This is a genomic window from Leptolyngbya sp. NK1-12 (genome assembly GCF_032598965.1).
Taxonomy (GTDB): domain Bacteria; phylum Cyanobacteriota; class Cyanobacteriia; order Elainellales; family Elainellaceae; genus Elainella.
The window spans coordinates 573,789-631,459 of the sequence record NZ_CP053587.1; the positions used below are offsets into that span (position 1 = coordinate 573,789).

Sequence of the window (57,671 nt, forward strand, 5' to 3'; positions counted from 1 at the left end):
ACTCGCAAAACCGCATTGATGTGGCCCTGCAATGTTTGCAGGCATTGCCCTGTGTGGGGTTCCCAGATCCGAATCGTATGGTCGGCACTAGCGCTAGCCAACCGCAGCGGATGGGTGGATTGGGAATAATCGCCCCTGTCATTCCACGCCAAATCCCAAATGCCATGACCATGACCCAATAATGTTTGCCCACAGGTTCCAGTTTGGAAATGCCAAAACTTGATCGCACCATCATCACCACCCGTCACGACCCACTGTCCATCCGGACTCCAGACAACCGCTTTGTTACCATGATCTTGCGTGCTGAAAATCTGGATGCATTCCCCTGTATCCACATCCCATAGCCGCAGGGCAGCTTCAGCGCCAACGCTTGCCAGCATCTGACCATCAGGACTCCAGGCCACCGACCAGACAACGCTTGGTCCCTGGATGGCCTGCAGGCATTCGCCGGTGTAGGCATCCCAGATCCGAATCATGCCATCGTTACCAGCCGTTGCGAAAGTTTCGCCATCCGGACTCCAGACCAAAGTCCATATCGTGTTGGAGTGCCCCTGCCAGGATAAAAGCAAGTGATTATCGACTACTCGCCGCACAAAAATATCACCACTGTTGTTTCCGCTCACCAGTAGGGTACCATCCGGGCTGAAGGCCAACGCGAACGAGGCTTTGACAACTTGGGTAAATGAGGAGGTTTCAAACTGGCTGTCTTGAAAATTGACGAATTGCAGCCACTGGCCCTGTAACTGAGCGTGGCGAAGGCTGAGCTGCGAAAAGTCATAGCCCGTCAGATCAATTTGCAGATAGCAGCAGAGGTTGATTAAATTACCCGCTGCATAGACTGGTGACACAGACCGGCTTTGCAACAGCCTGAGGATTTTCTGCAACCGCACTTCAATTTGCTCTGAGGTTGCCAATTGGGACTGTAACTGAGTGGCAACGCCCGACAAAATCAACCGCTTTTGTGTTTCTCTAATGTATTCCTTGACGTTCGCTTTGATCAGACCATAGCTGTCAAACAAATTGATGTTTTGACCAACTATCTCATTGCCGACTTTTTCTACTAAGGTGCTGGTAATATATTCCATCACAATAGGTTGTTGGGTGTAGTAGCCCTGACGGCGTTCGATCAAATTCCGCCAACTTAAGGATTCCAGCGCCTCTAGCAATTTTACTCGCGGCACTGAAGCAACAATATCTTCAGCCAGTTCGGCAATAGTTGTCCACTCGCGGTTAATGGCCAACCAGTACATAATGCTTTGTTCTAGGGGCGACAGCCGCTTAAACTGGTGCTCTAGCAGCCGCCGGATGCCGTTGAACAAAATCACGTCTTGCTTGAGAAATTTTTCAATATCGCCTTCGAACATATCGTGAATTGAGCTAGTCACAATTTTCAACGCGAGCGGGTTATAGCCATACTGTTGGGCTAACTGTTGCTTTTGGATGGGAGACCCTAACAAGCCCCTCGTCTCCAGCAATGCTTGCGCCATTGTGGGAGAGCCAGTCACCACAAGCGTCTGTGCGGCGGGGTCTCCTTCAAGAGCCGCTACTTCAGCCAATTTTTCTCGACTGGTGAGCAGAACGCAACTCTGGTGCTGGACTTCTCCAACCACTCGGAACAGTTCACCATAGACCTCCAAGCCCGAACGGTACTGTCCGGCATAACTGCCTTCCTGAAATAAGGTTTCCGCGTTATCAAGAATTACCAAACAGCGATGCGTCCGCAGCCAGTGGACCAAGCGACCAATTTCGGCTCTGCTATCCTGCTGATTCGACAGAAACGGAACTAAGTCAGCCAGCAGTGATTCCAAAGGAGGTGCATTGCGGAGGGATCGCCAAATCACATACTCAAACTCCGTTTGAATCGTCTGAGCTAGCTTCACAGCCAAGGCTGTCTTACCAATGCCACCCATCCCTAGCAGCAGAACTAACCGATTGTGATCTTGAATTACCCATTTCTGCAAAAGGGACAGTTCTGTTTCCCGACCGTAAAAGATAGAAACGTCAATGGCTTCACCCCAGTCGCAATAGCATATTGGCAGATAGGGCAATTCTGAGTAAGAAAACGGAGAACGGGAAGCGAGCAGGAGAGAATTGGGATCGGTGCTGCCACTCTTGTTGCTACCATGCCTGTGGCGGCTTTCGAGTTTGGACGGTTTTTTGAAGAGTGGATCTTGGGATGCTTCCAGTAGGTTGGGACTTAAATTCTCATCATTGTTACTGCTTGATTCCACCTCACTCAGATCGGATCCGTCCAGATCACCGGCTCGAATTCGCTCACACAGCGCCGTAGTTTCTGCCATCGGCTCAACATTAAATTCAACGGCTAAAATTTGGCGACAGGTATTGTACTGAGCTAGGGCAGCGCGACGTTGCCCACTGCGGGCTAGAAACAGCATTTGCTGCTGGTGCGCTGTTTCACGCGATGGATCAAGCATCAGCAATTTGCGGGTTGTAGCTAAACCTTCGGTATAGTTTTGGTGTTTGAGGTAATGTTCAGCTAAATAATGTAAGCCTTCGATCACCATTTCCCTTAGTCGTTCTCGTTTCATTAACACCCAATTCTCAAATTCTGGCGCATCGGGCACATAAAACCCTTCTAAAAAGTCTCCCTGATAGTGAGATACTGCTTCGGTTAGGAACTGCACGTCAATATTAGTTTTGGGGCAATCTTCAATGGCTGCAACGGCTTCCACATCTAAGTAGTAGGAACACTCCCGATTGAATAGAATAGTTTGTCGAGTGATGATTAAATGCGAGCCTACCAGTTGTCGCAATGCAGGCAGCACAGTGCGTAAATTCTTCATCGACTGGTTAGACGGCATATTTTGCCAAAACAAATCTGCCAGCACTTCGCGGCTGTGCAGCTTGCCCGTCACAGCAACATAAATCAGAAGTGCCTGCGCTTTCCGACTAATTAAGTGAGTAATCGAATGTCCGTCTAAACTGATTTGAGGGGAGCCAAACAGCTTTAGTGTTAAAGTATTCATTTATCGAGGTGTTCCTTGCATCAACAGGCTGATTAGTAGGCTTATTGGTAGGTCATTTGTATCAACCGTCGCTCTGAAATAGGAGCACCCTATATTAGTGTCTATGCAGAACTAATAATTTGGCGAAAATGAAACAAAAAGTTTAACATTTGCTCCAAACTAGGGATTGCTTTCGATAATTCCAACTAAGCTGCTTATGTCACTGTTTAGTGGTTTAATCCTTTAAAGGAAGGGAAGATAACGTCAAGCCCTGGAGTTTGTTGCAACCTTTGCTAGGAGTTTCCTCCATAGTGTTTGCTCAATGATTCTCATTCTCAAGGCAGTTTACTTTAACTATACGCTTTCACTCTAGTAGGCACTCTAGTAAGCACTCCGGTAGACACTCCAGTAGCATTTATATTCTCATCCACCTGATTAACACAATTCAGGGCAAAATAACTTACTAGGCGCTGGCGTATAACAGATCGCAAGCCGCCTGCCTATTGTAGAAACCACCGAATTCCTGCTTGAATAGCGCTTTTATAGTCATGTGCCAACGCTTAGCGGATTTTTGGGGGCGGAGTCGCAATACCGCGTTTGATCAAAGTAGCTTCCAGCTCTCGAATGAACTGGAAATCCTGATCAGGCAGAACGAATCCAGGATCAACCGCACTGACTGCGGACGGCGATTCCAGAAACGTGAAGGCTTGGCGAAACTGATGCGGACTAGCGGCAATGGGTGCGTCAAAATGGCAGGGAATGATTCGCTCAAATTCCCAGCTTGCGATTCGGTCGGCCCAGGCCAGGGTTTGCTGAGGAGCCTGCGGAAAGATCAGCGTTTGCAAAATCGGAGCTACAAACAGTCGCCCCTCGCCTCGTAGCGCCTCAAACGATTGTTTCCAGTCCGGCTGCCACACAAACGGATAGAGGCCGAAATAAGCTTTTTTGGAGCGATCTGGAGCCTTGAATACCCCTTGAAGGGTGCGAGGCAGACTGACCGGCTCTAGGGCACTAGGACGAAAATAAAAGGCAAACAGCGAGATCCGCTGCCATCCTTTGCGGCGATTGGCCTCAGTATCTTCTATCGGCTCAGTCGCACTGTCTCTAGCATGAAACAACAAGGGATACGGATCGAGCTGAACGATCACCGGCGGTTCTTCTGGGACAGACACCACTGCATCGGTGACCAGCAGGGTGCGTGACCGACGGTGCAGCATCGCCACTTCGGCAAACGTACCTCGTCCCAAATCGATATCCAGGCTGGCATATTCAAACTCGTCAGCAAAGGGGGTCAGAATGCTATATTCCGGCAGCACGCGAGTCCGCTGGGGCGGAAAACCCAGCCAACTCAGCGGCAGATTCAGCGGAAAGCTCCACTGATGCGGAGCCACCCAGACCTGCGCCTGCGGAAACCGTCGCGCAAACGGCCCCACAAAAATCTTGTGTTCCAGACCCGAACTGGTGGGCAGAATAATATGTTTCACCGGACCATGCACCGCCACCAACTCATTGAGCAACCGAATGCACTCGCGGGTGGGAGCCACGGGCGCATAGACAAGCAGCCCCCCTGCCGCCAGCTTGACAACAGTCATCCGGATCGGCACCACCGTGTAGAGAATGCCCTGCACCTGGTCAAAGGTCCAAATCGTGTCCTTAACCACTTCGGTCCGGAGTGTCCGCCGCTTGTTGTAGGGATAGAGCGGCAGAGTAAACCAGAACGTCCAGGCTGATTCCTTAGCATCAAGTTTCATCGCGGTCACATCGCTCCTTTAAGCACCACCCAATCCTTTTCATTTTCGTATACTTGTGGTCGATTTCACAGGGGCGCAGGGCTGATCTCACCGGGCTGATCTCGCAGGGCCAATCTCATAGGGCTAATTTCACAGATCCATGACTGGAAGCTGAATCACGAATTCGGTTCCCTGCCCTGGGGACGAGATACATTCCAGCTTGCCACCATGCTGCTGCGTCACAATTTGATAGCTAATCGAAAGTCCTAAACCCGTTCCTTTACCTTCTGGCTTGGTGGTAAAGAAGGCATCGAACAGTCGCTGCTGGATTTCTAAAGGAATCCCAGGGCCATCATCGACAATGTGAATCTCAACTCCATTGTCTGTAGCCGCCGTTCGGATCGTGATTGTATTTTGTTTTGGCTTCAGCCCTGCCGTTGTCCGAACCACATTTTCCTCTTCGATGGCATCAATAGCGTTCGCGATTAAGTTCATGAACACCTGATTCAGTTGTCCGCTATAGCATTTAAACGGTGGCAACTCACCGTATTGCTTAACCACTCGAATCGCTGGACAGTCGGGTTTCGCTTTAAGTCGATGGGACAAGATCATCAGCGTTGTGTTGAGGCCCATATGCAGATCCGTCCACTGTTTTTCCTTGCCATCCTGACGCGAGTAGTTTCGTAGCGACTGCATCACATCGCGAATCCGATCAATGCCCAGCTTCATAGAGTCAATCATCTGCGGCAGATCTTCGAGCAAAAATTCTAGCTCGATTTCCTCGGCATGGTTTTGGATCGCCGCGCCTGGTGTGGGATAGTGCTGCTGATAGTGCTGCAAATGCTCTACCAAATCCTGAATGTATTCAGCCGCGTGGGAGAGGTTTCCAGCAATAAAACCAATCGGGTTATTCACCTCATGGGCCACGCCCGCCACCAGTTGACCCAATTGGGAAATCTTTTCGGTTTGCACGAGCTGCGCCTGCGTGTGTTGCAGTTGTTCTAACGAAGCCTGAAGTTGATGAGATCTTTCTTGTTCGCGAGCATACAAACGGGCATTTTCGATCGCGATCGCCGCCTGAGCCGTCAGCAGCTTCAGTAATTCCAACCGTTCAGCCGTGAATGCTCCTAGCGTCAGGTTGTTCTCTAGATAAATAATCCCAATGAACTCGCCCTGGTAGAAAATCGGAGCACACAGAACCGATTGAGGCTGATAGCGTTGCAAGTAGAGATCGGAGCTAAACATCGCCTCCTGAGCCGCATTGTCCAAAACGAGAGGATACTGAGTCCTAGCAACGTAGTTGATCAGCGCTACTGGCACATCTGGACTCGCTTCCAGCGGTGTAGAATTCAGTGCCACAACGGTCTCATTGCCAGCTATCATCGCCTCAATGCACAACTGATTTTGCTGGTTGAGAATCAGGTAACCTTTTTGGGCCGCCGCATTTTCTAAAATGATGCTCAAAATTCGGCACGGCAATTTTTCTAGCAGTAGTTCACTGGCAATCGCTTCTGCCGCCTTCATGGCCGTAGCCAAATCTAAAATCACGGATGAGGTGGAAGTACTGCGGGTCGGTTGAGTATCCGCCAACAGAACCGGATTTCGATCGGGTAGTGCCTCGTAGTTGCGCAGAATCAAATCGGGATAACGGCTCTCTAGCTGCTGGACTTTGGCAATCGCACCCCATTGCATATAACCATAGTAGGCATCGGTCATGTAGCCTTGAGCGATTGATTTACGATTTTGTGACAAATAAAATTCAGCCGCTCGTTCACTGGCAATTGCCGCCTCCTGAATGTAGCCATTGGCAAGTGCGCCTTGAATCGCTTGATCATAACCCATCATGGCCTGATAAACCTGCTGTTCAGACCGCGCCAGTTCAGCGACGACCAAGTCTAACTTGTGCTGGTAATTCATCGGAGCTGCCTCAGCCCACCGTTGCAGCAAAATGTGATGCTCGGTAATCACTTGCCGGTACTCAGCCTGCTGAACTGCATCCACCTGATCCAAGCGCGCCAGTAGGATCAGCGCATAGTAAAACGAATGCTCAATCGAAGCCACCAATCCCGCTCCACTGCTAGCATAGCGGTCTGCCAAGGTGGCATTCTCAACGGCAACGGCATAGTTGTGAAACAGGTAGTTGAGAATTGCGCGGGCTGTGTACACTCCAAACAGGGACTGATGGTTTTGTGCGGCTTGCAGCCTGGGCAGCATTACGGTTTCATCAAAGCTTTCGCCAATTAGACGACAGGGGTTCCTACTCTCGCCCTGAAGGTTTAGCGTCACCTGTCGCCAAAATCGAGCGTAGTAAATTTGAAATTCTTGCTTCAGCTTCAGCAGCAAATTGACATACTGCAACTGAATCGAGTTCAACTGGTCTAGCGGCTCGCCGCTAAAAAACAGATGGTTGCAGTAATTCATCGCTGCATAGCTGACATATTCAATATCGCCTGTTTCCAAGCCAAGGTGAATCGCTTCTACTAGCGGAGCAAACGTTTCACGAATATGCTCCTTTTGGTGTCGAATAAAGCATTCAAAAATTTGTATAATACTGCATTCTAATTCCTTGGCATCAAACTGCTCTGCAAGTTTTAGCGCAATCTGACCCGCAGCGTAGGCTCGCTCTGGTGCATTGATAGTGCTACAAAACCAGCCATAGGCAATGTAGGCAAAAGGCGCTAAGGCAGAATGACCATACTCAATGCACAGCTGTAGCTGCATTAAAACAATCCAGCGAAAGATTTCAGCTTGGGTTTGATAGGCAGTAGTAGTCACCGTATTCAAAACTCGCAGAGCTGCCAGCTTGACTGGATCAGTCATTAGAGGAATTTGGTCTAGTTCAGCTAGCTGCGGCAATCGAATTGAGAAATGATTTTGCTCTAGCTGACTAACAATCGGTACACCTAGCATCGACAGGGCTTCCATACCAGTATCGATTGCTTTCATCATTTCCAACTGGGCCATATAAAGCTGTATTTTTAGCTCATAGGCTTTAACTTTATCTAAGTTGGTAATCGAATATTGCTCAATTCCGTTTACTAGCTGTTCCGAGCGAGCATAATCAGTATTGAGATAGGCCACTTCAGCAGCTTCAGCATACAACGCCAACGTTAGCTCATAGTCGCTTTGCCAACTATCCTGAGCCAGCAGCATAATACCTTGTTCCAGGTAGCTGAAAGCTGGTTCGTAGGCAGCAGCGGACTTGGCTTTTTGACCCGCGATCAGATTCAGTTGGGCCAATTTTGTTTTTTCGGTTTGCTCAACCAGCAGCTCGGCTCCCTTGTTCAGAGAATTGACAATCTCGAAAATGGCCGCTTCTAGATCGGTGGGGGCAGTATTTTGCAACAGCAGTTGCCCCACCCGTAAATGGGTAGCTGGCCTGTGCGATTCGGGAATCAGGGAATAGGCCGCCTGCTGCACCCGGTCATGCAAAAACCGATAGGCAACGCTAGCATGGTCAAATTCAAAAGCAGCCAATTCACTGTCGGCAAACAGCAGCGGAATTTTGTAGGTATTGTCGAAGGGTAAAATAAACCCATTCTCTAGAGCCGGCTGTAGCGTTTTTGCTAGCGATAACAGATTCATTTCACTCACTGTCGCTAGCCCCTGAATTGTGAAACGGTCGCCGACACAGGCTGCTAATTTAAGAACTGTCTGGGTCGGGAGCGGCAGTTTCTCGATATTGCTAGCCACCAATTCCACCACACTTTTATCGGCAATGTCGGTGGTTTGAATTGTTTGCAGATCCCACTGCCAGCGACCTTGAGCAAAATCAAACCTGATCAGCTTTTCCTGATAAAGCGTCTTTAAAAGCTGCTTGAGGAAAAAGGGATTGCCTTGGGTTTTAGTGAACAGTAGTTCCGCTAGTGCTTGATAGGCATTACTTTGAAAACCGCTTTGAAAACCGGCTTGTGAACCATCTTGAGAATCGCCTAAGGTATCTGCTACCAACTGCTGCACATGGTTGAGGGCTAGGGGGCGAATCACAATCTGGTTGACCACAGCTCCCGCCTGCTGAATTTCGGTCACGGTTTTGATCAACGGATGCACTGCATCCACTTCGTTGTCCCGGTAGGCTCCAATCAGGAGCAAATGGCGGCTATCTGGGTGGGTCATCAGCAGTTGGATCAACTTGAGCGAAGCTGAATCTGCCCACTGTAAATCATCCAAAAACAGCACCAGCGGATGATCTGGCTGAGTGAACACCTGAATAAACGACAGAAACACCCGATTCAGGCGGTTCTGAGCTTCGGTTGCGCCTAGTTCAGGTACGGCAGGCTGGGGGCCAATAATCAACTCCACTTCGGGAATCACATCTATGATCACCTGCCCATTCGCTCCTAGAGCGGCTAGCAGCTTTTCTCGCCAACTCTGCAACCGAGCCGAACTCTCAGTCATGAGCTGCTGGATTAAGGATTGAAACGCTTGAATAAGGGAAGCATAGGGAATATTGCGTTTAAACTGGTCGAACTTGCCAGAGATAAAATAGCCGCGATTCTGAGTAATCGGTTTATGAATCTCATTGACTAACGAAGATTTACCGATACCAGAATAACCAGTGATCAGCATCAGTTCAGATTGGGGAAGAGAAGTAGAACTTGCGATTGCCTGATTGCTAGAAGACTGATTGGCTTTAGCTGTGTGTTCCACAACCCGGTCAAACGCAGCCAGTAACATGGCCACCTCGGCTTCGCGTCCGTAGAGTTTTTGCGGAATCAGAAATTGCGCCCGGCGGTCACGGGCACCTGGAACGAAACAGGGAACGGTATGGCTGGTTTTGAGATGACTAAGGCAACATTCTAGATCGGCTTTAAGTCCGGTAGCACTCTGGTAGCGATCTTCCGCATTTTTCGCCATCAGCTTGCTGACTATTTCTGCGATCACTACCGGAATTGCTGGATTCAAAACCTGGATCGAGACAGGCTGTCTGGCAATGTGACAATGCACTAGCTCCAGCGGATCATTCCCACTGAACGGCAACTGGCCGGTCAGCATTTCATAGAAAGTGACGCCCAAGGAATAAAAGTCACTGCGGTGATCCACAGAACGATTCATCCGCCCCGTTTGTTCCGGCGACATATAGGCCAGGGTGCCTTCTAGTTGATCTGGATGCTTCAACTGGGGCACTTCTTTTCTGAGATGGGAAGCAATACTAAAATCAGTGAGTTTGACTTGTGCAGTGGCTGGATTAAAGATGATATTGGCCGGTTTGATGTCCTTGTGAATAATCGCATGCTGATGCAATACCTCTAACGCTTGCGCCAATTGCACCGCCATCTCAAGCCACCGGATCAGAGCTGGTTGATCCACGGGTTGACTTGGTTGCTCTGCCAGCCAATGGTTCAACGAACGCCCACCAAAATCCTCCAGCACCAAAACCACGCGATGCTGATGGGTTTCCAAACCGTAGGTTTTGACAATTTCCTCTAAGTCAAGGGACGCAGTAATTTGGTACTCATGCTTGAGGCGCGTCAACTGAGACAGATTCGGATAGTCTGCTTTCAGCGTCTTTAAAATTACAGGCTGCTGATGGGATTGAGACCAACCCCGATAGAGAATCGTCTCTGCTCCAACATGAACAACTTCGGTCAGGTGATAACCTGGCAACAAGCAAGTATCCAGCATGACAACTCTTCCCCAAATTCCCTTCCCTATAGCATGCCCAAGCTAGGGCAGAGCCTCGCAAGTTTAACGCCTTGTCGCCAGGTTAATCAAGTCCAACTAGAGGAATAAGTTCGCTTATCTTGCCGATTCACAAAGAATTGTTGGATTAAAGCTGATGTTGTTTAGCCATAATTCAGTCTTCCCAGTATTCAATGCCCATTCAACGCCCATTCAACGCTTATCCAACGCTTGGTACCCCCAATACCTTCACTTAGCGACTGAGCTGGGAGTCTGGGAAATCTGCTGACGCATCTTGAGCGGCTGAGCAGGATTTCCGGCGTAGATCGTCATTGGTTCTAGCGAACGACCGGTCACACTACCCAAAGCTAGGATTGCGCCACGTCCAATCGTAACTCCTGGGCCAACAACTGAGCGGGCCGCCAGCCAACTTCCCTGCTGAATGTATATAGTCGCAGTCCTTAATGCAAAACTTGGATGGTTCCAATCATGGTTGCCTGTACATAAGTAAACGTCTTGCGATATACAGACATGGCTCTCAATTGTAATTTCCGCTAGGTTATCCAACCAGGCATTTTCCCCAATCCAAACGTAATCGCCAAGGGTCAATCGCCAAGGGAACTTCACCCGCACCCCTGGTTTAATCCGCACGCCCCGACCAATCTGGGCACCAAATCGCCGTAACAGCCAAACTTTGAAGCCAGAAAATGGTAGGTAATAACTTTGTACCAGCAGCGACCCGACAAAATACCACAGCATCTGCTTCCAATAGGGTGCACCAGGTGTATAGGAACCAAGAGAATATTGATCTAGCCGCATAAATCATCTGCCTCCTTTTTTCTTTACGCGGCAATAGAATCAAATCCGGAGAGCTAACTAGCTTGGCGAACTAGATATAGCTATTGCTGTTATTATTTTCTATGCAATCTGGCTTTTACTTATTTGGTAGATAAAACTTTGTTAGATGTAACTTCATTAGATACAACGAAGAGGAAGGTTGTTATTGCACTCATAACGATCATTTCTCCACCATCTTCTAAAATGCCAAACACATGCTTTAGCGTCTTAGGTGACATAATATGTAGCATATCAACTACAATTCCGAATACTGCAAGTGCAGACAGTAGAATGATCAAGATTCTGGAAACCCTTCTAAACGTACTATCTCCCAGACGATAGGCAACACCAACACAAGTGAAGAAGAATAGACCCACTAAAGCAGACACTAGGATCTCCCCAAAATCCCGTGCTCGTAATCTAAACATAGGGGCAAAATTTAGCAATCTACTCAGATATAATCCCAGTGTTTCATGGATTTCAGCATAATCATCGATTAGAAGATAGAGAAAGAAGCAGATCCAGCTTAGATAAAGCAGTGAGCGTCTTCTGATAGCAATGAACCCTAGCAGAAGAATGCACCAATATTCTTTCATATACTGAAAAAATTCGGCATATCCTCTATCCATCTCAATGAAATAAGGATTTTTGTAGAGATTAGGATAAGAATCGCTCCAACCACCCATCAAGGCAACGATGTGTAATGCAAAAAAGCAAATATCTGTCGATAGAAATAGAAAAAATAATTTAGCAGACTGATTGCTGATACTGCTTCTGCATAGCCAGCTATCTTTGCCAATTTTCACTGCGAAATCTCCGTCCATGTGAGTACTTGTTGTAAAGTAAAACTGCAAAGACTAGGAAAGGTAAAGCTAAGCTCTGTCTACAACACGTACCTTGTCATGTCGCGCTGTTACGTCTGCAACCGTGCTACTTCCTAACCCGGTCATATTTAAGTTGTGCTCAAATTTTTGAGTATAATAATATGCTTTTTGAGTAGCTTAGTACCGGAAATATCCATGCAGCTTCACCAAAATTTAACCTAAAGTTAATACAGGAGCTTTGTTATCGAGCAACTGTCAATAGACAAGTTTTGCGTAATAGTGAAAATATAATCTAGGTTAATAAGAGGTTAATAGGAAAACGATGAGAGATCTCTCATCTAAGTAGGTGGGCACAATTATTGAGAAGACGCATTTCGACTCCGCTCAATGCGCAACTTTTCGGGAAGCAGAGGGTTGAGCGGAGCCTAAGTAGGTGGGCACAATTATTGAGAAGACGCATTTAGACTCTGCACAATGCGCAACTTTTCAGGAAACAGAGGGTTGAGCGGAGTCGAGACCTGGCATTGTGGAGCGAAGATTAATTTAGCCTACCTACTTATCTGCTAATCCAGCCATGCTTTGATTCAAAAACATTGGGATATACCGCTACTAACACAAAAAAGCCCAAAGTCTGATTAGAACTATCAAACCTTGGGCAATTAAGAAATCAGTTTTAGTGAATTTAGCCTTTAGAGCTAGAAAGAATTTAACTGCGAGTAGAAAAGACCGCTTTCTTAGACTTCTTGAGTCACTTCCGCAGCTTGTTTCTTCTTCCGCATCGCAGCAAGCCCCATGCCAATTAGACCAGGGAGAAGGGCAGGCGTGGGAATTGGCTGAAAATCCTTAGGAGTGTATAGAGTAGCATGAGATATACCCTGGGAAATACCTTTAGGATTGAGGAATCTATCTGTGTCCCAGTTTCCTGAGAAGACGGTTCCATCGAAGAAGTTATAGGCATGACCCCCTCCTGCCTTCATCGCTAGAACAAAGGGGCTCTTGTTGTTGATGATATTTTGAAGAAGAATCTCCCAGGTTCCACTTGTTGAATCGTCCGGACCGCCATTGTATGTCAATTTGAACGTGTCAGCAATTCCTTCATCAGGAGTAGTATTTGGAGCATTGATTTTTGACAGAAACTCCCACTCATAGTTTGAGAAGGGAGAATCATCAATGCTATTCAAATCAGACAAAGAATCATTTCCATTCAAAACATTGGTACAAATAGTTGCGCCAGCGAAATCACAATTTGTGGTGGTCGTACCAACAGTAGCAGCACTTGCCGAAGAGGTCGTTTGCAAAAGAGAACCAACCGTCATTGCGCCCATAGCAAGAGCGCCGATCAAAGCTTGTTTTTTCATTGTTTCTCCTGAACAAGAATGAAATGAATGAATGCATCCACTGACTGCTGAGACTTTTAACTCAAACTTTTCACATTATTTCTAACCAATCTGAAATCAACAGGGCATTATAAGGTCTCAGCAACTAAGAGCTAGCGCCCTGGGTAACGCACCTTGTTCAGTAGCCTGTATCGTAACATACTCTTTTTATCAGATGTGATATTTATCACTCAGGTTTTGCATAATTTCATATAATTGAATCTTGGTTCAGCTTTTCTTGTAATTGGGGTAAAGCGAAACTTATTAAATCCGGCGCTGCTGAATCCAGTATAATTTCGTCCCACAACATTCCAATTCTGGAGGCTAAAAACTACTCGCAGTCTCCCTTTCTGGAATGCCCGTTAGGGCTATAGGCTGAGGAATTTAAGGGACAAGGAATCTGAAATTATAAAAATTCATTCCTCGTTTAGTAATGCTTTAAACCCATGCAAATTCAATAATTATTACTCCAGCTCTTCAGGATTAGTATCGTTGTAGCGTAACCCGTTTGCAATCAAGCCAATTGTAGATTTCTGGAAAACGGCTAAATTTTCAACCGCTTGCTGAACCGCGGTTTTATCGGTTTTGTCTAGTCTGACAACTAGCAGGATGCCGTCAGTTTGCGTGGCGATCAGGCTGGCATCGGCTAGGCCCAATAGGGGAGGGGCATCATAAATCACCAGATCAAAGGTTTGATTGAGCTGAGCCATCAATCGCTTCATTTTGGTAGAACCAAGCAGTTGGGTTGGATCAACCGGAACATTGCCTGCGGTGAGAAGAAAGAAAGTGGCGTCAGGAAACGGTTGGGCTAAGGCTTCTTTCAACGGCAGATTTTCTACCAGCACATCACTCAAGCCTTTCTGCTCCTCCAGATTAAACCATTGTTGAAGTTGTGGTTGACGCAGATCGGTATCAACGAGCAACACTCGCTGCCCCATGGTTCTAGCAGTCTGGGCTAAGTGAAACGCAATCGTCGATTTTCCTTCACCGGGCAGGGCCGAGGTAATCACAACAGAGTGCAAAGGGTGGCCCGAATCGAGCAGACGGAGGTTCGTATGGAAAACACGCAACGCTTCTGTAAAGCTAACCGACACCGAAACGCTATCCAACTGCAAGGCTTGCGTCGAAGCCAACCGGCGACGGGACGATTTGCGCTTAGTCCGCTTTTTAATCACCTGCTGTAAAATGCGAGTGTACCAGGATTGGGATGTATCTTGTAAGGATTTACATAATGGCAGCACGCCCAAAACCGGCAGGCGAGTTTGTTGTTTCAAATCAGCCGCTGTGTGGAACGAGCTATCCACTTTTTCTAACAAAAACGCGGCTCCCACTCCCAACCCAGCGCTAATTAGAACTCCCATCAACAAGGCACGGTTTGTATCCGAACTAATTGGGGCATTGGGTAGGGCCGGAGTTTGCACAACCTGCCAGGGAATTTCAGTTTGGGCCGCCTGAATTTGAAGGGTTTCGCGAGCCGTCTGAAATCGATTCAAACTCTCATTGGCAATTTCTAACTCTCGCTGCAAATCATTATAATTTCGGGATAGAATCGGCAGCTGCTGCGCTTGAACGGCAACCTGATTTTGAGCCGCAATGATGGCTGCCTGCTGAATCTCTAGTGCCCGAATCTCGATCGCAGCGCCAGCCAATTTTCCGCCTAAACTACGAGCTGCTTCTTGGCGTAATAGCGGCAGCAGGTTCTGTCTTTTTTCTTGTAAAACTCGAATGGTTAGACTTTGAGGCTGAAACCGCGTTAACTCAGTAGCAATTTCGGCTTCAATTTGCTGTAACTGACCAATCAAGCCCTGATAGGTTGAACTTTCATTTAGTGCAGCCGCACTGCCCGATTCCTCTTGCAGCACCGAGAAATTAAATCTTGCCTGAGCTAAACTTTGCTCGACTTCCTGGCGCTTTTGTTCGAGTGAGCTAGTTTTTTGAGAAACCTGGTCGGTTTGGGTCTCTGGGTCAATGAAGTTATATCGCTGGCGAAACGCTTGCAGTTCATCTTGCAATGCGTTCACCCGTTCTTGCAGCGGCGGCAACTGGTTTTCAATAAACTGAATCCCTTGGCGTAAATTAGTTTGCCGTTCTGATAAACTGTAGCGTAAATAAACTTGGGCAACTTGATCCAGCACTGCTTTCACTTCTGCTGGATCATCGTCCTGATATTTGACTTCTAGAATTTTCGTCTCTCCTAATCTCGACACACTTAGATTAGCAGGCGAAAACTGATAGCCAGTGCCCGGATAGACTGCCTCTACCTGCTCAGCAATTTTCACCATCAAGTCCGGACTTCGCAGCACTTGCAGTTGAGTATCATAATCGAGGTTCCGCTGTCCGGATTGGCTTCCACCATCTTCCGTGAGATTAGACAAGCTGTTGTCTGCGTTAATTGGCTCGACCAATAGTCGAAATCCACTTTGGTAGATCAAGGGCTGATTTAGCGCAGAGCGAATCATAAACACCATCGCAATTCCAGCCACCCCAGCCACCACTACCATGCGGCGTTGCAGCATCTGCAAAAATCGGCGGGGATCGAAATCGCCTCCAGTTTGAGCGACTCCAGGTTGAATTGGCGGCAGCGGTGATCTGATCCCTGGCAGAGCGGGTTGATCGTTAAAATTGGGGACTGAAGCTTGGGACGAGGAAGAATCCATAGATGTTCGGTAGATTACTCCATATCAAGAATAAGAATATTGATATGATGATCAAAGATGCTTAAAAGGGGCGAAACGGAATCAACTGAAGTAGGGGACCAAGAATGCTGTTAATTTGATTAAATTGATCGCTGAATTGAGCTAGCCCAGAACGGCCTACCACTACAATGTCATTGTTTTGCAGCAGCGGATTCTCTGTTGTGTTGTATCCCTGCAAAATATCCATATGAATCGTGCGGCGGGTCAGCGTGCCGTTCGGCTCTAATCGAATCAGCTCTAGCTCGCGAGTCGCCCGATTATTGAGTCCGCCAGCGGCTAAGATAGCCTGATTCAACGTCGAGCTGGGTGCAACACTCACCACACCCGGAGATTTGACTTCACCCACCACGTTGACCTTGATTGCCTCAGGCGATACGTTGGCCGCAGTCAGCAGAACCGTTTCTTCAGGAGACAGGGCAGTCGCAGTCGGAATCACAATCCGATCGCCTTGTTGCAGCATCAGATCTTGATATAAGTTGCCAGATTGCAGCAGTTGCCAAAAGTCAATATTGATTACCTGTTCGGTGCCGCTGCGCGTGGGCCGACGAATTTGAATTTGGCGAATATTCGCAGTCGGTTTAACTCCTCCAGCTAACTGAATCGCCTGGGTTACAGTTGCCCGCCCCTCGCTACCCATCTTGTAGGCACCAGGCCGGAATACTTCCCCAACAATCGCCACATCAAACGGTTGGCTGGGCGTAGCTGCAAAATTGGAGGCCGCAAATTGCGTGGCTTCTGAAAAATCAACCGTCGCTGCTGTGGGAATGACAATCCGATCGCCGTCTCGCAGCTTCAAATCCTGGCCTAAATTGCCACCTTGCAGCAAATCGACTAGGTTAACGCTGATCGACTGGGAACCGTTGGGGCCGCTAGCGCGCTGCACCTGTACATTGCGTAAATCGGCAGCCTGAGTTGTGCCACCTGCGGTTTGAATGGCGCGTACAATACCTGGAAACTGAGCACCCTCAACGAGGGAAAGTGTGTAAGAACCGGGTTGCTGCACTTCTCCCACAATGGCCACCTGAAGTGGGCGAGCCTGCACAAGGCTGACCGTAACAATGGCATAGCGCAACTCCGATTGATACCGAGCCGAAATTTCTGCTTCCGCCTGAGCAACGGTCATTCCCGCTACCGAAAAACTGCCGACCAGCGGTAAATTCAACGTGCCGTCCGATTGCACCTGTGCCTCACCGTTATATTCCGGAGTATTAAAAAAGCGCAGCGCAATCCGATCGCCTGGTCCTAGTGTATAGGTTTCACTCACGCTGGCAGTTGGCACTCCAGTCGGAACTCCAGGAGATGTAGCCGGGGCCGCAGGTGGAACACCGGTTGCCTGAGAGGATGCGAGTTGCACAGGTGAGCGATTGGTTTGAGTGATAGCAACAGGGGCGGCTGGCTGAGGTGGTGGAGAAGCAGGTCGAGATGCAGCTATCACTGCCGGAATATCAGTAATCGGTTGATTCTGTAGCGGAGCTTGTGCCACCAGTTGGGTCGCAGCCTCCTGCGAAATCGCGGCATCAAGCGCTCTAGAAATTTGCTGAGCTGGCTGAGGCCGAGGCTCTAGTCTAGCGATTGGTGCTGTTTCAGTGGCGGACGGCGTTTGGATAGTCGCAGCGGGTGCAGGCGATGTGGGATTGCCAGAAGTTGGATTAGGGGAATGATTACGCTCTGCTTGAGGTTGAGCCGGGGCTGCTGCCGCTGCCTGAGCAGATAGATTTGATGGAGCAACATTCGGTGCTGCCTTTGCCGTCGTCGGATTTGGAGCCACATTTGCTGCTGTAGTGTTGCTAGGTGCAGCAGGAGTATTGTTAGGAGCAATATTAGCGGGTACGGTGTTATGAGATGGAGTTGTAGATGGAGTTGTAGATGAAGTCGAACTTGGTGCGGCAGGATTCGATAATGTATTTATGGATGTAGCTATTGATTGAGAATTAGCTCCAGCAACACTGGAAGCAGTACTGGAAGCAGTACTAAGAACTGCCGTATTTGGAGCCGGAGCCGGTTGGGCAGGGCGAGCTGCAATTGCGGTGGATGCAGATGCCGATTGGGCAGGAGCAGGTCTGGCAGGTACAGGTCTAGCCGGGGCTGCCGCCGTAGATATACCAGAGCCAACCGACTTTGCCACAATCCGATCAATCGGCAGATTAGCCGTGCTGGGAACATTGATTTCCGTCATTTGGGCAGACGGGCGAGCGGCGGGTTGGTGAGCTGGCACCGAAACTTTGGCTAGATCTTGAGCTAGCTTAGCCTCTCGTTGTTGCCGCTCTTTAGCCAAATTGCGGGTTACAGTCAATGGCTGGGCATTGATTACCTCTGGCGGCACAATTGTCTGTTGAATCGGCACTTGCACCGGCACCTTTGCTTCTGGTGCGGCAGCCATAGGTTTGTCGCTAGGTTTGTCTTTTGACGTTTCAGATTCAGGAGTGCCTGCAACTTTGTTGCTAATACCATACGCAGCCAAAACTCCCAGAGAGCAGAGAGCAGCCGTGGAGATTGTAGTAACACGCATTCTTAGCAAGCCTCAGCATAATTGGACAGATTCGCCCTACACCAACTACTGTTACTGGATCAAAGCAGGGCAGTCAGGACAATTACGAGAAAACTGTCCGGATTTAGAGTTGGAAGACGGGAACTTTATGCAGATGTTTCGCTCTATAAAGATTAAGCAAAGTCAGCTATGGCACTAGATTTTCAAAAAAAACCTGTTTACACTGGCTTTTATATTAACCAATTCACTGTCCTAGACGTTGCTTATCGCGAATTATTGGGGCTTACTGCCATATTTAGGCTAGCATCTTCCACCTACTGCTGTTTAGCACGCATCACTTCTGGATTGCTGTTTAGCCGTGTTTCTACCGGGAATAAGTTGTTGCAGAGCGCTAAGTTTTATCGTCTAGTCCCATAGGGGTTTCGTCTTCTACCCAGCCTGATAGCAATTTCATATCAGTTGTAAACCTCAATGCTTTGGCTATCATTCGCCCTCTGTCGCTCGTAGCCAAGCTACCAATGACTCATGGCTAATCATCCATGACCCATGTAATTGAATTGAGCTGATTGATATCAGGAGCATTTTCCATCCGCCAAGGTAAGCTGCTATCGAGCCATTCCCTGACGGTAAAAGAATCTGAGTTGAAATTACCGATTCGATTGGACAGGCATGCACTTCCCATTTGCAGATTGTTGCCTGCATATTCTGTGAGTCCTGATTTGACCCCTATGCTTTTATCCTGGTATCATCCGCTAGCTTGTTTCGTCGCTGGGCTAGCAGTATTTGGAATTGTCCCCATTGTTCGTGCTGTGGCGCTTGAGCAAGGATGGGTTGATTCGCCTTCGGCTCGTAAGGTACACCGGCAGCCCATTGTTCGAGTCGGAGGGGTAGCGATCTGCTTTGGAACCCTGATCTCTCTAACCGCTATTTGGATTTTACAAGGCTTCGTTGATTTATCGACTGAGGAAAACACTGAAATTTTAGCGGTTGTGCTCGGCAGTTTCGGCTTCTTTTTAATCGGTTTTGCAGATGATTTGTTAGGGCTGTCACCCATCGCTCGATTAATGGTACAGGTAGGAGTAGCGAGCTGCGTTTGGTTTGCTGGCGTCCAAATCGAGTTTGTCACCATTCCCGGTCTCGGCATTGTGCAGTTGGGATGGGTAGGCTTACCGCTGACGGTCATCTGGCTGACTGGCGTCGTCAACGCGATTAACTGGATGGACGGCCTGGATGGTTTGGCTTCGGGCGTATCCGGCATTGCAGCCATCACCATTTTTGTGATTTGTCTATTCACCAATCAGCCAGTTGCGGCCATCCTGATCGCGGCTTTAGCGGGGAGTCTACTGGGATTTCTCTACTACAACTTCAACCCGGCTCAAATCTTTATGGGAGATGGAGGTTCCTACTTCATTGGATTCATGGTGGCTGGGGTGAGTGTGATTGGCTTAGTCAAAAGTGCAATAGCGACTGCCGTTTTGCTGCCGTTTGTCATCCTGGCCGTACCCATTCTGGATATGTCGGCAGTGATTGTAACGCGGCTTTGGGATAGACGTTCCCCTTTTGTAGCAGACAATCGTCATTTACATCATCGTTTACTTAAGGCAGGTCTTTCCCATCGCTCAACCGTTTATGTTATTTACGCGCTAGCCTGGTGGGCCGGCAGTTTTGCCATGGCATTTGCCGGAATTCCCAACAGTTTAGCGATTGTGGCTAGCGCAACTGGGCTGCTAGGCTGCACCACTTGGAAAGTCTGGCAGTCGGTCAAGGCTTAATTAAAGACTTTCAGTTATGACGTGAATCAGGTTCAGTCCCGTTAGCAAGATCGCTTCCTGCAACCGCCTGAGGTGACTTGAATTCCAGCCCCCCACTTCCTATCTACCGCACTCAGCAGGTTTTCCAAGTTCAACGGCAAATCTGCATTTTGTTGCCCCTCCGTAAAAGGCTGAATAGAACTGTGAAACTGAACTATCAGGTCCCAAAGACAACCTATCTTTCTCTAGACACCACCAGTACGAGGACAAAGCCCCATGCTGTTAAACCTCTCGCTCAGTCGATTCGACTCTCGGTAATTACCCAATTTTTCCCGCCTGATTTTGCCGCCACCGGTCAGTTAATTGAAGAGCTAGTGCGTCAGCTCGGACAGCAAGGAGTAGATGTCAAAGTCTTTACCGGCCAACCTGGTTATGCCTTTCAATCTACCTCTGCTCCTGCCTATGAACAGGCTGGACTCGTGCAAATCAAACGCTCGCGCACCTCGCAGATGTGGCCCAAACGGATTCGCGGTAAGGCCATCAACGGCATTCTATTCATGATTCGCGCCGTATTGCATCTACTAAAGAATTGCCGTCGTCGCAACATTGTCTTAATCACAACCGCACCCCCGTTTCTACCAATTGTTGGCTATCTAGCACACCTGCTATTTGGCATGTCCTATATCTGTCTACTGTATGATTTGTATCCAGATATTGCTGTTGAGTTGGGAGTGATCTCTCGCCGACATTGGTTGACTCGACTTTGGCATGCCCTGAATGAGCAAGTTTGGAAACATGCGGACGGCATTATTGTGCTCAGCTCTGCTATGCAAGAACGGGTTGCCAATCGCTGCCCAGAGGTTGCCAATAAAATCTCTGTGATTCATAGCTGGGCCGATTCCAATACGATTGTGCCAATCCCCAAATCTAAAAATTGGTTTGCCATGAAGCACCGCTTGATTGAACCATTTACAGTGCTGTATTCAGGCAATTTGGGCCGCTGCCACGATGTAGATACCATGCTAGAAGCGGCGATCCTGCTCCGCGATGAACCGATTCAGTTTGTCTGCATCGGCAACGGTGCTAAACGCGAAATTTTGATCCAAAAGGTGCAAGAACTCGGATTAACTAATTTTCTATTTTTGCCGTACCAGGATAGAGACGTGTTACCCTACTCACTCACGGCCTGCGACCTATCCTTGGTCAGCGTCAGCCCCGGTATGGATAGTTTGGTGGCTCCGAGCAAACTCTATTCTGCCCTTTCTGCCGGTCGTCCGATTGCTGTGATTTGCCCCAAACAGGCTTACCTGAACCAAGTGATTGCCGAGGCAGGTTGTGGTGCCACCTTCGAGAATGGCGATGCCGCGAAACTAGCCAATTTTATCCGTCTACTGCAACAGGACCGGCAGACGGCTGAACGCATGGGCAAAGCCGGACGTCGCTACCTGCAGACTCACTTCACCCCCGAAATTATTGCAGGGCAGTACCTCACAGTCTTGAAACAGTGCGTTTTCAAGGGTTAACTTCACGGAAATTAGGGAGGTATTCTGATAGATTCATTGATCTGCATCACTGCATTAAATCTCCGTGAAGTGTAGCAGGTGCATTAGCTTCTCTCTGTAGAATTCTCTACAATGTAGAAGTGAATCACCCAATACTGAAATTCTCAGGATACCGTTGCTTCTACCGAAGGTTGCTCTACCAGGCTACCAGTTTCAGGGGTAATCGATCGTCACAAAACCAATGTCAGAAACCAACCCTGACTAGAGGTTAAAAGGAATTTCCTTAGCCGATTGTAGACAAACAGAAGCCATTCACATGCTTCCGTGTTCTTGGTAGCCTACCGCGTTTAGTTCCTCCTCAACCTGAACAATTATTCACCTAAGGTAGGTACAACAATGAATTTGAAGACCCTTAGCTTACTAACTGCTGCTGGACTAGCAGTAGCGGTAGCCGCTGAGCCAGTTCGAGCCATCTCCTTCGGTGTATCGCCGGATGGAAACCAATTTACCACGACCGTAGCAGGCGCAACCACTCTGACTTTCAGCGATGTTGCTACTCCTTCAGCCTCACCAATCAATTACACGAAAGGGCTCGCAAGCTATTCTGGTAATGGGCGATTCGTCGCTGGTTCTATTGGTGGTCGATACGCAGAACCACCCAATAATCAGCCCGCCTACTTGACCCTAGGCGCTGGGCAAGAACCCGGTCCGGTCCGCATTGACTTCAGCACAGCGCTAAATTACTTTGGCTTGTACTGGGGATCGATCGACAGCTTTAACTCAATCAGCTTCTTTAGCCAGGGTAAGTTGTTGAAAACGATCGTAGGCTCAGATATTCGCAATCCAGCAAACGGAAATCAGCAATTAACTGGTGCCAGATTTGTCGATTTCTTTGCTGATGCTGGCAAGTCCTTTGACCGAATTGATCTGATTTCGTCCAGCGCCGCCTTTGAAAGCGATAACCATGCGTATCGTGCCGTTCCTACGCCTGCACTTTTACCTGGATTAATAGCGATGGGTGCTGCGGCGTTGCGTAAGCGTAAAGGGGAACAGTCTGAGCAACCTGAAGAGGTGAAAGCGTAACTCTTACAATTTGGGTTAAATCTTCAACGTGTGAGGATTGCGTATAACACCAAGCTTTAGTAGGGGTTACGGGTGACTACTTGAACAAGTGGTCACTCCTCCCCTGTCTCTCGCAAGTTTGAAACGCTCATACCGATTTTCTAATTTCACTGTCTTGTCTACTCCATTGCTTCATCATTGTGGCTTAACTCTTAAAATCTTTAAATCAAGATTTGAGGAAGCGAAATTCTCCGGAGCTTCAAGATGGCGTTTGGATACTGCTTTATTTCCATCATCAATTCTATTTCTTAATCTGGTGAACTTTCATGGCATCTATTTCTTCGCCCATTTCTAATTCCGCAGGCTCTTATGGCCCTAGAGGGATATGCCAAATCGTTGGCTTAGTTTGTCTGGCAGGTTTTATTATCGATATGCTAGTGCTAGCACTACCGCCGCAAATTGGTAATGTAGAGTGGCGGATCGGCATTGTTCAGCAAATGTCGGATCGCAGTATTGTTTTGTTATTTGGTGCAGCGTTGCTGATTTTTGGCAATCTTGAGAATCGCCGCTGGTTAAAGCGATTTTCTACCTTTTGCTTGGTTGCAGGTGTAGTATTTCTGTTGTCTTGTTTGCTAGTGGTTGCAGATGGCCTGAAATTTCAGCAGCAAGCACTCACTAACATCAGCACTCAAGCCTCCCAAATTCAGTCTCAGATCCAGAGTGCTCAATCTAATCCTAGGGCGGCTGGAGCGAATATTACTGAGGAGGATTTAAGGCGCGCTTCGGAGTTGTTGAATACCCAAGCCAACTCTTTAAAGCAAAATGCTAAACGATCTGTCCTCAAAACAGGTGCGGCAAGTATCAGCAATCTACTCATCGTTGGTTTGGGATTGGTTAGCTTGGGCCGCTATGGTATGAACCTTCGCAGAAGCAGAGCCTAATGAAATCAAACAAAGCAGGGAAAGCGAGAAAAGCAAGACAAATTGCTCAAGATATCCTACGTGAATGCCTGAGAACGCCCCACAATCGAATTGTTAGCTGCGGCATATTAGTAGGATTTTTCTACCTCCCCTCACGGTTACTAGATTTGATCACCGCGACTCTGCGCGGAACACCCAGTATTTTAATGACGGCGGCCATTGGTCTGGGGTTGCACATGCTTTGGCAGAAACGTCATCAACTCGCAAAGCTGCAAGTCTCAGAAGCAGACCGATTATTGGGACATTTGCTGATCATAGGCGGCATTATTTTGGCCCCGGCGGCTTTTTGGGTTGAGTGGTCTCAACGACTCGATTGGGCAGTTATCTTAATAGGCATAGCCTGTAGCTGTTGGGGAATGGAGTTCTTTAGACTCTATCCGCTACCAACATTTCTGATTGGAATGGGGCTATTTCCTCAACCCTTCCAGGTCGCCAAAGAGATTTGGCAAGCCTTTCTACCGCCACAAATTTTAGAGCGATTCATGGCTTGGGCAGGCAATTTAGGGCTACTGGCCATTGGTCAACCTTCAGTTTTGCAGAGCACAGCGATTTCGTTACCGGGTGGCACGGTTGATGTGCAATGGGGCTGTAATGGGTTCGACATGATGCTGACGATGGCTGCTGCCAGTCTAGTTCTAGGGCTATTTTTGCAGCAAAGCGCTCTGAAAATAACTGGCATGATTGTGGTAGGAATGGTGCTGGCTTTGTTATTTAATATTCCTCGCATCATGTTGATGGCAATGGCAGAAGCTTACTGGGGCAAAGCCGCTTTTGAATTTTGGCACGGTGCATGGGGCGGACAGATTTTCTCTACGCTTTTGTTCACAATTTACTACTATGTTGTGATGGCCCTTGTCAAGAGGAGTTCCATAAAATCTACAGTCCACTCACGTTGAGTATCCAGCATTTGTTTTGCCGCTAAACTCTCCTGATTTGTAAAACCACTAGAGTAAAAAGGGATAGTTAGTAAAACTTAAAGAGTGGTTTCCAGGTTGATCTACCTGCTGTAAACAACTCGATCTCAGCTAACTGCAAGCAACTCAATACTCTCGTTTTAAGTGGGAGTGGGCTTTGATGGTCAAGTTGATCTCAGTCTCTCCCCTCGTAACCTCTGTTAGTGTGTTTGCAAAAGGAGGCCGAATTGCAGAGAAGGTGTGACCGAAATCGGAAGCGTTCTAAACGACGGGCTATTCACTGTCCCGTTCATGGCTGTCATCTTGATAGTGCTAGCCAGAAGCATCCGTTGTTTGCCGATCGAGTAGGTCAATTACAGCAACGTGGGGTGAATCGTCGAAACGCCCTAATGTTGGTTGCATCTCGAGCTACAGTTCCGTTAGAAGGAGAATGGTTAGAGGCGTTTTGGTGCAGTGAATGCCAACAAACGCGTTGGTATCACGTTCGCAAGACTTCTGACCGTACTTATGAAGTTTCCCTGGCTCCTGCTGAGCTGTGGCAACAGGCAACGGGTGTAATTCATCCGCAGGGAAATCCTTCGGTGGGAGAGTTTACTCGAAAACACGCGAGAATGTTGAACTATAACGGCATTGCACAGTTTAAGTATATAGGTTGAGCCAATGGTAAACGATCAAGCTGCTCAGAGGCAGGAGTTGTTGATTGAGGCTGGACGAACTGAACGTCAATATTGGCAAGATCTATGGCGCTATCGAGAATTATTTTATTTTCTTGCCTGGCGCGATATTTTGGTTCGCTACAAGCAAACCACGATTGGAATCGCCTGGGCTTTGATTCGTCCGTTCTTGACAATGGTCGTGTTTACTATTGTATTTGGCAATCTTGCTAAGCTACCTTCTGAAGGCGCTCCTTATCCAATTCTGGTGTTCTCAGCTATGTTGCCTTGGCAGTTTTTTTCTAATGCTTTGTCAGAGTGTAGCAATAGCTTAGTTGGAAATGCCCATTTAATCTCAAAAGTTTACTTTCCAAGATTGATTGTGCCAGCCAGCGGTGTGATTGTCAGCTTTGTAGATTTTTTGATTTCTGGCACCATTTTATTAGGACTAATGGCTTGGTTTAATTTCATCCCAAGCTGGCGTATTCTAACCCTACCCCTGTTCATTGCCATTACTTTTGCAGCTTCGATTGGCGTGGGGCTTTGGTTGGCAGCACTGAATGTGCAATATCGAGACTTTCGCTTTTTAATTCCGTTCATTGTCCAGTTTGGACTTTATATTTCTCCAGTAGGGTTTAGCAGCAGTATTGTACCAGATGAATGGCGCTTGCTCTATTCATTGAACCCAATGGTGGGCGTAATCGATGGTTTTCGCTGGGCGATTTTAGGCGGGCAATCTCAGATTTATCTGCCAGGCTTTATACTGTCGCTGGTACTGGTGCTTGTGCTATTTTCTAGCAGCATTTGGTATTTCCGTAAAACAGAGCGGCGCTTTGCCGATGTAATTTAGACATCTGTCTGTTAATCAAATTTCTTTTGCTTTTGTAGTTTTGCCTTCGTTCAAAAATTATCTATGAGCCATCCGGTCGTTTGCGTTGAAGGTCTGGGTAAGAAATACATCATTGGACATCAGCAAAAAGAACGCTATACAACCTTGCGCGATACTCTTAGCAATGTAGGGAAAAAACTGTTGCGCGGTTTTGGAAATTCAAAATTCAGGTCTGAGAATCCTACTCAAGAAGAGTTTTGGGCGTTACGAGATGTCTCGTTTGAGATTAAGCAGGGCGATCGGGTTGGAATTATTGGACGTAATGGGGCTGGTAAATCAACCCTATTGAAAATCTTGAGCCGGATTACAGAACCAACAAAGGGCAGAATTCGGATTCAAGGAAGAGTAGCCAGTTTGCTGGAGGTAGGTACGGGTTTCCATCCAGAGTTAACCGGACGGGAAAATATTTTTCTGAATGGGGCAATCTTGGGCATGAGCAAGGCAGAAATCAAGCGCAAGTTTGATGAGATAGTTGCGTTCGCTGAGATTGAAAAGTTTTTGGATACGCCTGTAAAGCGGTATTCGTCTGGGATGTATGTGCGATTAGCATTCGCGGTTGCAGCTCATTTGGAGCCAGAGATTCTAATTGTGGATGAGGTACTAGCAGTTGGAGATGCCCAGTTTCAAAAGAAATGTCTGGGCAAGATGGACCAGGTTGCCAATGAAGGTCGTACTGTTATTTTCGTAAGTCACAGTATGGGAACTATTAGCACACTTTGTAATAAAGCTCTTTATTTAGCTAGAGGTCATGTTATAGATACTGGATCGGCAGATCAAGTTATCAAAAAATATTTTTCTGACACTTTGCAAAATCAGACGGAAGATCTAAATGAGCTACGACTGCCAGGATATGGTAAACAAGTTAAATTTGTTGATATCAGATTAGAATCCAAAGAGACGAATTTAGAATTTGGGCAACCAATTAGATATGAACTTACTGTCGAATCAGATCACAACATTGATGGATTAAGTATTGGTTCGAGTATTTTTAGTACGAATGGAAACTGCATAGGGTCATTGATTACAGAAGAGTTTTCAATTAGAGCAAGCCAAAGATTAGTTTTACAGTTGATTATCCCAAATTCCAATCTTGCACCGGGAGCTTACTATTCTGGCTTTAGCGTAGGTTTCGGGCATAAGAAAGGTTACAGACAGGATCTAGATATAGTTATAGGAAGGCCCTGCTTTGAGATTAGACCAACCCCCAATGCTCAATTTCAAATTGCAAATTGGCATTCTAATTGGGGAAGCATAGTGTTCAACGATATTCATCTACTCAAAAAACAAGTAGACACCAATAATCAAAACCTTATTAGTAGATAGTATATTGATATGAATAATGATAAATTGGTGGTTGAATTCCTAAATGAGGAATATAACTCAAAGAGCTTTGAAGATTACTTTCAGGTGGAACGCTGTGAAATGTTAGAGTACATTCCTGAAAACGTCGGTAAAGTTCTTGATGTTGGCTGTGCTGCTGGTAAATTCGGTCATTTGTTGAAAAGAGAACGTTCCGTTGAGGTTTGGGGAATTGAACCGAATGAAACTGCTGCTACTGCCGCTACTTTAAGATTAGATAAAGTAATATGTAATATTTTTTCAGATGATCTGGATCTACCTGAGGGTTATTTCGACTGTATAATCTTTAATGATGTTTTAGAACACTTAGTTGATCCTTACACAGCTCTAGAATACTGTCATAAACTTCTTACCGATCAAGGAGTAATTGTTGCCTCTATTCCTAATGTTCGCTACTTTGACAACATTTGGAGACTGTTAATTCATAAAGATTGGAAATATACAGATTGGGGGATCTTAGATAAAACTCATTTACGTTTCTTTACTTGTCACAGTATTGAGAGGACTTTGAATGAGTTAGGTTACTCAATTGAGCGCTTGGAAGGCATTAATTCTCTGGAAAAATTCCACCCATATCATTTAAGAAAATTTAAAGTTCTAAACTGGCTATTCCCTAAGCAAGTTGGAGATATGCGATATTTGCAGTTTGCCGTTGTTGCGCGCCCCGCAATAGGTGAGTGAGCCATGCCAAAAGTTAGTGTTATTGTGCCTAATTATAATCATGCACAGTTTTTAGAGCAGCGGCTTCAAAGCATTCTAGATCAGACCTACCAGGACTTTGAACTAATCTACCTAGATGATGCTTCGACTGATAACAGCAATGAAGTTTTTGCTCAGTTCGCAGATCATCCTAAGATACGATCAATCCTCAACACAACAAATAGCGGCTCTCCCTTCAAGCAGTGGAATAAAGGTATCCAGCATTCCACTGGTGAATACATCTGGATTGCAGAGTCAGACGATTTTGCTGAATCTACTTTTCTAGAAACGCTTGTCCCTATTTTAGACAATCATCCCAATGTCGGTATAGCTTATTGTCAATCCCGCCAAGTTGATGAACATAATCAACTGAAAGACACCATGCATTGGTGGACAGATGATGTTAGCAAAGAGAGATGGCGTCAAGATTTCTTTAACAATGGCTTAGACGAGTGCAGAAACTATTTGTCATTAAGGAACACGGTTCCTAACGCTAGCGCTGTTTTAACTAGGAAGCAACTGTTTGAAAAGGTTGGCTATGCCTACGAGCCAATGTTTCTCTGTGGTGATTGGATGACATGGATCAAGCTGCTTCTAGAGTCTGATGTTTTCTTTACTGCCAAAATTTTAAACTATTACCGCACTCATAATTCCAGTGTTCGCTCGAAACCAGGTGCGGGTAGCCGAGTGCTTCATGAGCAAATGCAAGTCTTTGCTTTTCTACATGAACAAGTCGCCATTCCGTTTGAAATTACGGAAATTAAAAAAGACGAGTTTGCCAGTTATTGGTTGATTCTGACTTTACTGCACAAAGAAAAGATCAAATGGAAACAGACTATTGACTTGTATCGACTTGCCAAATCATTCGATCCATTCATTGAGCTTAGATTGTTAAAACGCTTAAAGCTGCATGGGGCAAGGCGATATAAGCGTAAATTATCACAGGCTTTATTGTCAAAAGTATAATTATAATAACGCAGCTTGTAGTTTCAATCACCTTAATCACTGCTCGTAAAAATCAATAAAGGCAACAAATAATGATTAAGCTATTGAAGTCAGAGGATCAAGCTCTGAAATTTTCTAGCAGCTTATATCCCTCAATTACACCTATTCCTCAAGAGGTAGAACGTCCTCTGTGGTCAGTAATGATTCCGACTTACAACGGCACAAAATATCTTGAGCAGACTCTCCGTTCTGTCTTAGAGCAAGACCTTGGGATCAGCCAAATGCAGATCGAGGTAATCGACGATTGCTCCACCAAAGATGATCCAGAATCTCTTGTAAAAGAAATTGGTAGAGGGCGTGTATCATTTTTTAGACAACCTCGAAACGTTGGATTAGTTAATAATTGGAATGCTTGTATTCAGCGCTCTAGAGGATATTGGGTGCATATCCTGCATCAAGATGATATTGTCTTGCCTGGTTTTTACAACCAGTTACTCGCTGCAACTCAAGCAAGTCCAGCAGTTGGCGCAGCTTTTTGTCGTCATGCCTACATTGATGGTGATGAACATTGGCAGGGTTTATCAGAAATTGAAAGCAGAACATCTGGTATTTTAGTCAACTGGATAGAGCGTATTGCGGTTGCGCAAAGAATTCAATTTCCTGCAATGGTTGTTAAGCGTTGCGTTTATGAGGAACTGGGTGGATTTTTGTCCAAAGTTCACTTTGCTGCTGACTGGGAAATGTGGAAGAGAATTGCTTCTCACTACCAAATTTGGTATGAACCGAGGATCCTTGCCTGTTACCGAATGCATAATTATTCTGAAACTTCCCGCCTAGCCAAATCCGGTTCAGATATTGTAGACATCCGTAAAGCAATTGAGATTGCAGAAGCATATTTACCTCAGGACAAAGCTCATTTTCTATCCTTAAAAGCTAAAGAGCATTTTGCCTTTCATGCCCTCAGTACGGCACGTCGAATGCTTAGTCAAAATGAACTAATTGGGGCAGCTAATCAGATACAGGAAGCGTTTCGTTGTAGTCGTTCGTTCAAGGTCTTTCAATCATCATTGCCCTTAATTCGGTCGCTTGTAAAACGATCGATTCTATACAAAAGTCGCCAATTATGGAACCAATTGTAAGCGTCATTATATGTACACATAATCCCCGAAGAGATTATATTACAAAAGTTTTGGGAGCACTAAAATCTCAAACCTTATCGATGGAACTTTGGGAACTTCTGCTAGTTGACAATGCTAGTAATGAAATTTTATCTTCTGAGCTAGATCTAAGTTGGCATCCTAGAAACCGTCATCTTCGAGAAGAAAACTTAGGTCTTACTCCAGCTCGATTGCGCGGAATTAAAGAAGCACAAGGCAATCTACTTATTTTTGTTGATGATGATAATGTTCTTGAACCGGATTATTTGGAGGAAGCAATACATATTTTGAAGGAGTATCCGTTTCTTGGAGCCTTTGGAGGGCACATTAGCGCAGAGACTGATAGCCCACTTGAGGCTTGGCAGGAACCATTCTTATCTTTTCTAGCAGTTCGGGAGGTTAGACAACCCGTTTGGGGAAACCGCTCCTTTAGTGGGCAAAATGTTCCTTATGGCGCAGGAATTTGCATCAAGCGAGAAGTTGCTTATCGATACTATGAGGTTACACAGGAAGATCCATTGCGGCTTCGACTTGATAGACGAGGAAACCTACTCTCTAGTGCAGGAGATCTAGATCTTGCGCTTACAGCTCATGATTGTGGATATGCAACGGGTTTATTTCCCAATCTTCGTTTAAACCATCTTATTCCTACAACCAGATTACAAGAGGAATATTTACTGCGCTTAAAGCGCGAAGGTGGTATGTCATCATACATTCTTGAATATTTACGATATGGAAACATACCTAGCATACAAAAGAAAAGTTTTCTTCGTCACTTGATTGACAAAATCCGTTTAATGAAGCACGAGCCAATTTATCGAAAGATGATACAAGCTGAAATAATGGCAAAACAGCAAGCTCTAGAAGAAATTTTTAAGTTTCAGAAGACAATTGAGGAGTAAAAAATTCAAAATTAAGCTGAACCAGTGCTTAGAGCACTATTCTTAAGAACTATAACTTTTGACTTGTTCCAATTATCTCATCTGAAAATTCTCATACAATACTCAACTAGCTATGCAAAAAGTCTATATTTTATCTGATGAATTTAATTATTCTAAAATGATTACTTATGATGCAGGTCCTTTATATGCAGACCAAATGGGATGGAAGACCAGCTCAATTAAGGCGATTGCTCCTCAAGTGAATCAGATCAACATTATCGATCCTCGAATTACTGAATCAGAATGTTACTATCTTGAAACTTTAAATCTCGAAAAGATTAATTCTATTTTCTTTTTTAGAATTGTCGATCCATATTATGAACAATGTAACAATCATTGGTATTATAAATTTCTGGTTAAAATAAAAGATAAGCAGAATGTATATTTCTTAAGCCCTTATCAACCTGAAGAGTTTACCAAAGACTTAGATGATGCAACTAATAATGAGAAACTGCTTGTTATTCCTTACGCCTTCAAAACTAGATGTCATATCAACTCCAACTTAAAAATTAGAAAAAATAAAATCATCCTTTCTGGTGCTATCGGGTCCCTATTTTACCCCTATCGTCAGAAATTTCTTGATAAAGTAGGCAGGAATATTCTATTACGTCATCGTATAGAGCTTTTAGAGCATCCTGGCTATCCCGATATAGGTCAAAAGCAGAGACATGATTACATTGGTACCAAGTATATTGAACACCTCTCTAGATTTCGCTTTATGTTCGTATCACCTTCGAGGTGTAGTTTAGAGTTCCTGAAATATACTGAATGTGCTCATGCTCGTTGTGTGCCTGTTGGTAAAGCTCCGCGTAGTTTTAGCCTCAATCAAAAAAATACATTTATTGAGCTGGATTTCAATCATTTATTTCAATCAACTTCTCGATTATTCTCAATTCCTCTCTCTGAACTACAAAACATCGCGGAGCAATACTACCAAGTGATGAAGGTTGAACGAGATCCAGATCTCCTAAATAGCAAGCTAGATAGTTTTATTGCCAGTCAATGCTTGCTTTAATAATCCTAGCGATAAATAGCTAAAGCTGACACCTGAGCACCTTCAATCTGAGTAACTTCTGTGCTAATCTCCATCGTCAAATTCCAACATCTGAACCTTTAAGACTCAATCGAAATAGTTCTACATGAAGATTGCTTTTATCAGCTATGAATACCCACCTGATACAGCGTTGGGAGGCATTGCAACCTATGTAGAACAAGCAGCTCAAATGCTTTCACATCGTGGGCATCATGTAGAGGTATTCGCTGGCAGTTCCTCCCGTACTGGAATAAATATTGAAAATAGCATCATAGTTCATAGAATTATTGGTTCTAACAATTCTATCTTTGGGGAACAGATTGGACAAGTTTTTGCAGAACGACATCGTTCTGTTCAATTTGACGTATTAGAAGGCCCAGAAATTGCTGCAAATGCAAAATGGGCAGTCCAATTAGTTCCCAGCATTCCACTCGTTATCAAGCTGCATACACCCACTTTTTTGATTGGTAAGTATAGCTTTGTGAAGCCAACTCTTTCGCAAAAGTTGCGCTGGCACTTAGGAGCTTTGCGTCAAGGAAAATTTCCGAAACCCTTTCCTCGGTGGCAGTATGACCCCGCTGATGACATCGAGCGATTGCATACACTAGAAGCAGACGAGATTGTTGCTCCATCTAAAGCAATTGCTGATGCGTTAATTAATGAATGGCAATTAGATTACCATAAAGTTTCTCATATCCCTTTTGCATATATCCCACCAGCAGAATTACTGAATACCCCAATCAATACACGAACAGATGTAATCACGTTTATAGGTCGGTTAGAAGTTCGTAAGGGCATTTTAGATTTAGCAAATGCTATTCCACTCATTTTGAAATATCATCCTAACATCAAATTTCGCTTCGTTGGTCCTGCCTGGAACTCACCTAGACGTGATATGAATATGCGTCAGTATCTTGAGGACAAACTGCGGCGTCATCTGAATTCACTGGAGTTTACAGGTAGTATTTCCCTACTGCAAATTCCTGAACTTCTATCAAGAACCGATATTTGCGTCTTCCCAAGTATCTGGGAAAGCTATGGACTAGTCTGCGTTGAAGCTATGGCTGCCGGACGTGGAATCGTTGCCAGTCGAGCTGGAGGAATGGCTGAATTGCTTGATGGTGGGAAGTTTGGGCGGTTAATATCTCCTCACAGCCCAACAGAGATTGCTGAGGCTGTAATCGAATTACTCAATGATCCTGAATTACGCATGGGTCTCGGCCAAGCAGCGCGCGAGCGAGTTTTATCAGAATACAACCTCGATCGAATTGGTGCATTGCAAGAAGCTAGCTATCAAAGAGCAATTGAACGTAGACAACGCCTAGGGCCGAGAAGTGCAACTGCTACAACTCATCCTATTTCAAACGCATGACACCTGAGATCACTGTCATCATTTGTACTCATAACCCTCGACGAGATTATCTAGAGAGGGTACTTACTGCCCTCGAAGCACAAACTTTGCCGCAAGACCAATGGGAGTTGTTGCTGATCGATAACGCTAGTAATAGTATTTTGTCTTCAGAGATTGATTTGACATGGCATCTTCATGCACGCCATGTGCGAGAAGAAACTCTAGGACTAACTGCCGCTCGCCTCTGTGGCTTTCGAGAAGCCAAAGCTGCGATTCTAGTCTTTGCTGATGATGACAATGTACTTGCACCAGACTATTTGAAGCATACACTTGCGATATTTCGGCAGCATTCCCAGCTAGGGGCAATCGGTGGCAAGTCCCTACCTGAGTTTGAAGTGAATCCAGAGCCGTGGTTTGCTAACGTTGACGCTCCATTAGGTATACGAGATTTAGGGAATCAAATTCAGATTTGCATCTGGACAGAAACCACTCAGTCGCAGAAACAGTATCCACCATTCGCTCCTATTGGTGCTGGATTAGCGATTCGCAAACAGGCGGCTGAGCTGTATGTACAGCGCATTATTGGAAATCGTACACGATTAGCATTGGGTCGCACAGGTCAGCAACTCACATCAGGAGAAGATAACGATATTGTGCTTACCTTACTCGAAGCCAGTTGGGGAATAGCCTACTTCCCAGAGCTTCAGCTCACCCACCTTATTTCTGCTAAACGATTGACTAAAGAATATCTTGCACGATTGAATCGCGCCTCGACAAAATCCTGGATTCAGGTTTTAGATATACACGATATTCGTCTTTGGCCGAAAGTTCCCCGCTGGACTGTGTTACCCCGACAGATCAAAGCCTTCTTCTGCTACCAACCTTGGAGAGACCCAGCTAGCTACATCCGTTGGCAAGGTGCTTGTGGGCTGTTTGAAGGACAAGCTGAGTTACTTTAGAGCTGCAATATCATGATTGTCAATTCACAACCATCCCCTCTACGACGGTTGGCAAAATCATTGCATTTGGGTTCCCTGCTTTACCGGGTTTACCATGTTCCTAAAGGCTTCATCGAAACATGCCAGCGCCGAGGAGCTAGCAACATGGCAATCGACCACTGGTCAAGGTTGCAAATGGAGGCAGCAACTTGTCATCTGCCTACGATTGAGGCTGATAAGGCCAAAGAAACATTCAATATTTATTTTTTGACTGGTCAAAAGTTTTGGTATCAAACTTGCTTCTGTGCCTATTCAATGGCCCACAATACCAACATCAATTTACGTCCTGTGATCTATGATGACGGCACTCTGAAACAGAAGTATGTTAGTCAGATTCAGCGAATTTTTCCTGATGCCAAAATTGTACCGATTGCAGAAATTGAAGAACGGTTAGAGCAAGATTTACCAGCTAATCGGTTTCCTTATCTACGAGAACGTCGGTTGAATTACCCTAACATGCGAAAACTGACCGATATTCATGCAGGATCGCAAGGATGGAAGTTGGTCCTGGACTCCGACATGCTATTTTTTCGGATGCCAACGTTCCTCGTAGATTGGCTAAAAAATCCTCAAAATCCTTGCTACATGATTGATACTGAAACATCCTATGGTTATTCAGATCATTTGATGGCTGCACTAGCAAAAACCTATCTTCCTGAGCGGCTCAATGTTGGAATTTGTGGACTCAGTAGTAGTGAAATTGATTGGGAAGAACTAGAGTTTTGGTGTAGAACCCTAATTGAACAAGAAGGAACTCATTACTACCAAGAACAGGCACTAGTAGCCATGATGCTGGCAAATCAACCCTGCGCTGTAGCTCCTTCCAAAGACTATATTGTGATGCCCGATCACAACGAAGTAATTCAGCCTAAAGCCGTTCTGCATCATTACGTTTCGGTCTCTAAATCCTGGTATTTCCGCTACGGTTGGAAGCATTTCACTACAGCATAAACCTTGGTTATTTAGTCAAATATTGCAATATTGGATTCAAGCGAAGGAGTAACTATCTTGGAATCAGAAAATAGGGTAATTCAAGGCTTATGGATTGGTGGACAGCTTTCCTTAATGGAGCAACTATCTATTCAGTCTTTTCTCAAAAATGGGCATGAATACCATCTTTATGTGTATGGTGATGTCAAAAATGTACCGGAAAACACTATTATCAAAGATGGAAATGAAATTTTACCTCAAGATCGAATTTTCACTTATCAAACTGGTTGGGGCAAAGGCAGCTATGCAGGATTTGCCGATCTCTTCCGTTACCATCTACTAAATCAAAAAGGAGGATGGTGGGTTGATACAGATGTGATCTGCCTGAAACCTTTCAACTTTAAGTCAGATTATGTCATTGCCTCTAGTTATGAGGGGATATGGGGATCACCCGCAATTACTTGCGTTCTCAAACTACAAAAGAATTCTACTTTCACCAACTATTTAGTTGAGACCAGTGACAGAACAGATCCAGCTCAGATTAGTTATGGAGATATCGGTCCTTTTTTACTTCAACGAGCAGTAGCAGAACTAAAATTCGAGCAATATGTAGTTCCCTACGATTACTTTTGCCCAATCACTTGGAGGGCGGTTAAGAAAATTGTTTACCCTTGCGAGAAGTTAAGTTTGCATAAAACGATAGAGTCAGCCAAAGATCTGGTTCGGCCAATTCTCCGACCCCATACTAAAACAGGTAAATTGACTCGCAATAGTCATGCTCTCCACCTTTGGAACGAGATTTGGCGGCAAAACAATCTAAACAAAAACGCCAGCTTCGATAAGCGCTGTCTATACGAACGGTTGAAACAACGTTATTTGTGTTCACCTAGCTCCTAAATCTAATCATCGATGAAGCCTCTAATATCAATCCTAATTCCTGCATTCAATGTTGAATCTTGGCTGGCAAAAACTCTAGAATCTGCTCTAGCACAAACATGGACTAACATTGAAATAATTGTTGTGGACGATGGCTCTAGGGATAATACACTGACAGTTGCGAAACGTTTTGAATCAACCTGCGTAAAAGTAATTCATCAAGAGAATCAAGGGCAGAGCGCCGCAGAAAATCGAGCATTGCAGGAAGCACAAGGCGATTTCATTCAATATTTAGATGCAGATGATCTGCTAGCTCCTGACAAAATTGAACGGCAGATGAAACTGTTTGAAGATGGAAATCTGGAATATGTCGCTTCGTGTGAATGGTCACGCTTCTATAAATCACCCAGTGAAGCGATGTTCATTCGACAGCCCTTATGGGCAGATTTTGAGCCTGTAGACTGGTTATTATGCGCTTGGGAGAACCATTTGATGATGCATGGAGCAGCGTGGTTGATTCCACGACAGATTGCAAATCGAGCAGGTGGCTGGACCGAATCCCTTTCTCTCATCAATGATTTTGACTACTTTAGCCGTATATTACTAGCTAGCCAAGGTGTAAAGTTTTGCTGGGGAGCAAAAACCTATTACCGATCGGGTAATACCAGCAGCTTAAGCGGGTCAAGATCTGCTTTAGCCTGGAAGTCTGCCTTCGATTCTCTCGAACTAGGCACTAACAACTTACTGGCGAGGGAGAACAGTGAGAGAACTCGCCATGCATGTGCAACTGTTTTTCAACGGTTTATCTATGAGGCATATCCTGACGTTCCCAATCTTGTACAAGCAGCAAACGCTAAGGTTCAAGAATTTGGTGGATCCAATCTGAAACCAACCGGAGGTCCCGTCTTTAGATTGCTTGCTGATACTTTAGGTTGGCAAAAAGCAAGACAATTACAGAGATTGATATATCAGTATGGCTATAATAAATTAGCTATAGGATGGAAAATTTCCAAATTAAGAAGAGAGGTTCTATATCGACTATCCATCAGCTCTAATATCTGAGATGTAGCAAAAACATTGCAAAAGCAACCTACTCCCGAACGTTTAGGTTAATATTACTTAGATGGTGTTCCTGATACAACGGCAAAAGAGAGTGCTTAGAAAATGCTGAGCTTTGCTTGAGAATACGAAAGTGGGAGACTACTTTTTGTGTCCCATTTAGGATGACTATGGTATAGCCGTGCATCTTTAGACACAAGCAACTAGTTGCTCTCCTAATCAAGGGCATAATCCCAAAATGAAATCAGAAACACCCCTTCAAAAATACTTTAGGCTAATCGAACAATCTATTACCGACTATCGATGGTTTTTATACTATTTGCAAAGGCAAAAGCTAGAACCTAGAGATAGAAGTAAAGTTTCATCTGTTATATCACGTCTAATGCCTAGTGGAAATTTTGAGCAGATAGCCAAGCAGTATGAGCGGGACATTCACCGTTTCAAAACTGATGGTCTATGCTTCTTGGAAGACTGGGTTTCAGAAAATCAGGCATTGCAAATCAAGCAACACTTGATGAGCCGTCCTTGTTTTGATCCAGATCGATTAGAGAAAGTCGGTTTCTTTAACCCTGAAGCAGCTCATAAGTCTTGTTTACACGCCCATTACAGAATAGGAGATATTCTAGATTGCCCCCAGATCTTGAAATTGGCCAATCATCCTAGAGCTTTAGGAATAGTCAGCTACTTGTTTGGCTGTAAGCCAACTATTTCTTTGATTCAAGCTTGGTGGCTTCGCTATGGGTTCGATGAATATGAGAATCAGAATAATTTATATTTAAAGTATCCAGAAAGTTATCATCGCGATATCGATGACTGGACAGAGATACGGCTCTTTATCTACCTGAGCGATGTAGATGAAACTTCTGGCCCCCATAGTTATATCAAAAATACCTACAATCGTTCAACACCCGATCGATACAATAAATTCTCTACTACGCCTCAGCAACTAGAGATATCTGGATTTCCAGTTTCAGAGAATATGATCAATATTGTTGGTAAACCAGGAACAGCTTGGTTGATGAATCCTTTTGGTTTTCATCGTGCTAAAATCCCCACACAAAGGCACCGTCTGATATTGTGCATAACCTATACTTTCTTTCCACAGCCATTTGCTCCTGCAAAACCTGTTATCAATTGTTCAACAGAATCCGAATTTGATCCCTATATTAATCGAGTCTATGTAAAACGAGAAAAGAGCATCCGTAAGGGAAAATGGTATGTTGATTGGTCTAAACCTGAAAGCTTTGAAATATCTTATGCTCAACCTAAGAAGTCTTTAAGAAGACGCTACTATCAGCCTTGATCATTAGGAAAATAGCTAAGCTATTATTAGCTCAGAATATCTTCTGGAATATCAAGACTCTAGATTATGTTGATGAACAAGATATTACTATTCTGAAGTTCTATTTAATATTTAATTATTCCTTCAATTTAGACAGCTTGAATAACTAACCTATGTCAGTTACATTAGCCCATCTCATGCCAGCCCCCTTTGTACAGCAGGTTGGTAGAGCACTCTTTGAGGCAGAGATGTTAGATCAATTTGCCACAACCTTAGTCGATCATCCTGATACGGCTTGGTTGAAGACAGCACATCGCTTCGCGAAGCTGTTAAAATTCGATCTCGCTCATCAACTATCTCGTCGAGCTGTCAGTGAGTTTCCTGTTTCCCTCGTCAAAAGCTATGCATTGCCAGAATTGCTTCGTTTGCTAGTTGCCCGAATTGACCAAGATAAACGTCTAACCGACGTAGTTTTTCATTGGGGATTGAATCAATTCGATCACTGGGTTGCCAAGCAAATACCAGGTTCCCAAGCCGTATATGGCTACGAGTATGGCTGTTTAGCGACCTTTCAAGCTGCCAAGCAACAAAACATTGCTCGGATTTATGATGTTCCTTCTCCAGAGCATGATTTTGTTGAAAATCTGTTAGAAAAAGAATTTAGAAAATTTCCTGAACTGCAATCACCTTATCGACAATACTGTAGAGCAAGGCAAGAAATTCGCACTGAACGACGACGCCAAGAATGGCAACTAGCTGATCTAATTATTGCAAATTCTGAGTTTACAAAAGCTTCTTACGTTGCGGCTGGTGTGGATGAAAATAAAGTACGAGTTGTACCCTATGGAGCACCCTCCGTTCATCCGGAAGCCTATACCCATTCTGTCCCCAATAATGTTAAAGTCCGATTTCTTTGGGCAGGCACGTTCAGTGTTCGTAAAGGCGCTCATTATCTCCTCCAAGCTTGGAAACAACTCCACCCTGAGGCCGCAGCTCAACTCGATGTCTATGGCGCAATGGGACTACCAGAATCACTACTGAGAATGGTTTCAGATTCAGTTTATATGACTGGGACTGTACCTCGTAGTGAACTCTACCCAATCTACCGTAGATCCGATGTACTGGTGTTTCCAACCCTATGTGATGGGTTTGGCATGGTTGTCACAGAGGCATTTGCTCAAGGCTTACCAGTAATTACGACCGATCGGGCTGGGGCTGCCGATCTGGTCCAACATGGTGTAAATGGATTGATTATTCCAGCAGGAGATGTGCAAGCATTGGCTGAAGCATTAGAGTGGTGTATCACACATCGATTGGAATTGAGAGAGATGCGTCAGGCGGCGCTAGAGACCGCTAAAAATTGGCAATGGTCTGATTACCGTCATCGTTTGATCCAACAGCTTGAAGCAGGTCTGATGACAGCAGGCTACAGTTTATGATGCAGAAAAGAATTTGTCTCGTTAGCCCTGGCCATATTGCCTCGAATCCGCGCTTGGTTAAAGAAGCCAATGCTCTTTATCAAGCTGGTTATCAGGTACGGGTTGTAGCCGGAGACTATATGGCCGCTGTTCGTCCGTTAGATCAAACTCTGCTATCAAAGGTGAGTTGGAGCTGTGATCGAGTTGGTTTGGGCAATAGAACGCAATACTTGCGTCGCCGAATGACTCAGGAAATAGCCCGCAGCTTAGCAGCTAACATTGGAATTTCTCATTTATCACTAGCCACTTGGGCTCATCACCCAATGAGCTATCAGTTAGCACGAGTTGCTGCCGCCGAACCAGCAGATTTATATATTGCTCACTGTCTAGCAGCACTGCCCGCAGCAGCAATCGCGGCTCAAAAACATCAAGCTTACCTAGGATTTGATGCTGAAGATTTTCATGTTGGCGAACTGGCAGAGACACCACAAAACCAAACTGAAATAGCAGTACGCGACTATATAGAACGGGCTTTGTTGCCCCACTGCGATCATCTGACGGCTGCTTCACCCATGATTGCTGAAGCCTATGTTAAGCGTTATGGAGTGAAGATGAAATCCATTTTGAATGTGTTTTCACTAGATGAAGCATCATCTTCTCCTGAACAGGTAAAAAGCGATCGCGTTGGAACAGAACCTTCCCTATACTGGTTCTCTCAGACTATTGGGCCGGGACGTGGTCTGGAGGTGGTTATTCAAGCAATGGGCCAGATGCAAACCCCAGTGCGATTACACCTGCGTGGCCTTTTGGCGGCAGAATATCAAAACGAATTAGAACAGCTTGCAAAAGCAGTGGGAGTAGGTGATCGGATTCACCTCTTATCTTCGGCACCTCCTTCAGAAATGGTAAGGTTAGCCGCTGAACATGATATTGGCCTCTCAATGGAGCTAACTGAACCTTACAACCGCAGCATTTGCTTGACAAACAAGATTTTCGCCTATTTGTTAGCTGGATTACCTGTATTGATGAGTAACACACCTGCACAAATAGAACTCGCTGAAAAATTGGGTGAGGCCGCTGTAATTGTAGATAGTACAGATCCATTGGGAATTGCTGTGACTTTGGATCAATGGCTGATTAATTCTCACCATTTGAATGTGGCACGAGCAACTGCTTGGACCTTGGGCCAAAAGATTTACAATTGGGATGTTGAACAGTATCACTTCCTAGCAGCCGTAGAGCAAGTTTGGCAATGAATTTTTCTGATTTCCCCTCTGAGATCTCCAATCGCTCCCTGTCAGGTTAAGCCATATCGAAAGCAGCTTTAATTATAAAGTACTGTAAGTTTTCGAGATTAACGGTTGCATATTACAGTCACTGAGTATCAATATTGTAGAAAAATTAGATGAACCGTTAAGACGAATAATAGAATTAAGGATTGTGAATCTATGAAATTGAGAAGCAAAGTCCGTAAATATTTGACTCGTAAACTCGATGTACCAGAAATTTCGCTTGCTCTTGAAAGACTTTCTCATATAGGTTTTCAACCTCAACAAATTTTTGACGTTGGAGCATACCGAGGCGATTTTGCTCAAATCTGCTTGCATATCTGGCCAGATGCTCACATCACTTGTTTTGAAGTACTAGAAAATCAAGTTGCTCAGCTCAATCGCCTTGCATCACAACATACTAGAATTCAGGTTTTACCAACACTTTTAGGATCTGAATCTCGTGAGAAGGTTGCATTACACGAAGCTGAAACCGCCTCTTCGATCCTGGCGGAGCATATCTCCCAAGATTTTGCGGTTACGTATCATCCAATGCAGACAGTTGATCAAGTTGTCCAGGGTAAACTAAATGGTCGTATCCCTGACTTGCTTAAGTTAGATGTTCAGGGGTATGAACTAGAAGTACTCAAAGGAGCAGAGCAATCACTATCAAATATTCAAGTCATCTTAGCAGAAGTAAACTTACTAGATATTCATAAGGATGTGCCTCTGTTAGCCAACATAATTGCCTGGCTTGATCAGCGCGATTGGGTGGCGTATGACATCTGTGGATTGACTCGCCGTCCCCTCGATCGAGCATTGTGGCAAGCAGATATGATCTTTGTACCCAGGAATAGCTCATTCCGATTAGACAAGCGATGGGCTGCCTAGCTACCAGTAATTTTAATCACTATGGATTATGCCACCGAGTTCCAGCTTAAACTATCCAAAGAACCCATCAAACATCGTTTACGGTTGCTTCAGTTCCAGTATCAACGAATCAAGCACCGTTTGAGGTTGCAGCAGTTTGATCGAGAGTTGTGCAATCGCTCTGCCGAATCGATGATCACTGTTCCACCCAGCCTACAGCCACCACCCTATAAATATCGTGATTATCAGGGTCCCTGGATTGAAGATTACTTTTACAAATTCTGGGTTAAAAATCGGCTTCAAAGTCATTTGACATATTTGCCTATTTTTTTTGATGGGTTTTTCTTGCATAGCCAAACTCACAAATATACACCGCGAGAGTTTGAGCATATTTACAATCAAATGCAGCAGGTTTTGCAGGATGTTCACGATGACCGCGGATATTTTACGATTCTTGGCATGTATGATTTCCCTATCTGGGACTGGCACAAATTTCCTAAAAATGTTCTTGTCTTTAGTGCTAATGGCGGTGGTGACATTCCAATTCCCCTTGTAAAGGGCAATCCGCCATTTGATTGCCCTTCCAAAGAAATCTTGGTTTCCTTTATGGGAAATTTGGGTGGTAGCAGTAATCGTGGTGGTGTCCGTCAGAGAATGTACGAAGCGCTCAAGGATCTTGCGTACTTTGGGCAGGGACCACATTGGCGCAGTGTCATGGAGAAATCTATTTTTACCCTTTGCCCAAGAGGTTTAGGGCGAGCTAGCTTTCGATTATATGAGGCTCTAAGTGTTGGCTCAATTCCTATTTATATCTGGGATGATATGGAATGGCTTCCTTATCAAGATGTGGTGGATTGGTCGCAAATTATAGTTAGTGTACATGTTGATAAGCTGAATCAAATTCCTAAATTGGTTAAAGGTCATTCCGAAGCAGACATTCGAGATAAACAACAGCGTATTAAAAAATTATACAACAGATTTTTCACCTTCGATGCTGTCTGTGAAAACATTGTGCGCATGTTGGAACAATTTCAAACAATGGATCAGATTCTCCAGATTACTCAATGTCGGAGGTATGAATGACCGCTATGAAAATACAGGACCTGAACTGTAAAATTCGCTTTGCTATGTCTCGACTGCCCTATTTACCAGTTAGATATCGACTCACAGATGAATCTACTACGCCTACTGTGATCCGCTGGTCCAAAGTTCTTCCTTTCTTCGATCGCCAAAAGGGACTATTTAACTTTGATCTTTGGGGATGGGATGTTCGTGAGCTAAGATTTTTGAATAAATTTCTAAAGCCAGGCATGGTGTTCTTGGATGTTGGAGCGTATCATGGCATCTACTCGGTGCTTGCGGGACGAAAAGTAACCTCTTCAGGACAGGTTTATGCCTTTGAACCAACTCCTAGCCATTCTCGCCGGATTCAGCATCATCTTCGCTTGAATCAAATCAACAATGTCAAAGTCGAAACTCTAGCTTTAAGTAACTCAGATGGACACACGGAATTTTATATTCCTGTCAATGGTGTTATGTCGGTAGGCAGTATAAAACCTTCATTATCAAGTCGGGGTAAACTTAAGCCAACCACGGTCGAGACCATCCGTTTAGATAATTATGTGAAGCAGCAAGCATTAAGTCGAATTGATTTAATCAAGGTTGACGTAGAAGGCGCAGAACTACTGTTCTTAGACGGTGCTACTCAGACTATCAATGATTTTCACCCTTTACTGGTCGTTGAGGCATTAGATAGTGCTTGCGAACCTTGGGGATATTGTGCGAAAGATTTACTGCTGAGAATTCAACAAAAATTCGATTATACATTTTACGGTTTTAGCGAACAAGGATATTTACATCCTCACTCAATTCGTGAGATTTATCCCCATGACAGCAATTGTAACTTATTGGCAGTTCCTCGCTCAGCCACACATCGTATTGCCCATCTCTTAACTAAGCAAAGCTGAGCATATAAATCAATATATTCATGATGAAGATTTGGAACCCGCAGTATCAAATGCTAGATCACTGGCGAGGAATTGCCGCGTTGTGGGTGATGCTATTTCACGGATTTGGCACTACCTACGATGAAGCCCTGTCTCCTCTAGCAGAAGGGCTAAAGGCAATTGCTGCACCTGGTTGGCTAGGTGTTCATCTTTTCTTTGTGATTAGTGGATATTGCATTACTGCTAGCGTATACAACTTAAGGCTGAAGCAGGGAAATACCTGGGACTTTCTCCAAAATCGCTTCTGGCGTTTATTTCCCATTTACTGGCTAGCACTCTTAGCAACATTGATCCTAAATATAATTTCTTCGCCGTTCAATAACGTTCCTATTGGAAATTTTATTTCAACGTCTTGGCAATGGTGGTTGGGCAATATATTGCTGATTCAACCTTATCTAGGAGTTTCATATTATGTCATTGTGTACTGGTCTTTAGTAGTCGAAATCGGTTTCTATCTAATTGTTGCAATACTTCTTTTTACGGAGAGTTGTACTAATACTAAGACGGCAGTGTTCATCGGCCTTACTCTTGGTGTGATATCCATTCTCCTAGGTGGAACAGGATTCACCCAGATCGGTGCTTTGGCAGCATGGAGCGAGTTTCTATGCGGTGCTTTGGCATTTGCTGCTTTGTTCGCACAATCACAAAACAGAGTATACATCCACTATTTTGCTATTGGTTCTATTTTAATTCTAGGTGCCGTTAGCCTTGGGATGAATTTTATTGGAGTTGGTAATTGGCTATGGTTCAGTGTCCTATTTGCCCTTGGTCTCTATCTTCTCTATAAATTGGATAAGCCCTTAGCTGATATGAAAATATTGCATTGGCTCAAGTTCACTGGCTTGATGTCTTATTCTTTGTACCTACTGCATGTTCCCCTTCAGGGACGTGTCATCAATCTTGGTTCTCGCTTCATTTCGGAAGAAGACCCGCTTTTTCTTCTGCTGCAAGTTTTAGGTTGGGCCGTAGCCATTATCGGAAGTTGCCTTTTCTACCGGTTTGTTGAAAAACCGATTAATGATTGGCGGTATCGTCGCCGAAGTGTAAGCTTGTAAAACTATGAAGATACTTTTGACCGCTGATCCCGAATTGCCAGTTCCTCCTCAACTTTACGGTGGAATTGAAAGAATTGTCGATCTCTTAATCAAAGGTTTAAGAGCGCACGGATATACTGTTGGGCTGATTGCACATCCAGAATCTACCGTAGATGTAGATGCTTTCTTTCCCTGGATTGGACGGCGATCTCAAGACAAGTTTGATGCTCTGCAGAATACTTTCTTGCTATGGTCAGCAGTACAAAAATTTCAGCCTGATCTGATTCATAGCTTCTCTCGAATTCTGTACCTATTACCTTTGTTGGGTTCGCGTTTACCTAAAATTATGTCCTATCAGCGGAATCCAAGTTTCTACACCACAAGTTGGGGCAATCGTTTAGCAAAGGGTTCTCTAGTATTTACGGGTTGTAGCGAACATATCTGCCAGATCGGGCGGACTGCTGGAGGTATATGGCATCCGATCCATAACTGTGTTGAATTGGAAAAGTATACCTTCCAACCTACGGTTGCTGATGATGCTCCACTCGTATTCTTGAGCCGCATCGAGCGAATCAAAGGCGCTCATACCGCTATTGCCGCTGCTCGCCAAGCGGGTCGTCGCTTGCTAATTGCTGGGAACCAAGTCAATACTGAGGAGGGAAACCGTTACTGGCAGGAGGAGATTGCTCCTCATCTTGGCAACGCAGGCATTGAGTATGTGGGGCCAGTGAATGACATCCAGAAAAATGAGTTGCTGGGTCAAGCCGCCGCCATGATTGTGCCCATCGAGTGGGATGAACCCTTTGGCATCGTATTTGCAGAAGCATTAGCCTGTGGAACTCCGGTTATTGCTTGCCCTCGTGGAGCATTGCCAGAAATTGTACGTCAAGGTGTAGATGGTTTTCTAGTGAATAACCTTACAGAAGCCGTTGATGCGATCAAACAACTTCCCAACCTAAACCGAAATCATTGCCGCCAGCGAGTTGAAAAGAAATTTTCGGCTGAAGTAGTTGTGAATCAATATGAGCAGCTTTATCAAAACTTGATAAATCGGCCTATTTTAGCGCCTGTTTGATCTTTTTCCTGGTCCTACTGTACAAGCCTTGTATCAGTAGAAGGCACGGGTAGGAAGTTATCAGAACGGAGTAGAGAATTGGGACAGCGAGTTCTTATCATCAGTCCTCATTTTCCGCCTATCAATGCGGCAGATCATCAGCGCGTGCGAATGGCTTTGCCTTACTTAGAGCAATTTGGATGGGAAGCCCATGTGCTTGCTGTGCAACCAGATTGCATTGAAGCAGGCATAGAAGATCCGTTTCTCAGCAAAACCATTCCATCCCACATCCCCATCACTTATACCAAGGCTCTACCCGTTCAGCAAACTAGAAAGCTTGGCCTAGGCAGCCTGGGACTACGCAGTTTTCCCTACTTACTGCAAGCAGGCGATCGGTTGCTTCAGCAACAGAAGTTTGATTTAGTTTTCTTTTCAAATACTGTCTTCACCTCAATGGCGCTTGGTCCACGCTGGCGAAAACGGTTTGGAGTGCCTTATATTCTAGATTTTCAAGATCCTTGGTTGAATGACTATTACAAACAATCGGGAGTTACTCCTCCGGGTGGGCGCTTCAAGTACGGATTTTCTCAACTTCAAGCGAAGCTACTCGAACCTAAAGTGGTTATACAAGCAAGCCACATCATCAGCGTTTCGCCTGCCTATCCCCAAATTCTCCAGCGCCGTTACCCCTCACTCAACTCTAGTCAATTGACTGTGCTTCCCTTCGGCGCCCCTAAAACTGATTTTGATCTTTTGCCATCGCTGCAAATCCAACAGCGCATTTTTGATATCAATGATCGAAAACGGCATTGGGTTTATGTCGGTCGGGGCGGCGAGGATATGGCATTAGCATTGCGCTCGCTCTTTTCAGCGATTCAAGCGGATCGTTGCCAAAATCCTGAGACTTGGCAGACGGTTCAGCTTCACTTTGTGGGTACTAGCTATGCTCCAAAAGAACTAGCAACTAAAACCGTAGAGCCGATTGCTCAAGAATTTGGCATTGCAGATCTCGTCACCGAACATCCTCAGCGTATTCCTTATTTCGAAGCTTTACAAGTTCTAGCAGAAAGTGACGCAATTCTACTGATTGGTTCTAGCGACGCAGGTTACACTGCTTCTAAGCTCTATCCTTGCATATTAGCTCAAAAACCGATTCTAGCCATTTTTCATCAACAAAGCTCAGTTGTGGATATCTTGCGCCATTGCCACGCAGGACAAGCGATTACTTTTGCCTCAAACAGTAAGCCTCAGGATCTAACAGCCTCGATCATCAGGGAATTACGCAACTTATTGACCTATTCAAAAGGGTGGCAGCCTCCAACAAACTGGACAGCCTTCGAGCCTTATACCGCTTTCAGAATGACAGCCAAACTACGCCAAATTTTTGATCAATCTGTCGCTCAGCCAGTGCTCTACTCGTATCACGCATGATGTTTCAGCAACAACCAGGCCATCCCCATCCGCTTCTACCTAATCTTCTATTTGATCTGTCTCGGCAAAAGCAGCGACAACTGCTGGGTGCTTTTTGGATCGTTGCTCTATCCCTGATTGGTTATGAGCTGTTTTGGGCTAGAACGGGGTCTTCTTTGAGCAATATTGGAGCTGTTCTGATCACAGTCTCTGCATTGTTACCTGGATACCTGTGGTGTTCTGGACAAGCACAAGGAATGCCGATCTTTCCCTTTTTTGCGTTGACCTATATTTGGACCTACGGCTTACCGCTCGTGATCAATCACCCAAAAGTGATCACTTATTCACCAGAAAGCCAATTGTCTGCTGCATTAACTACATCAGGTTTTCTGCTACTGGGAACCTGGGTATGGTTTCAGTTTGTCAAGTCACCATCTCCTTTACCTCCGGTTTATCGGGCCTTGGATGAGCACAAAGGCGATAGATTTTTTCTAATGATGTTAGCAACGGCGGTTCTATTCAACCTGTCTGCTAATGGTGGATGGCTGCAATTATCGGGTGGTCTTCTAGGCACAATTCGCAACGCTGTTTTAGGATTAACGGCGCTTGCGAGTTTTGTGCTTGCCTATCGAACAGGTACTCAAGAATTGACAAAACAGCAATCTCGCCTTTTCATTATTTTGCTAGTTTCTTACATGCTTACAAGCGCGAGTGGGCTTTTATTGATCGGTGCATCTTCAACCTTTCTAATTTCAACCATTGCCTTTGTGATTGGCCGTAAAAAAGTTCCTATTTTGCCCATCGTTCTAATGTTGATCTGCCTCTCGTTTTTGCACTATGGCAAGGCAGAAATGAGAAGTAAATACTGGGGAGGGCAAGGAATACCAAAATTACAGCCTTGGGATTATCCTGCCTGGTACAGCGAATGGGCAGGTTACAGCTTAGAATATTTTGGCAGACAGGAGGAAGAGCTATCCAAGTCTGAAGAGAAAGAGTCATTTTTAGTGCGCTCTAGCGTGATTCAGATGTTGCTTTTGGCTCAAAGTAAGAGTCCTGAAACTGTTCCTTACTTATATGGAAAAACCTATGCTATTCTGCCACAAGTTGTAATTCCGCGAGTGCTGAACCCTAGTAAAATTCGCACAACCGAAGGTACACATATTTTAAGCGTTCATTATGGGTTACAGACCTATGAGAAAACTTTTACAACTAGTATCAGTTGGGGATTACTTGCTGAGTCCTATGGAAATTTTGGCGTACTCGGCTGTGCCGGACTAGCAGTTGTGCTGGGATGGGCTTATGGAAAGGTTACTCGATGGAGCCTGAATGCACCAATTTTGTCTGCGCAATCACTGTTTTCAGTCATCATGATGACTTTTGCGCTGCAAACTGAATGGACAGCCGGAGTGTATGTTGCAGCACTGTATCAGACTAGCACAGTACTGGGTGGGATTGTCTTCGTTTTGATGCGGTCTTATTCCACAATGGATTTACCCATGATGGCTTATAGAAGGTAAATTTATTGTATGCAAAGATTAGCAATTATTACATCTCACCCAATTCAGTACTACGCTCCTTGGTTTCGCTATCTAGCCTGTACCAAAGATTTAGATATTAAAGTATTCTATCTTTGGGATTTTGGCATTACTCAACAAGTAGATATTAAGTTTCAAAAGTCATTTCAATGGGATATTCCTTTGCTAGATGGATATAACTATGAATTTGTGCTAAATACTAGCTCTAATCCAGGGACGCATCATTTTTGGGGGCTGCAAAATCCGTCATTAGTCGCTCAGGTTCACGCTTATCAACCTGCGGCGGTCTGGCTAATGAACTACAATTATGCAAGTCTTTATCAGTTTATTTGGAGATGGAATCATCGTAAAGCTCCGCTATTGTTTCGAGGCGACTCTCACCATCTGCTGCCAAACAAGGGCATCAAGGAGTGGATGCGGCGGCAGGTTATCTCCACAATCTATCGGCGCTTTGCTGCCTTCCTCTATGTTGGTAAAGCCAATTATGGCTACTTCCGCTACCATCATGTGCCACCTGAGAAATTGTTCTTTTCTCCCCATGCAATTGATAACGAGCGGTTCTATGCACAAGCTGCCACTGCAAGCGAACAGGCAAAAATCTGGAAGCAGGAACTAGGGATTCCTGCCGAGCACCAAGTTATCTTATTTGCCGGTAAATTTGAAGCCAAAAAGCGACCGTTAGACTTGCTGCAAGCTTTCTTAAAAGCCCAATTGCCCCAGGTCTCTCTACTCTTCGTTGGTTCTGGGTCGCTAGAAGCTGAACTCAAATCTGCTGCTACAGGGCATTCCCATATCTACTTTGCCCCGTTCCAAAATCAATCCCTAATGCCTCGCACCTATGCGATTGCCGATGTTGTAGTACTTCCGAGTTATGGATCACAAGAAACTTGGGGGTTGTCCATCAATGAAGCGATGTGTTTGGCTCGGCCAGTAATTGTCAGCAACCATGTCGGCTGTGCACAAGATTTAGTACATCCACACGAAAACGGGTTGGTTTTTCCGGCTGGTAATATTTCAGCTCTGACTGACGCGTTACGGGTTGCCTTTACTGATCCAAAGCGCTTAAAAAGATGGGGCGACCAGAGTCGTCATATTATTTCTCGCTATAGCTATGCGCAAGCTACACAAGGTTTGTTACAAGCCCTCAACTCATTGCAAGAGAAGTTCTAATGGTGTCCCGATCTCCTCGTTTTCATCTCTGGTGCCCTAACCTATTTAATTTCAAGGGAGGCATCCAAGTTTACTCTGCTTATTTCTTGCAAGCGCTACAGGATCTTTATCCACAGGCAAGTTATGACATTTTCTTAATGCACGATATTGATACTTCTCCTCATGTCCCTTATCTACCCGGTACTCAATTTCATTTTGCCGGTCAATACCCCAGCTCAATTCGCAATCCTGTCTTTGCTGCTCAGCTCATAGGACAAACTATCAGGCACCGTCCTGACTTGATTATTACTACTCATCTCAACTTTACACCCGTTGCCCACTGGCTGAAGCGGTTGTTGGGCATTCCTTTTTGGACTATTGCTCATGGTGTGGAAGCTTGGGACATTCAACGTTCAGCCATAAAAAACGCTTTACACAGCGCTGAGTGCATTCTTGCAGTTAGTCAGTATACGCGCAATCGTCTGTTAGATGAACAAAAGCTTGATCCAACTCAGATCTCTCTGCTTCCAAATACGGTAGATACCACACGTTTTCAGATCGCTGCGAAACCAAATCATTTACTGCAAAAATATGGGTTGACTCCAGAGCAGCCAATTATTCTCACTGTCAGTCGTTTGTGTAGTACAGAATCGTATCGAGGTTATGACAAAGTTTTAGAAGCCTTACCAATGATTCGCCAATTCATTCCTAATGTTCATTATTTGATTGTAGGAAAAGGTGACGATCAAGCTCGTCTAGAACGGTATATTGCCCAACTCAATTTACAAGATTCTGTAACACTGGCTGGGTTTGTACCAGACAAAGAGCTTTGTGATTACTACAATGTATGCAATGTCTTTGCCATGCCCAGTAAATTGGAAGGGTTTGGAATTGTTTATTTGGAAGCACTAGCTTGCGGCAGACCTGTTTTAGGAGGCAATCAAGATGGGGCAATTGATGCACTTTGCCAAGGTGATCTGGGAGTTTTAGTTAACCCTGATGATGCAGAGGAAATCGCTAAAAATTTGATTCAGATTCTACAAGGCCAGCATTTGAACAGAACTTTATACCAACCCGAGATTCTTCGCCAACGTATGATTGAGCATTATGGTTTTTCTCAATTTCGAGATAACCTTACTAAGCACTTGAATGATTTCTTTACTGTTTCTAATTCATTGTTATCGTCTAACCCCTGACTTCCCAATTGTCAAAGCCTCCCATTATTGAGCAATTTTTTAGAAATGAAAGTTTTACATGTTATCCCCTCAGTCTCTCCTGTAAGAGGAGGACCAAGCCAAGCCGTATTGGAAATGGTCCATGCTTTGAATCAACAAGGCATAACAACAGAAATTGTTACAACCAATGATCATGGCTCAGATTTACTAAATGTTCCTCTAGAGCAGCAAATCTGCCATCCTTTACCATTCTCTAACCAAACAGTTCCTACTTGTTTTTTCTCTCGTTTTTCACCTCGAATTGCCTCAATTCGGGAATTCTCTTTTTCAGCACAGATGACGAAATGGCTATGGGAAAATATAGCCCAATATGATTTAGTTCATGTTCATGCTATTTTCTCCTACCCTTCGACCATAGCAATGGCAATTGCTCGTCTTCAGGGTATTCCTTACATTATTAGACCTATTGGACAACTTTGTGAATGGTCACTTAAACAAGGTAAGCAGAAAAAACAACTCTATCTGAATCTAATTGAAAAGGCTAATCTCGACCACAGCCGATTTTTGCATCTAACATCAGAGCAAGAACATCTTGAACTTTTGAAACTAAATGTGAAAGCTTCCAGCTTTATTCTGCCTTTGGGTTTCTCTTTTTCCAACAGAATTCCGGATGCGCGGCAACGTATACGCCTCCACCTAAATCTTTCACCAGATGAACCCATTATTTTATTTCTCTCTCGCTTACATCCCAAGAAAGGACTAGATTATCTAATTCCTGCGCTTGGTCAACTAGCACATCATCGGTTTACATTCGTGCTGGCTGGTAGTGGTGAACCAAGCTATGAAGCTTATGTTAAATCCTTACTAATTTCCAACGGAATTTACAACCGCACCCGGTTAACCGGTTTTGTTGAAGGCGAGATAAAAAATCTATTATTACAAGGTTCAGATTTATTTGTTCTGACTTCTCACTCAGAAAATTTTGGCATTGCTGTGCTGGAAGCAATGGCATCTGGCCTGCCTGTTTTGGCTACTCCAGGGGTAGCTTTGGCTGCGGAAATTGAGCGATACCAACTAGGGTACATATCTCAGCTCGCTATATCTGATATCACTTCTACACTTGAGACGTATTTAACTGATCAAAAACGAGGAAACCTAATGGGGCAACATGCTTTTCAATTCGTTCGGGAGCATTACAATTGGAGCAAAATAGCTACTCGTTTGATTCAAATTTATCAAACCATAGTTGAACCAAAATCAATTTCTATTGTCTCACACTAGCTCAATTAGGATCAGCGTTTCCATTCTTAGAAAAACCTATGCTCCTAGAAAGAATTACCCCCCTGATCCTCACGTTCAATGAAGCTCCTAACCTCGATCGTACTCTTCAGAAACTACTTTGGGCAAAGCAGATTATTATAATCGATAGCTTTAGCACAGATGCAACCATAGAAATTGCTGCTGCATATCCACAGGTCAAGCTATTCAAGCGCAACTTCGACACCCATGCGACCCAGTGGAACTATGGTTTAGAACAAATTGAATCGGAGTGGGTGCTGTCATTAGATGCAGATTATGTTCTATCTGATGAGTTGGTTACTGAACTAATCAGCTTACCAGAAGATATATCTACTGATGGTTATTTCATTAGATTTAAGTACTGTGTGTTTGGAAAACCTCTACGGGGAACAATCCTTCCTCCGCGGCAAGCTCTTTTCCGTAAAAATCGAGCCACTTTTGTTGATGATGGACATACCCAGCTTGTACAAGTCGATGGACAGTCTGGTACATTATTTCATCCAATCTATCATGATGATCGCAAACCGCTGAGTCGCTGGCTTTGGGCACAAGATCGCTATATGCTGATTGAGGTAGAAAAGCTGCAAGCTACACCAGTGCATAAATTGAGCTGGGGCGATCGCATCCGCAAGCAAAAAGTGCTAGCTCCATTCATTATTTTGTTTTACTGCCTAATTTTCAAAGGAGGAATTTTAGACGGCTGGCATGGTTGGTATTATGCTTTTCAACGGCTGCTAGCTGAAGTTCTACTGTCAGTTCGCTTAATTGAAGCAGAACAACAGAAATACACAGAAACAAGATACTAGATTAAAACTGAAAAGATAGCATGCTAGGTAAACTGTCGCGTCAGCATCCGCCATTGGGAACAATCTGGATCATAATCATCGCTCTAATTGGGCTGAGCATAATTCCGTCGCGATTGATGATTGCTAGGCATCTAGCCCCACAACCAGAGGCTGTTTTAGTGTTAGGGGGAGGAACTGGACGAGAAGAGGCAGCAGCCCAGTTAGCACAACATTACCCTAGTTTAATGATTTGGGTCTCAAGTGGTAGATCTCCTCAGGATATTTACGCTATCTTTCAATCGGCTAGCGTGTCTACGACACGGCTCCACCTTGACTATCGGGCAACCGACACCGTCACCAATTTCACAACGTTGGTTCCTGAGTTGAAGCAACATCAGATTCAGCATGTTTTTTTAGTAACATCTGACTTTCACATGCCCCGTGCTCAGGCAATTGCTACAGTCGTCCTGGGGAGCCAGGGAATTGCTTTCACACCCGTTGCAGTTGGGACCAATGAACCACAGGAGCCAGTGATTCAGATTGCGCGGGATGTATGCCGATCCATTGTTTGGCTCTTAACTGGAAGAACCGGAGCAAGCCTCAGGCAACAACTATTGTTTCTACCCAACGAGATCTTGGATAATTCGTAATTCTGCACCTTCATTCCAAGCATGGCCTCATCAACTACAATAGGAACAACCTCTGCGGTATTTAGGAAGCTGCTAACTATGCCAGATCCCGTCTTGGAAGCAGAACAGTTTGCAGAACAATTCACAGCAGAGCCTGAGGCTGAGTGGCAGATCTATGCCCCGACTCAGGACGATTTACCTTACGATGATTTACCTTCGATGATGACATTCCGATGGAAACCCTGCGTCACAAGCTGCAAATGGATATCCTGGTGGATGCTTATATGAACTGGTTGATTGCCAACCAAAAGCAGGGGTTTGTCGGAGGCAACATGTTTGTTTATTTCAGCCCCGATCAGGTCCGGGCTACGCTGGGCAACGTTAGATGGTGAACTGCTACCGACTGATAAAGAACTAGCGGAGCAAGAGCGTCAACGCGCTGAAGAAGAACGTCAACGCGCCGATCGTCTTGCTGCCAAATTGCGGGAACTTGGCATCGATCCGAATCAGCCTTGAGAGCTGAATTTTTCAGGAGACATCAACATCAAGCCCTCTAGCGTTCCTCAAAGCTAGGCAGGTGATTGCGTCGCGAACGTAAGACCGGGCGATCTTTTGTTTTTGACGATGATGACTGTGGTATAGAAGACGGCTCCTCAATGGATTCGAGTTTGGTGGCTTCCAGGAGAAAGACTCGATAGCCATACACCGTATAGAGATTCTGGTAAGTGCACATATAGCCTTCCTCTTGCAATTGAGCAGCGCGCGCCGCACGAGCTTGCCGGGCTTGTTCCTCATCACCCCAGTCGAGTTCAAGGAAGGTTTCCTGAATTGTGGTTGTCAAAGCACACCTCGGCACGAAACGGAGACAACGGACTATTGAACTATTGAACTATTGTGTTCTGGTTTCTCCACAAAAATTTGTAGAAGGAACGATAGTCCAGTCTTTATTCTAGTCAACTTGAGCGATCCTGGGCAGACAATCAAAACTAATTTGTAGTTTGAATCTGTAATTTGTAATGCCTGCCAATGGCCACTTCTTGAAGATCTGATGAAATGGCAGCAGCGCTCTTGCTCTTAATTGGTGGGTATGTTTGGATCGAGGGAACAACTTGGGTGATTCTACCGAAGCGGCAATTAGATGCGAACAGTGCCAGCAGGGGCAACACCAATCTGAAACAGCAACCTGAAACAGCCAGCCTAAAGCAGTAAGACAGGGTAGCAAGTTGTGATAGATAAAGTTTAACGGATGGCAAAATAGTTACTCCTCTGATGTATTAGCTTGTATTAGCTAATGAGCCTAAAAGCTAATTCTCAATGCTAACAGTCAGGTAATAGTCAAGGTAATAGTGACAGCAGAAGAACAAGTTTGTTATTAGCAAACAACCAGTCGAGTGGTCGTAGCTAGTGTGGCGTCGAGCAGATGATCTGCTTGATGGTAAATTAAAAAGTGAAGATGCAGAGAAATTGGCGGCAAAACCTGAAGACTCATCAAACCCAAATCATGTCAATCCGAACAATAGTAAAAAATGAATTCAGTCTTAAACATTAAAGAGATAGCAATCGCAATTGTTGCCGATTCGTTCAATCCACTGTTGCTAACCGCAGATTTTTTGAAATACGGCGGTATTATTCCAGCCGATTGGGAATTATCTCGGCAGCCGGTTTTGTCCGCAATGGCTTCTCAGGTTGTGTTTCAATCTGGGGTTAGCATCTTGGCTCAAGCCAACCGGTTGCTGTTTGTCGAAGCTTTAGTAGCTACAGACCCCAAAGAAGTAACGCTTGCAACCATCGCTCAGAAATATACCCATGCTCTGCCCCAGGCTAATTATCAAGCTGTCGGCATCAACTTCACTGGGTTTGCTAACTTGATGGGAGAAACAGTCCACCACTACCTGACAAACACGCTGCTGGCTCCTGGCCCTTGGCATAGCTTCGGAGAAACAGCTCCACGGGCGACGTTTCGCTTGAGTTATACCCTGAAGCAGGCGCAGCTCAATTTAGACATCGCAGAGGTCAACTGGCAGATCTCTGAACGAGAGGAACAACCGGCTATCCTGTTTGCCGCCAATTTCGACCATCTGCTCCAAAACAGCACCCCGAGCGGGCGATTGCAAGAGCTGAACCAAGCGATTGATCGTTGGCCAACTTACCTTGAAACCTACCATAATCTAGTCAACTCACGGTTTCTCCAGCCCGAACGAGCGGTTAGCCCCGTTTAAGCCCCAGTTGGAAACCCAGTTCAAGATACAGCGATTGACTCCGCTTCAAACCAGGTGCGGTCGAATTTACAGCCCAAGTGCTGCTGAATCCGCAAGATATCCTGTTCGGCATTGCCCAAGCAGGTAGTTGCTCCGGGTGAAGGCGTAATATTGAAGCGAATTCCATTGCCGGGATCGATCTCGGCCTGTCCTAAGATCAATTTGCGTTGAGTTCGATCAATCAATTGGGGACGCACACCGCCTACACCTTGGGCAAATTCCAGATCTTCTAGCTGCAATGACGGCACAATCTTGCGAGCATCGTTTAGGAACAAACGTCGATTCACGACCGGCATCTCGAAGGCAATATTTTTGAAAATATAATTGCGAATATCGCGCACCTTAAACAAATCCCACAGAACACCCGTCACGGTCTGGTCGAGCTTCAGCACTTCTAGATAATCAATCAGCGTTTGTAGATTATGACGCTCTAGTAGCGGTAAGGGCAGTGCTGTCGGACCAAAGCGAGTTTTATTGGGCATTGTGATGTCTGGATCACCGTGAATTGCCGCAAAGGGCAGTTTATCGTTCTGTACGGTGTAGACCTTACCGTTGAGCACTTGGGGCGTGAAGTAGAAATTGCCTGCAATTGGTAGACAGGAATACTCCAAGCCGATGCCCATGCGGTGAGCAAACAGCAGACTATGGCCTCCTGCCGATACCACCACGAACCGAGCCAGCATTGTTTCTGCAGCGGTTGTAACTCGGTAGTTCTCGCCTATTGGCTCAATCATCTGCACCGGATAGCCCAATTTCAAATCTACAGTTTTGTCGCTAGTTCGTGCCTGTTCAATAAACGATTGGGCTAATGTACCGTAGTTAATCGCCGTATATTCATTCAGCACTGCAAGAGCGACTAAT

Annotated in this window: 45 protein-coding genes (2 of these 45 cut by a window edge); 35 read left to right on the forward strand and 10 right to left on the reverse strand. The window is 45.1% G+C overall.

Going from position 1 to position 57,671, the window contains the following annotated elements:
* The 8 genes from HJG54_RS30770 to HJG54_RS30805 form a co-directional block, all read right to left on the reverse strand.
* Window positions 1-2,987: the 5' portion of a BTAD domain-containing putative transcriptional regulator gene (locus tag HJG54_RS30770; RefSeq protein WP_316436933.1), read on the reverse strand. It extends 1,246 nt beyond the left edge of the window; 2,987 of the gene's 4,233 nt are visible here — the first part of the coding sequence; its start codon is at window positions 2,985-2,987; its stop codon lies beyond the left edge, outside the window.
* A 539-nt stretch (window positions 2,988-3,526) separates the two neighbouring features.
* Window positions 3,527-4,717 carry a DUF4336 domain-containing protein gene (locus HJG54_RS30775; protein ID WP_316436934.1) on the reverse strand — a complete coding sequence of 397 codons (1,191 nt, stop codon included), beginning with the start codon at window positions 4,715-4,717 and terminating at the stop codon, window positions 3,527-3,529.
* A 129-nt stretch (window positions 4,718-4,846) separates the two neighbouring features.
* Complete coding sequence (locus HJG54_RS30780) at window positions 4,847-10,321, reverse strand: trifunctional serine/threonine-protein kinase/ATP-binding protein/sensor histidine kinase (RefSeq protein ID WP_316436935.1); 5,475 nt, start codon at window positions 10,319-10,321, stop codon at window positions 4,847-4,849.
* 246 nt (window positions 10,322-10,567) lie between these two features.
* Window positions 10,568-11,137, reverse strand: a complete 570-nt coding sequence (locus HJG54_RS30785; RefSeq protein WP_316436936.1) for a putative colanic acid biosynthesis acetyltransferase — start codon at window positions 11,135-11,137, stop codon at window positions 10,568-10,570.
* Between the two features lie 119 nt (window positions 11,138-11,256).
* Window positions 11,257-11,979 (reverse strand): hypothetical protein, encoded by a 723-nt coding sequence (locus tag HJG54_RS30790; RefSeq protein ID WP_316436937.1) that lies wholly within the window; start codon window positions 11,977-11,979, stop codon window positions 11,257-11,259.
* A 734-nt stretch (window positions 11,980-12,713) separates the two neighbouring features.
* A complete protein-coding gene (locus HJG54_RS30795; protein WP_316436938.1) occupies window positions 12,714-13,337 on the reverse strand; it encodes a PTPA-CTERM sorting domain-containing protein in 624 nt (207 codons plus the stop codon).
* Window positions 13,338-13,819: 482 nt separating this feature from the next.
* Window positions 13,820-16,012, reverse strand: coding sequence for a GumC family protein (locus HJG54_RS30800; RefSeq protein WP_316436939.1), 2,193 nt, complete (start codon window positions 16,010-16,012; stop codon window positions 13,820-13,822).
* Window positions 16,013-16,073: 61 nt separating this feature from the next.
* Window positions 16,074-18,431, reverse strand: coding sequence for an SLBB domain-containing protein (locus HJG54_RS30805; RefSeq protein WP_316436940.1), 2,358 nt, complete (start codon window positions 18,429-18,431; stop codon window positions 16,074-16,076).
* A gap of 836 nt (window positions 18,432-19,267) precedes the next feature.
* Between HJG54_RS30805 and HJG54_RS30810 the strand changes: the two genes are divergently transcribed.
* From HJG54_RS30810 to HJG54_RS30975, 34 genes are all read left to right on the forward strand, one after another.
* Window positions 19,268-20,311, forward strand: coding sequence for a glycosyltransferase family 4 protein (locus HJG54_RS30810; protein WP_316436941.1), 1,044 nt, complete (start codon window positions 19,268-19,270; stop codon window positions 20,309-20,311).
* A 182-nt stretch (window positions 20,312-20,493) separates the two neighbouring features.
* The gene (locus tag HJG54_RS30815; RefSeq protein ID WP_316436942.1) at window positions 20,494-21,813 is read left to right on the forward strand and encodes a glycosyltransferase family 4 protein; all 1,320 of its coding nucleotides are present in this window, start codon (window positions 20,494-20,496) and stop codon (window positions 21,811-21,813) included.
* Between the two features lie 375 nt (window positions 21,814-22,188).
* Complete coding sequence (locus HJG54_RS30820) at window positions 22,189-22,875, forward strand: PTPA-CTERM sorting domain-containing protein (RefSeq protein ID WP_316436943.1); 687 nt, start codon at window positions 22,189-22,191, stop codon at window positions 22,873-22,875.
* A 305-nt stretch (window positions 22,876-23,180) separates the two neighbouring features.
* Window positions 23,181-23,795: an HpsJ family protein gene (locus tag HJG54_RS30825; RefSeq protein WP_316436944.1), complete on the forward strand. Its 615-nt coding sequence runs from the start codon at window positions 23,181-23,183 to the stop codon at window positions 23,793-23,795.
* On the forward strand, window positions 23,795-24,730 hold the full coding sequence (gene crtC, locus HJG54_RS30830) for a cyanoexosortase C (RefSeq protein WP_316436945.1): 936 nt from the start codon (window positions 23,795-23,797) through the stop codon (window positions 24,728-24,730). Before HJG54_RS30825 ends, crtC begins: the two co-directional genes overlap by 1 nt.
* A gap of 407 nt (window positions 24,731-25,137) precedes the next feature.
* A complete protein-coding gene (locus tag HJG54_RS30835) occupies window positions 25,138-25,404 on the forward strand; it encodes a hypothetical protein (protein WP_316436946.1) in 267 nt (88 codons plus the stop codon).
* Window positions 25,405-25,408: 4 nt separating this feature from the next.
* Window positions 25,409-26,251, forward strand: coding sequence for an ABC transporter permease (locus tag HJG54_RS30840; RefSeq protein WP_316436947.1), 843 nt, complete (start codon window positions 25,409-25,411; stop codon window positions 26,249-26,251).
* 63 nt (window positions 26,252-26,314) lie between these two features.
* Window positions 26,315-27,613: an ABC transporter ATP-binding protein gene (locus HJG54_RS30845; RefSeq protein ID WP_316436948.1), complete on the forward strand. Its 1,299-nt coding sequence runs from the start codon at window positions 26,315-26,317 to the stop codon at window positions 27,611-27,613.
* 9 nt (window positions 27,614-27,622) lie between these two features.
* Window positions 27,623-28,330, forward strand: coding sequence for a class I SAM-dependent methyltransferase (locus tag HJG54_RS30850; RefSeq protein WP_316436949.1), 708 nt, complete (start codon window positions 27,623-27,625; stop codon window positions 28,328-28,330).
* A gap of 3 nt (window positions 28,331-28,333) precedes the next feature.
* Entirely contained in the window at window positions 28,334-29,314 is a 981-nt protein-coding gene (locus HJG54_RS30855; protein ID WP_316436950.1) for a glycosyltransferase family 2 protein, read from the forward strand.
* Between the two features lie 71 nt (window positions 29,315-29,385).
* Window positions 29,386-30,432, forward strand: coding sequence for a glycosyltransferase (locus HJG54_RS30860; RefSeq protein ID WP_316436951.1), 1,047 nt, complete (start codon window positions 29,386-29,388; stop codon window positions 30,430-30,432).
* The gene (locus HJG54_RS30865) at window positions 30,417-31,352 is read left to right on the forward strand and encodes a glycosyltransferase (RefSeq protein ID WP_316436952.1); all 936 of its coding nucleotides are present in this window, start codon (window positions 30,417-30,419) and stop codon (window positions 31,350-31,352) included. The genes HJG54_RS30860 and HJG54_RS30865 overlap by 16 nt, the downstream gene beginning before the upstream one ends.
* Before the next feature lie 112 nt (window positions 31,353-31,464).
* Complete coding sequence (locus HJG54_RS30870; protein WP_316436953.1) at window positions 31,465-32,406, forward strand: hypothetical protein; 942 nt, start codon at window positions 31,465-31,467, stop codon at window positions 32,404-32,406.
* Window positions 32,407-32,530: 124 nt separating this feature from the next.
* Window positions 32,531-33,796 (forward strand): glycosyltransferase family 4 protein, encoded by a 1,266-nt coding sequence (locus tag HJG54_RS30875; RefSeq protein ID WP_316436954.1) that lies wholly within the window; start codon window positions 32,531-32,533, stop codon window positions 33,794-33,796.
* Window positions 33,793-34,734, forward strand: a complete 942-nt coding sequence (locus tag HJG54_RS30880; protein ID WP_316436955.1) for a glycosyltransferase — start codon at window positions 33,793-33,795, stop codon at window positions 34,732-34,734. Before HJG54_RS30875 ends, HJG54_RS30880 begins: the two co-directional genes overlap by 4 nt.
* 12 nt (window positions 34,735-34,746) lie before the next feature.
* The gene (locus tag HJG54_RS30885; protein ID WP_316436956.1) at window positions 34,747-35,724 is read left to right on the forward strand and encodes a hypothetical protein; all 978 of its coding nucleotides are present in this window, start codon (window positions 34,747-34,749) and stop codon (window positions 35,722-35,724) included.
* Between the two features lie 57 nt (window positions 35,725-35,781).
* Window positions 35,782-36,600, forward strand: coding sequence for a glycosyltransferase (locus HJG54_RS30890; RefSeq protein WP_316436957.1), 819 nt, complete (start codon window positions 35,782-35,784; stop codon window positions 36,598-36,600).
* A gap of 12 nt (window positions 36,601-36,612) precedes the next feature.
* Complete coding sequence (locus tag HJG54_RS30895; RefSeq protein ID WP_316436958.1) at window positions 36,613-37,641, forward strand: glycosyltransferase family 2 protein; 1,029 nt, start codon at window positions 36,613-36,615, stop codon at window positions 37,639-37,641.
* 235 nt (window positions 37,642-37,876) lie between these two features.
* A complete protein-coding gene (locus HJG54_RS30900) occupies window positions 37,877-38,941 on the forward strand; it encodes a hypothetical protein (protein ID WP_316436959.1) in 1,065 nt (354 codons plus the stop codon).
* Between the two features lie 152 nt (window positions 38,942-39,093).
* Window positions 39,094-40,359, forward strand: coding sequence for a glycosyltransferase family 4 protein (locus HJG54_RS30905; protein ID WP_316436960.1), 1,266 nt, complete (start codon window positions 39,094-39,096; stop codon window positions 40,357-40,359).
* A complete protein-coding gene (locus HJG54_RS30910) occupies window positions 40,356-41,594 on the forward strand; it encodes a glycosyltransferase (RefSeq protein ID WP_316436962.1) in 1,239 nt (412 codons plus the stop codon). Before HJG54_RS30905 ends, HJG54_RS30910 begins: the two co-directional genes overlap by 4 nt.
* A gap of 192 nt (window positions 41,595-41,786) precedes the next feature.
* Complete coding sequence (locus HJG54_RS30915) at window positions 41,787-42,497, forward strand: FkbM family methyltransferase (RefSeq protein ID WP_316436963.1); 711 nt, start codon at window positions 41,787-41,789, stop codon at window positions 42,495-42,497.
* 21 nt (window positions 42,498-42,518) lie between these two features.
* Window positions 42,519-43,559 (forward strand): exostosin domain-containing protein, encoded by a 1,041-nt coding sequence (locus HJG54_RS30920; RefSeq protein WP_316436965.1) that lies wholly within the window; start codon window positions 42,519-42,521, stop codon window positions 43,557-43,559.
* Window positions 43,556-44,443: an FkbM family methyltransferase gene (locus HJG54_RS30925; protein ID WP_316436966.1), complete on the forward strand. Its 888-nt coding sequence runs from the start codon at window positions 43,556-43,558 to the stop codon at window positions 44,441-44,443. The genes HJG54_RS30920 and HJG54_RS30925 overlap by 4 nt, the downstream gene beginning before the upstream one ends.
* A 20-nt stretch (window positions 44,444-44,463) precedes the next feature.
* Complete coding sequence (locus HJG54_RS30930; RefSeq protein WP_316436967.1) at window positions 44,464-45,537, forward strand: acyltransferase family protein; 1,074 nt, start codon at window positions 44,464-44,466, stop codon at window positions 45,535-45,537.
* 4 nt (window positions 45,538-45,541) lie between these two features.
* On the forward strand, window positions 45,542-46,591 hold the full coding sequence (locus tag HJG54_RS30935) for a glycosyltransferase (RefSeq protein ID WP_316436969.1): 1,050 nt from the start codon (window positions 45,542-45,544) through the stop codon (window positions 46,589-46,591).
* A 150-nt stretch (window positions 46,592-46,741) separates the two neighbouring features.
* Window positions 46,742-48,001, forward strand: coding sequence for a glycosyltransferase (locus HJG54_RS30940; protein WP_420717433.1), 1,260 nt, complete (start codon window positions 46,742-46,744; stop codon window positions 47,999-48,001).
* Window positions 47,998-49,497 carry a hypothetical protein gene (locus HJG54_RS30945; RefSeq protein ID WP_316436971.1) on the forward strand — a complete coding sequence of 500 codons (1,500 nt, stop codon included), beginning with the start codon at window positions 47,998-48,000 and terminating at the stop codon, window positions 49,495-49,497. Before HJG54_RS30940 ends, HJG54_RS30945 begins: the two co-directional genes overlap by 4 nt.
* A 9-nt stretch (window positions 49,498-49,506) precedes the next feature.
* Window positions 49,507-50,685: a glycosyltransferase family 4 protein gene (locus HJG54_RS30950; RefSeq protein ID WP_316436973.1), complete on the forward strand. Its 1,179-nt coding sequence runs from the start codon at window positions 49,507-49,509 to the stop codon at window positions 50,683-50,685.
* Entirely contained in the window at window positions 50,685-51,860 is a 1,176-nt protein-coding gene (locus HJG54_RS30955; protein ID WP_316436974.1) for a glycosyltransferase, read from the forward strand. The genes HJG54_RS30950 and HJG54_RS30955 overlap by 1 nt, the downstream gene beginning before the upstream one ends.
* A 45-nt stretch (window positions 51,861-51,905) precedes the next feature.
* Entirely contained in the window at window positions 51,906-53,120 is a 1,215-nt protein-coding gene (locus HJG54_RS30960) for a glycosyltransferase (protein ID WP_316436975.1), read from the forward strand.
* 38 nt (window positions 53,121-53,158) lie between these two features.
* On the forward strand, window positions 53,159-53,944 hold the full coding sequence (locus HJG54_RS30965) for a glycosyltransferase family 2 protein (protein ID WP_316436976.1): 786 nt from the start codon (window positions 53,159-53,161) through the stop codon (window positions 53,942-53,944).
* 20 nt (window positions 53,945-53,964) lie between these two features.
* Window positions 53,965-54,573, forward strand: a complete 609-nt coding sequence (locus HJG54_RS30970; protein WP_316436977.1) for a YdcF family protein — start codon at window positions 53,965-53,967, stop codon at window positions 54,571-54,573.
* Between the two features lie 212 nt (window positions 54,574-54,785).
* The gene (locus HJG54_RS30975; RefSeq protein ID WP_316436978.1) at window positions 54,786-54,944 is read left to right on the forward strand and encodes a hypothetical protein; all 159 of its coding nucleotides are present in this window, start codon (window positions 54,786-54,788) and stop codon (window positions 54,942-54,944) included.
* 161 nt (window positions 54,945-55,105) lie between these two features.
* On the opposite strand, the gene HJG54_RS30980 is transcribed toward HJG54_RS30975, so the two are convergent.
* A complete protein-coding gene (locus HJG54_RS30980; RefSeq protein WP_316436979.1) occupies window positions 55,106-55,393 on the reverse strand; it encodes a hypothetical protein in 288 nt (95 codons plus the stop codon).
* A gap of 685 nt (window positions 55,394-56,078) precedes the next feature.
* On the opposite strand from HJG54_RS30980, the gene HJG54_RS30985 reads away from it, so the two are divergent.
* Window positions 56,079-56,771 carry a hypothetical protein gene (locus HJG54_RS30985; RefSeq protein ID WP_316436980.1) on the forward strand — a complete coding sequence of 231 codons (693 nt, stop codon included), beginning with the start codon at window positions 56,079-56,081 and terminating at the stop codon, window positions 56,769-56,771.
* A gap of 20 nt (window positions 56,772-56,791) precedes the next feature.
* Here HJG54_RS30985 and HJG54_RS30990 read toward each other — a convergent pair whose 3' ends face one another.
* Window positions 56,792-57,671 carry the 3' portion of an FAD-dependent oxidoreductase gene (locus HJG54_RS30990; protein ID WP_316436982.1) on the reverse strand. 485 nt of this gene lie beyond the right edge of the window, so 880 of the gene's 1,365 nt are visible here — the last part of the coding sequence; its start codon lies off the right edge, out of view — the gene reads right to left on this strand; its stop codon occupies window positions 56,792-56,794.

Bases quoted from the DNA above. Each gene is read 5' to 3' on its own strand.
- HJG54_RS30775 (WP_316436934.1), bottom strand. From the start codon at position 4,717: ATGAAACTTGATGCTAAGGAATCAGCCTGGACGTTCTGGTTTACTCTG.
- HJG54_RS30780 (WP_316436935.1), bottom strand. From the start codon at position 10,321: ATGCTGGATACTTGCTTGTTGCCAGGTTATCACCTGACCGAAGTTGTT.
- HJG54_RS30785 (WP_316436936.1), bottom strand. From the start codon at position 11,137: ATGCGGCTAGATCAATATTCTCTTGGTTCCTATACACCTGGTGCACCC.
- HJG54_RS30790 (WP_316436937.1), bottom strand. From the start codon at position 11,979: ATGGACGGAGATTTCGCAGTGAAAATTGGCAAAGATAGCTGGCTATGC.
- HJG54_RS30795 (WP_316436938.1), bottom strand. From the start codon at position 13,337: ATGAAAAAACAAGCTTTGATCGGCGCTCTTGCTATGGGCGCAATGACG.
- HJG54_RS30800 (WP_316436939.1), bottom strand. From the start codon at position 16,012: ATGGATTCTTCCTCGTCCCAAGCTTCAGTCCCCAATTTTAACGATCAA.
- HJG54_RS30805 (WP_316436940.1), bottom strand. From the start codon at position 18,431: ATGGCTGCCGCACCAGAAGCAAAGGTGCCGGTGCAAGTGCCGATTCAA.
- HJG54_RS30810 (WP_316436941.1), top strand. From the start codon at position 19,268: ATGCTTTTATCCTGGTATCATCCGCTAGCTTGTTTCGTCGCTGGGCTA.
- HJG54_RS30820 (WP_316436943.1), top strand. From the start codon at position 22,189: ATGAATTTGAAGACCCTTAGCTTACTAACTGCTGCTGGACTAGCAGTA.
- HJG54_RS30825 (WP_316436944.1), top strand. From the start codon at position 23,181: ATGGCATCTATTTCTTCGCCCATTTCTAATTCCGCAGGCTCTTATGGC.
- crtC (WP_316436945.1), top strand. From the start codon at position 23,795: ATGAAATCAAACAAAGCAGGGAAAGCGAGAAAAGCAAGACAAATTGCT.
- HJG54_RS30835 (WP_316436946.1), top strand. From the start codon at position 25,138: ATGTTGGTTGCATCTCGAGCTACAGTTCCGTTAGAAGGAGAATGGTTA.
- HJG54_RS30840 (WP_316436947.1), top strand. From the start codon at position 25,409: ATGGTAAACGATCAAGCTGCTCAGAGGCAGGAGTTGTTGATTGAGGCT.
- HJG54_RS30845 (WP_316436948.1), top strand. From the start codon at position 26,315: ATGAGCCATCCGGTCGTTTGCGTTGAAGGTCTGGGTAAGAAATACATC.
- HJG54_RS30850 (WP_316436949.1), top strand. From the start codon at position 27,623: ATGAATAATGATAAATTGGTGGTTGAATTCCTAAATGAGGAATATAAC.
- HJG54_RS30855 (WP_316436950.1), top strand. From the start codon at position 28,334: ATGCCAAAAGTTAGTGTTATTGTGCCTAATTATAATCATGCACAGTTT.
- HJG54_RS30860 (WP_316436951.1), top strand. From the start codon at position 29,386: ATGATTAAGCTATTGAAGTCAGAGGATCAAGCTCTGAAATTTTCTAGC.
- HJG54_RS30865 (WP_316436952.1), top strand. From the start codon at position 30,417: ATGGAACCAATTGTAAGCGTCATTATATGTACACATAATCCCCGAAGA.
- HJG54_RS30870 (WP_316436953.1), top strand. From the start codon at position 31,465: ATGCAAAAAGTCTATATTTTATCTGATGAATTTAATTATTCTAAAATG.
- HJG54_RS30875 (WP_316436954.1), top strand. From the start codon at position 32,531: ATGAAGATTGCTTTTATCAGCTATGAATACCCACCTGATACAGCGTTG.
- HJG54_RS30880 (WP_316436955.1), top strand. From the start codon at position 33,793: ATGACACCTGAGATCACTGTCATCATTTGTACTCATAACCCTCGACGA.
- HJG54_RS30885 (WP_316436956.1), top strand. From the start codon at position 34,747: ATGATTGTCAATTCACAACCATCCCCTCTACGACGGTTGGCAAAATCA.
- HJG54_RS30895 (WP_316436958.1), top strand. From the start codon at position 36,613: ATGAAGCCTCTAATATCAATCCTAATTCCTGCATTCAATGTTGAATCT.
- HJG54_RS30900 (WP_316436959.1), top strand. From the start codon at position 37,877: ATGAAATCAGAAACACCCCTTCAAAAATACTTTAGGCTAATCGAACAA.
- HJG54_RS30905 (WP_316436960.1), top strand. From the start codon at position 39,094: ATGTCAGTTACATTAGCCCATCTCATGCCAGCCCCCTTTGTACAGCAG.
- HJG54_RS30910 (WP_316436962.1), top strand. From the start codon at position 40,356: ATGATGCAGAAAAGAATTTGTCTCGTTAGCCCTGGCCATATTGCCTCG.
- HJG54_RS30915 (WP_316436963.1), top strand. From the start codon at position 41,787: ATGAAATTGAGAAGCAAAGTCCGTAAATATTTGACTCGTAAACTCGAT.
- HJG54_RS30920 (WP_316436965.1), top strand. From the start codon at position 42,519: ATGGATTATGCCACCGAGTTCCAGCTTAAACTATCCAAAGAACCCATC.
- HJG54_RS30925 (WP_316436966.1), top strand. From the start codon at position 43,556: ATGACCGCTATGAAAATACAGGACCTGAACTGTAAAATTCGCTTTGCT.
- HJG54_RS30930 (WP_316436967.1), top strand. From the start codon at position 44,464: ATGATGAAGATTTGGAACCCGCAGTATCAAATGCTAGATCACTGGCGA.
- HJG54_RS30935 (WP_316436969.1), top strand. From the start codon at position 45,542: ATGAAGATACTTTTGACCGCTGATCCCGAATTGCCAGTTCCTCCTCAA.
- HJG54_RS30940 (WP_420717433.1), top strand. From the start codon at position 46,742: ATGGCTTTGCCTTACTTAGAGCAATTTGGATGGGAAGCCCATGTGCTT.
- HJG54_RS30945 (WP_316436971.1), top strand. From the start codon at position 47,998: ATGATGTTTCAGCAACAACCAGGCCATCCCCATCCGCTTCTACCTAAT.
- HJG54_RS30950 (WP_316436973.1), top strand. From the start codon at position 49,507: ATGCAAAGATTAGCAATTATTACATCTCACCCAATTCAGTACTACGCT.
- HJG54_RS30955 (WP_316436974.1), top strand. From the start codon at position 50,685: ATGGTGTCCCGATCTCCTCGTTTTCATCTCTGGTGCCCTAACCTATTT.
- HJG54_RS30960 (WP_316436975.1), top strand. From the start codon at position 51,906: ATGAAAGTTTTACATGTTATCCCCTCAGTCTCTCCTGTAAGAGGAGGA.
- HJG54_RS30965 (WP_316436976.1), top strand. From the start codon at position 53,159: ATGCTCCTAGAAAGAATTACCCCCCTGATCCTCACGTTCAATGAAGCT.
- HJG54_RS30970 (WP_316436977.1), top strand. From the start codon at position 53,965: ATGCTAGGTAAACTGTCGCGTCAGCATCCGCCATTGGGAACAATCTGG.
- HJG54_RS30975 (WP_316436978.1), top strand. From the start codon at position 54,786: ATGGAAACCCTGCGTCACAAGCTGCAAATGGATATCCTGGTGGATGCT.
- HJG54_RS30985 (WP_316436980.1), top strand. From the start codon at position 56,079: ATGAATTCAGTCTTAAACATTAAAGAGATAGCAATCGCAATTGTTGCC.